This is a genomic window from Hymenobacter coalescens (assembly GCF_054783195.1).
In genome coordinates this window covers 1-53,507 of record NZ_BAAGRA010000004.1, presented here as the reverse complement: position 1 = coordinate 53,507, position 53,507 = coordinate 1, and the positions used below count along the sequence as shown (strand labels likewise).

The window sequence follows — 53,507 nt, the reverse complement described above, 5'->3', positions numbered from 1 at the left end:
CAAACTCTCCCTCGCCCCGCATGTCGCCCGCTGATCCGCACTTTCAGGCCCCGGCTCCGGCCGCCGCGCACCTGCCCGCGGCGGTGCTCCGGCAATACGCCGCCGGCACGCTCCCGGCGGCCGAGCGGCGGCGGGTGGAGCGGCACACGCTCGACTGCGCCCTCTGCGCCGACGCCCTCGACGGCTACCTGGCCGAACCCGCCGCTACCAGCCCAGCCGCCCTGGCCGAGCTGCAGCAGCGCCTGCACGCGCGGGTAGCCACCGAGCCCGCCCGCGCGCTACGCCCGGCGCCGGCCTGGTGGCTGGCGGCCGCCGCGGCCGCGGTCCTGCTGCTGGTATTCGTAGGGCTGTGGCAGCAGCGGCCGGCGCGCGTCGCCGCCTCCCGCCAAACGGCCCGCACACCGGCTGCCCGTTCCCAGCCCGCCGCCCCGGTCTCGGCGGCTGACCAAGCCGTTTCGGCTGCCCCCGAGCCCGCAGCGCCCCTGGCCGAGGCGGCTCCTGCTGCCCCAGCGCCCGTAGCCGAGGCCGCCGTGCAGGACAAGGCCGTGGCGCCTCCCTCCTACGCGGTGGCCCGGCCGCCGCGCCGGCGTGCGCGCCCGGCACCTACCCGGCCGGCCCGGGTGAGCGAAGACGTAGCCCTGCAGAGCGAAATGGCCGCAGCCCCGGCCGGCAACGCGGCCCCGGTGAGTACTGCCACGGTGGCAGCTGTGGCCGATACGCCTGCGGCGGCCGTCGAAAGTCCGGTAGCCGGCACCGTGGCGGCGGCGGGGGCGCCGCCCGTGGCCGCTAAGGCCGGGGGCGGCGCGCCGGCCGCGGCCAACGCCAGTGCACCCGCCGAATCGGGGCCGGTGCGCGAGGAAGGCAGCGCCCGCAAATCGGCCCTGCCCCCGGCGCCGGCGCTGGCCCCCTTCCCCAACGGCGGCTACCCGGCCCTGCGCCAGTACCTGATCCGGGAGCAGCGGCGCCCGCCCGGCGCCCCGCTCACCGACGGCGTGGTGAAGCTGAAGTTTACCGTGGAAGCCGACGGCTCGGTGCAGAACATTCAGGTGGTGCGCGGCATGAGCCCGGAGCTCGACGAGGAGGCCATCCGCCTGATCTGCGACGGTCCGGCCTGGCGCCCCGGCATTGTGGGCGGCCGCCGCGCCAGCCAGACGGTGCTGCTCGACGTGCCTTTCCGCTAAGCCCGCCTTGAGCCTAAAAAACCGCCCGCCGGGGCCGCTCCAGGGTTGGAGCGGCCCCGGCGGGCGGTTTTGGGAAGCCGGTTGGCGCTAGCCGCTGTAGCCGCCGCCGCTTTCGGGGGCCGTGGCGCTACCGCCGGGCTCCACCGGCCGCGGCAGCTGGGGGGCCGCGTTCAGATCGACGCCGGAATAATCGGGTACGCCGCCGCCATCGACCTCTTCCGCGCTGGCGGTGGCATGACCGGGCTGCCAGCGGTGCATGACTTCGAACGTGATTTTGGCCGTGACGCGGTACTCCACAATCTTGTTGTCCTCCACCGCGCAGCTCTGCTCCTTCACATAAATGGATTTGATGCCCTTCAGGGTGGTGCTGGCTTCGGTGAGGGCCCGTTGCAGGGCGTCCTCAAAGCTCTTATCGGACGAGGCCAGCACTTCGATGACTTTCTTGATGGTGCTCATGAGTCAGGGAGTTGGAGGTAAAACAAACCCGGCGTGGGGCGGGGTAAGCCGGAAAGGGTATACGCGCCGCCGGCGGAAAAAGCCGGGTGCGGGAAAACGCGCTTAGGCCACAAGCCGGCTACCTTCAGCAGCCGGCTTGCGGCCTGGGTGCTCCCCAGGGCCGACGGTCACCAGTCTTCAATGGGTAGGGCCATGAATACGCCCGGTGCGCAGCTCCGACGATTACCACCACGCCTGGACCGCCGCTGGCCAGTCCACGGACTCTCATTACTGCCTGCTGAAAAATGAGTAGTTCTGCTTCTGGCGCTTGAAAGGCCGGGGGGAAGCGGCTGATTAGCTTATATATCAATCATTTATAATTAAGTAAATATGCTTACAAATAAGAAAATTTATGCCAATTGTCTTTATGTAAACAAGTTTACATTGTAGGAAATGTGCTGTTGAGCAGTTCCCGCTGTCGGCGCTTTTGTCACGTTAATCCACTTCCGCTTTAGCGCACCGTGCTACCTTTGCCCGCGCAATTCCCTTCGTTTCACCGAGTCTGCTGCAGCCGATGCAATTCCGCACTGAAAAAGACACCATGGGCACCGTACAGGTACCCGTCGACGCCTACTGGGGCGCCCAAACCCAACGCTCCATCGAGAACTTCCAGATTGCGCAGGACATCAACCGGATGCCCAAGGAAATCATCCGCGCTTTCGCCTACCTCAAGAAAGCGGCCGCGCTGACCAACCGCGACGCGGGCGTGCTGCCGGCCGAAAAAGCCGAGCTGATCGGGCGCGTAGCCGACGAAATTCTGGAAGGCAAGCTGGACGACCAGTTTCCGCTGGTGGTGTGGCAGACGGGCTCGGGCACGCAGTCGAACATGAACGTGAACGAGGTCATTGCTTACCGCGGCCACGTGCTGCAGGGCGGCAACCTGCTCGACGAGAAGAAGGCCCTGGCGCCGAACGACGACGTGAACAAGTCGCAGTCGTCGAACGACACCTTCCCGACGGCCATGCACATCGCGGCCTACAAGATTCTGGTGGAAGTGACCATTCCCGGCATCGAGAAGCTGCGCGACACCCTGGCTGCCAAGTCCCGGGAGTACATGCACATCGTCAAGATCGGGCGTACGCACCTGATGGACGCGACCCCCCTGACGGTAGGGCAGGAGTTCAGCGGCTACGCCTCGCAGCTCGACCACGGCCTGCGCGCCATCAAGAACACGCTGGCGCACCTCTCGGAGCTGGCCCTGGGCGGCACCGCCGTGGGCACCGGCATCAACACGCCTCCCGGCTACTCGGAAAACGTAGCCAAGCACATCGCCGACCTCACCGGCCTGCCCTTCGTCACGGCCGAAAACAAGTTTGAGGCCCTGGCCGCCCACGACGCCATCGTGGAAGCCCACGGCGCGCTCAAGACGGTGGCCGCTTCGCTGATGAAAATTGCCAACGACATCCGCCTGCTGGCCTCGGGCCCGCGCGCGGGCATCGGCGAGCTGTTCATCCCCGACAACGAGCCCGGCTCCTCCATCATGCCCGGCAAGGTGAACCCCACGCAGTCGGAAGCCATGACCATGGTGGCCGCGCAGGTGATGGGCAACGACGTAGCCATCAACATCGGCGGCATGAACGGGCACTTCGAGCTGAACGTGTTCAAGCCCGTCATGATCTACAACTTCCTGCACTCGGCCCGCCTCATCGGCGACGTGTGCGTGTCGTTCAACGACAAGTGTGCCGTGGGCATCCGCCCGCTCGAGGACAACATCCGCAAACACGTGGAGTCGTCTTTGATGCTGGTGACGGCCCTGAACCCGCACATCGGCTACTACAAGGCCGCCGAAATTGCGCAGACGGCCCACAAGAACGGCTCGACGCTGAAGGAAACTGCCCTGCAATTGGGCTACCTTACCGAGGAGCAGTTCAACGAGTGGCTCCGGCCCGAAGACATGGTAGGCGAGCTGCCCCGTTAAATAAAAAATTGCTGGTCGACGTTAAAACGCCGCAGCCCCAACGGGTTGCGGCGTTTCTATTGAAACGCGGTACGCCGAACAAATCACCGGTAGTTCCCGTTGTGGGAAAACTGTTATTACGATTGGTGTTGATACATGATTAAGCTGTACGAAACTCCCGCGCTCCTTATTCATTACGAGCCCCGGCTGCGGCTGCTGGAACTGCAGTGGCTCAGCCACGAGGTTTCGCCGGCCGATTTTCGGGAGGCCTACTGGCAGGCGCTGCTGCTGGCCGAGCGCTACCAAACCCGCTGCTGGCTGTCCGACTTCCGGGTGGTGCCCACGCCCCAGCCGGCCGAGGTGCAATGGCTGGCCAAGCATTGGTACCCGCGCTACGTGCAACTCAAGCTCGACAAAGTGGCCATCATCAATGCCCTGACCCCGGCGGGCCGGGAGGCCGTGGCCGAAGTGGTGCGCCAGGCCAACGCCGCGGGCCACACCAACCGCCCGGACGCGCGCTACTTCGACGACCCCGAGGCCGCCCGCGCCTGGATTCAGCAGCCGTTCACCACGGGCCTGCTGCCCTCGCTCGGCTGAAGCCCGCAGCTGCCGCCTGCGCCGCCGAATAGGGGAGAGGCGGGTATTTCCTAAATTGCCCGATGGTTGGGTGGCTGAGTGGCTGGTCGTTCCGTTGAATTGAGCTTGCCCCCGCTTCCCCGTTTAGCCGTTCCGCCTTTTTTAGCTCCGTGCGCTACCTTTTGCCCCTTCTGCTGCTGCTTTCCCTGCTGACCACCGTGGTTCTACCCGGCTGTGAGCCCAAGGAAGAACTCATCACCACCGACGGCATCGCCCAGCTGGAATTTGCCCAGGACACCGTCAAGTTCGACACCGTGTTCGTGCAGACGCGCACCGTGAGCAAGCGCCTGTGGGTGTACAACCGCAACAAGCGCGCCGTACAGGTGGCCGAAATCCGCCTGGCCGGGACCTACGGCCAGCCTTACAAACTCATCATCGACGGCGACTCGGGCGCCGTGCGCCGCGACGTGCTGATCCGGGGCGAGGACAGCCTGCTGGTGCTCATCAAAGCCACGCTCGGCCCGAACGCGCAGCCCGAGAACAAGCCCTTCCTGACCGAAGACCAGATCCTGTTCCGCACCAACGGCAATGAGCAGCATGTGCGCCTGCTGGCCTACGGCCAGAACGCCTATTTCCACATCGGGGAGCGGCTGGCCTGCAACACCGTCTGGCGCAACGACAAGCCCCACGTCATCTACGATGCGGCCGTGGTGCCGCCGGGCTGCACGCTCACCATCGAGGAGGGCACGCGCATTTATTGCCACGCCGGGGCGGTGCTGGCCGTGCAGGGGCGCCTGCTCATCAACCCCACGCTGCAGCCCGCCGACGAGGTGAAGCCCGACGACCGGCGCATCGTGCGTTTCCAGGGCGACCGGCTGGAGGCCTTCTACAGCGACATTCCGGGTCAGTGGGGTGGCATCCAGTTTCTGGCCGGCAGCAGCCGCGGCAGCGTGGTGCGCTTCTGCGACATCAAAAACGCTTCGTATGGCCTGCTGGTGTACAACATCGATGCCCAGCAGCCGTTTCCCAAGGTGACGGTGGACAACACCTCGTTCCGTAACATCTCGGGCTTCGGCCTCACCTTCGCCAGCGGCGGCAGCCGGTTTGCCGGGGGCGGCGTGCTGAGCTTCTCCGGCGACTTCGACCTGCGCAACTGCCTCTTTACCAACTGCGGAGAATACGCCGTGGCGGGTTTTCAGGGCGGCACCTACGCGCTGCAATACTGCACCGTGGCCAACTACACGCCGCAGTTTCAGCGCAAGACCGCGTCGCTCACCTTCTCCGACGTGCTGCCCGGCGACGCCCCGCCGCGTCAGGTGGCGCCCACGGTGACCATTGAGAACAGCATTGTGTGGGGTTCCACCGAGGACGAGTTGCTGTTCGACAACAGCGGCCGTTACCTTGGGCAGATTGCGGTGCGCAACAGCGTGCTGCGCACGAAGGAGTACGCCACCCCGGCCGACGCCGGCGGCAAGCCCGGCCTGGCCCGCGCCGGCAACCTACTGAACACGGACCCCAAGTTTCGCCGCACGCCCGACAACGCCGCCAACCGCTACGACTACCGCCTCGACACGCTCTCGCCGGCCAGCAACCGCGCCCTGCCTCTGCCCCAGCTCAGCCGCGACCTGCGCAACCTGCCACGCAGCGGCGCCACCCCCGACCCCGGCGCCTACGAGCGGGTAAACCCGTAAAAGGGAAATTGGTGGGGTGATGAATGGGGGCGTTCTGGTTGCGCAACCTGCGCGGCCCCGGCCTCCCTAGCGTCAAGCTCGCCAGTTCGCCTCCTCATTATTTCGCCGCATGATCTGCGTTCAGAAAAGACTGCGCCTACCGGCCGTGCGCCGGGGCTTCCACCTCATCACCGACCTCGTCACGGCTGAGCTGCCCGAGCTGGAGCAGGTGAAGGCGGGCACGCTGCACGTATTCATCCAGCACACCTCGGCCAGCCTCTGCCTCAACGAAAACGCCGACCCCACGGTACGTCACGACTTCGAGCAGTTCTTCAACCGCACGGCCCCCGAAAACGCCCCGTACTTCCGTCACACGCTGGAAGGCCCCGACGATATGCCCGCGCACCTGAAAGCGGCCATGCTCGGCAGTAGCGTTACCATTCCGGTGACCAACGGCGCGTTGGCGCTAGGCACCTGGCAGGGCGTTTACCTCGGAGAGCACCGCAACGACGGCGGCCGCCGCTGGATCGTGCTGACGCTGCTGGGGACGTAGCCTTGCTGTTCCGGCCGTTTTTGGAGGATATCACGTCTGCCTGCGCTACGAGGCTAGCCCTGAGCGCGGCGGAGCAAAAGGCCCGCAGCAGAAACGATCGAGGCGTAGCGTCGCGAGCAACGACTGCGCCCCGCCAACACGGGGCCTACCGCAGTACCTGCCCTTGCGCCCCGTAGCGCGTGGTGTCGAAGCCGATCAGCTTCTGCTGGCCGAGCACCTGGTAGCTGCTGAGCGCCCCATCGGGGCCGAAGCGGAGGCGCAGCTGCTTGCCCGAGAAGAACAGTGGGTTGTCCTGCTGCACCGTGGCCCGCAGCTCGCGCACCACCGAGCCGGCTTGCGTGACGCTCAGCTCCACCACGGAATGGTCCACGTCGGGGCGGCGGCGGAAGGTGCGCTGCGTCAGGCCGGCCGAGTCGGTGCTCACGACCTCATAGGCCCCGCGCAGGGCTGGTTTGTTGATGTCGGCCTGGTAAAACAGCTGCAGCTCGTCGGCCCAGTTGGGCTGGGTGAGTTGCGCGGTTTCGGTGGTGCCACCGCGCAGCGTCACGTGCTTCTGCAGGGCCGGGCGCCGCTGCTGCAGCTGGCTGATCTGCGCGTCGAGCAGGGCGGGCGTATCGAAGTAGCCGGCCGGACGACGGGCCGGCCGCTCCCCGGAGTCGCCCCCCGACGAGCAAGCGGCGCCAACCCCGCTTCCGAGAAGCAAGATCAGCGCCGCCTGGGCTGCCCGGTAGGGGCGGGGCTTACGCATTGCCGGGGCGCAGCAGCGATTCACCGGTCATGTCGGCGGGCTGCGGCAGGCCCATGAGTGCCAGCACGGTGGGGGCGATGTCGCCCAGCTTGCCGTCGGCCAGGGTGCCGCGGTAGTCGCTGTCGGCCAGAATGCACGGCACCAGGTTGGTGGTGTGCGCCGTGTTGGGCGAGCCGTCCTCGTTGATCATCATGTCGGCGTTGCCGTGGTCGGCGATGATGATGCTGGCGTAGCCGCTTTCAAGGGCTGCCGTTACCACGTCCTTGGCGCACTCATCCACGGCTTCCACGGCCTTCACGGCCGCCGCAAACACGCCGGTGTGGCCCACCATATCAGGGTTGGCGAAGTTCAGCACCACGAAGTCTGCGGTCCGCGCGCGCAGCTCGGGCACCAGCGCGTCGCGCAGCTCGTAGGCGCTCATTTCAGGCTGCAGGTCGTAGGTGGCTACCTTGGGCGAAGCACGCAGGATGCGCTGCTCGCCCTCGAACTCGGCCTCGCGGCCGCCCGAGAAGAAGAACGTCACGTGCGGGTACTTTTCCGTTTCCGCAATCCGGATCTGCTTTTTCCCATTTTCGGCCAGCACCTGCCCGAGCGTGTGCTCCAGGTTGTCCTTGTCGAAAATCGGCTGCACGCCCACGAACGTCGCGTCGTAGTTCGTCATCGTGAGGTAGTGCAGGTTCAGCCGGTGCATGTTGAAGGCGTGGAAATCCTGCTGGGTCAGCGCCTGCGTGATTTCGCGGCCGCGGTCGGTGCGGAAGTTGAAGCAGATGACCACGTCGCCGTCCTTGACGGTAGCCAGCGGCTGGTCGTCGGCGCCGGTTTTCACCAGCGGCTTCAGAAATTCATCGGTTACGCCGGCCTTGTAGGAGTCGAGCATGGCCCCAATCAGGTTGGTGCAGCGCTGACCTTTGCCGTTCACGAGCAGGTCGTAGGCGACTTGCACCCGCTCCCAACGGTTGTCGCGGTCCATGGCGTAGTAGCGCCCCACGATGGAGGCAATCTTGCCGCTGGCGCCGTGCTGCAGGTGCTGCTCCAGGTCGTTGACGTAGCGCACGCCGGCCTTGGGGTCGGTGTCGCGGCCATCGGTAAAAGCATGAATAAACACGCGGTGCACGTCCTCGTCGTGGGCCAGGGTGCAGAGGGCCTTCAGGTGGTCGATGTGCGAATGCACGCCGCCGTCCGAGAGCAGGCCCATCAGGTGCAGGTTTTTGTCCGGGTGCTGGCGCAAGTACTCAAATGCCTGCTTCAGCGCCGGCATAGCGGCCAGTTTCCGCTCGCGCACGGCCTTGTTGATGCGCACCAGATCTTGGTACACCACACGGCCCGCGCCCAGGTTCATGTGTCCGACTTCCGAGTTGCCCATCTGCCCGTCGGGCAGCCCGACGGCTTCGCCCGAGGCCTGCAAACGGCTGTGGGGAAAACGTTGGAAAAGCGAATCCACGAAAGGCGTCTTGGCGGCGGCAATAGCCGACACAGCCGGGTTGGTGCCCAAACCCCACCCATCAAGGATTACCAACAGTACCGGTTTATTCATGCCCGCAAAGATAAGAGGTGGGCGCTGCCAAGCGGCACCGATTCACTATTTTGCCCGCCGCCGCATCAATCCGCGCCGGGCGCTTTGCGTATCCGATTGGCACCATTTTGGCATACGCGCCGCAGCAATCCAGCTTACCCCATGAAACGATTATTCATCCGAGCCCTGACCGTGCTGTGCCTGGCCCTGCTGGCGCCCACGGTTCATGCCCAGAACGACACGTTCGGGGCGGTGCGCTCGGCCATTCAAAACGGCTCGTCGCGGGCTGTCTCCCAGTACTTTGGCGGTACGGTGGAGATTGGCTTCGACGGTGAGAAGCAGAGCTACAGCGCCACGCAGGCCGAGTTTGTGCTGAAGGATTTCTTCGCCAAGAACTCGCCCGCCACGTTCGAGCTGGTGCACCAGGGTTCCTCCAACGAGGGCATTCGGTACGCCATCGGCAAGTACGCCGGCAAAAGCGGCAGCTACCGCGTCTTCATCAAGATGAAGGGTGGGCAGGGCGCCACGCAGATCGACACCATTGATTTTACGCACGAGTAGATGGATTGAACGGCTACTTGCTTCATTGATTTCTTCTCCTTCCGCTGGGTCAGGTCCCGACTGTAAGTCGGGGCCTTTTCCTATTTTTGCACCCGTGCAAACCCCGCCCTACCTCACACCCGAAGCGCTTCGCGCCTTTATTCAATCGGCCCTCGCTGAAGATGTGGGCGACGGGGACCACTCCTCGCTGGCGGGCGTACCCGCCGATGCCCGCAAGCAAGCCCGCCTGCTGGTGAAGGACGAAGGGGTGCTGGCCGGCGTGGCCCTGGCCGAACGCATCTTCCACGAGGTGGACCCCGCGCTGACGGTAACCGTGCTGTTGCCCGACGGCACGCGCGTGAAGCACGGCGACGTAGCCCTGACGGTGGAAGGCCCGGCCCGCAGCATTCTGACGGCGGAGCGGCTGGTGCTCAACAGCATGCAGCGCATGAGCGGTATAGCCACCCACACGGCCTACCTGACCAGCCTGCTGGCCGGCACCAAGGCCCGGCTGCTCGACACGCGCAAAACCACGCCCAATTTCCGGCTTTGCGAGAAGTGGGCGGTGCTGATCGGCGGCGGCGTCAACCACCGCTTCGGGCTGTTCGACATGATCATGCTGAAGGACAACCACGTGGACTACGCCGGCGGCATTCGCCCCGCCATCGAGGCCACGCACGCGTACCTGCAGCGGCTGGGGCGCCCGCTCCCCATTGTGGTGGAGACGCGCACGCTCACCGAGGTGCAGCAGGTGCTTGAGGTAGGCGGCATCGACCGCATCATGCTCGACAACATGCCGCCCGACACGCTGCGCGAAGCGGTGGCACTGGTGGCCGGGCGCTTCCCCACGGAGGCCTCGGGCGGCATCACCGAGCACACCATCCGGGAAGTAGCCGCCACGGGTGTCGATTACATTTCGGTGGGCGCCCTCACGCATTCCGCCGACATCCTGGACCTGAGCCTTAAGGCTTTCTGAATTGTCAAATTGTTGAATGGCTAAATTGTTGTCGATGAACGATTAGCAATTTAACGATACGGCCATTTAACCATCAACAAGCAATATGCAACCACCCATTTCCCGCGGCGGCGGGGGCCGACAGTTTACCCAGCAGCCGCAGCCTTCGCCGCTGGCCATCCGCACCAAGAAGTACCAGCTCGACAAGGAGACGTATACCCGCATGGCCCTCACGCACGTGTGGAAAAAGGACTGGTGGCAGGCCGTAATTCCGCTGATCGTGCTGCTGCTGCCGGCGCTGGTCAGCTTCTCGTGGTGGTGGGTGGCCGCGGCCGTGGTGGTCACGGTGCTTTACGTGCTCCTGCGCTCGGCCCAAGTCACGGGCGTCACGCAGCTGGAGCAGGGCAAGGTGCTGTTTGAGCGCCTGAGCTACGAGTTTGATCCGCGCTACATTGCCTTCCGCGCCAACGAAAAGGATCAGCCGCGCGGCATGACCTGGGACATGATCGAGACGGTGAAGCGCAGCAAGGACGCGTACATTCTGTACCTGAAGCAGCCCGACGTGGCCGATCAGGTAGCGGGCTGGCGCGCGTGGCTGGCCAAGCTCATGTGGGTGCCCGTGTTCATTCACCTGCCGCTGCGCATCTTCAACGCGCCCAAAGACCTGACCATGTTCGAGAGCCTGCTGCGCCGCAAAAACCTGCTGCCGACCGATGCCGCTGGCAGCCCTGACGCGCCGAAAGCGGCCTAAACCGACGTTTTGTCCGTACTTCGCACTGAGAACTTCTTCCGCTTTTTGTATATGACTTCTAACAAACTCGTTTCGGGCCTGGCGGCCGTCGCTCTGCTGGCCCTCGCTTCGTGCAGCAGCGAACCGTCTGACTGGCGCCCCGGCCAGAAGGTGTCCGTCGACATGGTAGCTCCCGGCACCCGCAGCTCCGACAACTTCGACATGGCCACCGACGCACCCAGCCAGCACAAGGGCGGCGCCATCGAAAACCCGATCAGCGACAACGACCACAGCGTGCCCCAGACCCTGGACGCCGGTGCCGGCAAGCCCGACCGCATGACGGCGCAGGAAGGCCAGACGGCCGAAGCGCGGGAAGTGGAAGGCGGCGACAACGCCGCGGCCGCCAAGGCGCCGGTGGAAACCCAGCACGACCTGAACGATAAGGACGGCGAGCAAAAGCAGCGCTAACCGCCCGGCTGCGGCCGCCTACTCCTGCCCGAGCGCCCCGGCACAGGGCCGGCCCCCGTGGCCGGCGGCTGCGCCGGGGCGTCCGCGTCCTTTGGCCGCTGCGGGGCGCGCATTTCTGCTTACTTAGCCGTCCTGTTTCCTTTTCCTCTGCGCCATGCCGCACCACACCTATGCCCAGTCGGCGGAGTGGTTTAGTACGTGGTTTGATTCGCCGTACTACCATTTGCTGTACCACAACCGCGACCAGGACGAGGCCAACTACTTCCTCGACAACCTGCTGCGGCACCTGCACCCCAAGCCCCAGGAGCGGCTGCTGGACCTGGCCTGCGGCCGGGGCCGCCACGCCATTTACCTGAACCGGCAGGGCTTCGACGTGACCGGCATCGACCTCTCGCCCGAGAGCATCGACGCGGCCCGGGCCTACGAAAACGAGCGGCTGCATTTTCATGTGCACGACATGCGGGCGCCGCTGCCTTACGGGCCTTTCGACTTCGTGCTGAACCTGTTCACCTCTTTTGGGTACTTCGACGAAGAGGCCGAAAACGTGGTGGCCCTGCGCAACGCCACCGACGCGCTGCACTACGGTGGTAAACTGGTCATCGACTTCATGAACACCGAGCGCACCGTACGCGAGCTGGTGGCCCACGAAACCAAGCAAGTCGATGGCATCACCTTCGAGCTGCACCGCCACCTCGACCGCGACTTCGTGGTGAAGGACATCCGTTTTACGGACCGCGAAGGCCAGCCGCAGCATTTTCAGGAACGCGTGCGCGCTTTGAGCGTAGAACGGTTCCGCGAGTACTTTTACCTGGCCGGTCTGCGGCTGGGCGAGGTGCTGGGCGACTACAACCTGCGGCCCTACGTCGAGGAAGAAAGCCCGCGCATGATTTTTATTCTCAAGAAATAAGCCCGCCGCCGGCTTGCTTGCCGGGTCGGCTGGGCGGGGTCTTTCCATGCTCGTAGCCCTTTTGCTGCTGTTTGCGACGGTGCTCGGCGCCGGCTGGCTGACGCGCTTTGTTCCCACGGCTCATACCACTTGGCTGCGGCCGCTGCTGGCTTTCAGCGGGGCCTATTTGGTCACGCTAACGCTTACGCACCTGCTGCCCGAAGCGCTGGAGCTCGACACGTCGGCGCATCGCGTGGGCTACTTTGTGCTGGCCGGCTTTTTCGGGCAACTGGTGCTGGAGCTGTTCTCGCAGGGCGTGGAGCACGGCCACCAGCACGTGCACGCCGAGCACCCGCACGCGGGCGTGCCGTGGCTGCTGCTGGGGTCCCTCACGGTACACGCCTTCCTGGAAGGCAGCATCCTGGTGCAGAATCCCCACGGCGAGGTGCCCGGCGGGTTCTACGCGGTGCTCACCGGCGTGGCGCTGCACCACATTCCGGCCGCGTTTGCCCTCATGGCGGTGCTCGTCACGCGCCTGGGCGCCTTCCGCAAGGCGCTGCCCTGGCTGACGCTGTTTGCCGCCGCCGCGCCGCTGGGCGTGCTCGTCAGCCACTACGCGGGCATGAACCCGCTGGAGCGCGGCGGCTGGTACCCAGCGCTGCTGGGGCTGGTCAGCGGCAACTTCCTGCACGTGTCCACTACCATCCTCTTCGAGGTCAGCCCCGAGCACAAAATCAACGTGCGCAAGCTGCTGGCCACCCTGCTGGGCGCCGGGCTGGCCCTGCTCATCAATGGGCACTAGGGGATAAGGGTGTGAAGGTAAGAGGGTAGGATTTTGGGAGGGGCAGGGCTTTCACTCCATCCCGTTCCCGGGTCCAGAAAACCTGCCTTCAAACCGCCCTAACTCATACCCTCCTGCCTTCTTACCCTCATACCCTCACACCCTACTCCGCGTCGGTGGCGGGGTGGCGCCGGATCCAGGCTTCGAGCTGGGCGGCGCGGGCCGACTGGCGCGTCAGCTCGTACTGCAGCTGCAGCATGCGGTGGCGCATGTTCAGGATCAGGTCGATGCCTTCCGGAGCGAGGTGCAGTTCGTGGTGCAGGCGGGCGAGGCGGGCCAGGTGGTCGGCTTCGTCCTCGATGAGGGGCTCGGCGGGCGCTTCGGGCTGCGGCATCAGGCGGAGCCAGCCCAGTTCGGCCAACTCGTGCAGGGCGCTTTCGGAAAGGCCGTAGGTGGTGGCGCAGTCGCGGAAGGTGAGGGTGATAAACTGGGGCATGGCTGGAGCGCGGGGTGGTTAGGCGGACGGGGCAGGCACCGGTTCGCCGCGGAGCTGGGCCAACTGGCGCACAAGGTCTTTTTCCTTCTCGGATAGATGCTGGGGCAGTTCCACCTGCAGGCGCAGGTACAGGTCGCCGTGCTGGTCGGCGCGGCCGTACACCGGGAAGCCTTTGCCGCGCAGGCGCAGGCGGGTGTTGTTGGCGGTTTCGGGCTTGAGCTTGATTTTGACCGGCCCCCCGAGCGTGTCGACCACCTGCTCGCCGCCCAGCAGCGCCTTGAAGAGGCTCACGGGCACGTCCATGGTCAGGTCGTGACCGGTGCGCACGTAGCGCGCGTCGGGCCGAAGGCGGAAGGTGATGAGCAGGGAACCGTTGGGGCCGCCGTGGCGGCCGGGAGCACCCTGGTCACGTAGCCGGATGGTCTGCCCGTCTTCCACGCCGGGCTTGATGGTCAGGCGCAGGCTTTTGCCGTTCACGTTCACGGTGCGCGGGCCGCCGTGGTACGCCTCTTCCAGGGTCAGCTCCATGTCGGCCTGGTAGTCGTGGCCGGCGGCGGGGCGGGTGCCGCGGCCCCGGCCGCCGGCGCCGTGCATGTTGCCGAAGATCGAGCCAAAGAAGTCGGAGAAGTCACCCGCGTCGCCGAAGTCGGCGCCGCCATACCCTCCGCCGAAGCCACCCTGCCCGGCGTACTGCGACCAATCGAAGCCACCCGCGCCGCTGCGGCCGCCGGCCTGCTGATAGCGCTGCCAGTCGGCCCCGAGCTGGTCGTACTTCTGACGCTTCTCGTCGTCGGACAGTACTTCGTTGGCTTCGTTTACTTCCTTGAACTTGCGCTCCGCTTCCGCGTCGTTGGGATTCACGTCGGGGTGGTACTGGCGGGCCAGCTTGCGGTACGCTTTCTTGATCTGGTCTTTGGTGGCCGTTTTCTCCACCCCCAGAATCTTGTAGTAGTCTTTGTAGTCCATCGGATGACCTGTCAAAAGGCGGACCGGTTACGTGGCGGGCCGACCCACTCGTGCAAGTAATAACAAGTAGCCGTGTAACCGTCGTGCCGGGCAGGCAATCATTTTTTCAGCGGGTCGTGTCCCCAGTTCATGAGTGAATAGCGCCAGCGTGAGGTGGCTTCGTCCTGTTTATTGTGCGGGCCCTGCGCGGCATGCCGGCTCACGTAGCTGTGCACCTTGTGCATGTGCGTTTCGTCGTCGGCCGTGAGGTCGACCTTTTTCTTGCCCAGAATCTCGATGATGCGCCGGCCGGAATGGTGCCCGATGCTTTCCCCGTCGCCGCTGTCAAGCCCGACAGTTTTGGATTCTTCCGTTTCGAGCCACTTAGCCAATTCCGTCGCGCTCATGTTGACGTCGGCGTGAAATTGCTGGTAAATGTCACTTGGGGCTTTCGTAGTCATGATTTTGTGAATGGGGGATGAACGAAAACACAGGTTGGTCCGTTTGTTGCCAAAACGCACCAGCGGGCGAATGGGTTGTACTTGCCGAGTATGCCGCTTCGCCGTATCTTTCCTCTCTTACCCTTTTTTACTCCCATTCTCCCATGAAGTTTTTCTCCACTCTCCTGACCCTGGGCCTGCTCACGTTGGGCGTGGCAGCGCAAGCTCAGACGCGCCCGGCCCCGCGTAAAGCTGCTGTGCCGCAGCGTCCCGTCATGGGCACCGCCGGAGTGAAAGATGGTTTTGCCATGAAGGAAGGCAAAGTGATGCACACCCAGCACGGCCACACCATGCCCGTAACGGCGCTGACCGCGCTACCCAACGGCACCAAAGTGCAGCCCGACGGGGTGGTCATCCTGGCCGACGGCAGCACCGCCCAACTCCAGGAAGGCGACTACATGTCCTTGAGCGGCCGCCTGACGACGGTCCGTATGAAAGCCGAGCAGGACAGCCTGATGCGGGCGGCCAAGCTCGACCCGAAAGGCAAAAACAAGAAGCGCAACAAATAAGCGGAGGCCGCCTGCCAGCCACCGAAACACGCTAAAAAGCCCGCGGCACTGCGCCGCGGGCTTTTTTAGTGCTGATAAATAGCTGCGCGGGCTACCGAAACGTGTAGTCCAGCAAAATTTCGCGGGCTTCTTCGTCGCTGGTAGCTTCCACCACTTCGTCGATGACGAACTGCACTTCGGCCTCGGTCCAGGTCTGTTGCTCGGCGGCTTTCACGAACTGGCCCAGGGTTTCGAACCGGCTGGTGGTGGCCGGGGGCAATGTCCATTTTACTTTTTTGCGGATGCGCATAGCAGGCTAGGAGTGAGGTGAAATCAGCGGCTGGTAGCGCGGCGCACGACCTGCACCTTCACGGGCGCCACGCCGGCCTTGTCCACGCCAATCTTGCGGGCGGCCTTCTTCGAGAGGTCGATGATGCGGCCTTTCACGTGCGGCCCCCGGTCGTTGACGGTGACTTTGACGGAGCGGCCGTTGGCGGGGTTGGTCACGCGCACCACCGTGCCGAAGGGCAGCGTGTTGTGCGCCGCCGTACGCTTGCCGGGGCGGTAAGGCACGCCGCTGGCCGTTTTGCGGCCGTTAAACTTGTCGGCGTAGTACGAGGCCTTGCCGGTTTCGGTGTACGCCCCGCCGGCGCAGGCGCCGAGCAGCGCGGCGGTGAGGCTGGCGAGCAGCAGGCTGAAAAGACGGCCGAAAAGGTGGGGCATGAGTCGGAGAAACGAGGTGGAAGCGGGCTAACGGCGAGCTGGGCTGGCGGTGGTACGCTTGGGCGGCACCCGCAGCGCCAGCAGGTTGGCGTAGCTGCCTTGGTATACGTTGAAGTCTACCGTGCCGCGGATGCCGGGTACGTATGCCTCGTCCGAATGCTGCCAGATGATCCACTTGTCGCGGGCCAGGGCCGGGCGTTCTACTTCGTAGTGGGCCAGCCAGAGCGGGTAGTTGTCGAAGTGCCCGGCCAGGTAGCGGCGGTAGAAGCTATAGTTGGAGTACACGATGGGGCGCACACCATAATGCCGCTCCACCAGCCGCAGCCAGGTGGCAATGCCCCGGCGCATCACGGCCACGTCGTGAAACTCGGGGGCTTCCACGTCGAGCACCGGCGGCAGGTCGCCGGGGCCGATGTCGGCCGTGCGCACGAACAGATCGGCTTGCGCGGCCCCGTCGTAGTTGGGCTGAAAGAAGTGGTAGGCCCCGCGGCAGATGCCCGCTTTTTTGGCTTCGCGCCAATTGCGCGCAAAGCGCCGGTCGCGCAGCGTCACGCCCTCGGTGGCCTTAATGAAAGCGAAGCGCACCCGGTGCTGGGCCACCTCTGGCCAGTCGATGGTGCCCTGGTACGACGACACGTCGATGCCGTGCACGGAATAGCCGGCAAGCAGCGGCGTTTTTTCGCGGCCCGTCAGGCGCTCGGCTACCAGCGTGGCCCAGGCCCGGCGGGCGTAGCGGTTGAGCTGCCGGCGGTAGTAGCCGTAGAACAGCGCTGTGCCCAGCAGCAGGAGCACCAGCAGGGCCAGCAGCCACCGGCGGCCGTGCCCGGGCTGCCGCGTGGCGCGGCGCGGAGCCGGCCGGCGGGCGGCAGAAGCGGGGTAACGGCGGGTGCGGGGCATAGGCGACAGGGTGGTCGGAGAGCGAAGATAACGCCAACTGGAGCCTTACTCGTGCCCGGGTGCGGGGCGCGTTGTCGCCAAACCGGTATTTTGGCGCCTCCAACTGCTCTCCACTATGGCTGCCGACGTCCGCAACGAAGCTTCCGGCCCCCGGGTCTTTCTGATTGGTCTGGCCGGCTTCGTGGCCTTCGAAACCGTGGCCTACTACCTGCTGCGCTGGCTGACCTCGGGTCTGGGCGAAAGCAACCAGTTTCAGCCCGAAAACACCATCGTCAGCAACTGGGTGAAGACCACCGCCTTTCTGCTGGGGCACCTCACGCTGGTGGTCATTGCCCTGCTGCTGCTCAGCAACCTGCTGCCGCGCCACTTCCGCGGCCAGATTATGCGCTGGTTTCTGCTGTCGTTGGTGGTCATGTTTCTGCTGCTCTGGCCGCTGTTCGACTAAACGCCGCACGCCCGACCGAAGCATTGGCCGCGTGCGCCAGAATGCAGCACGGCGGGCACAAAAAAGCCACTGCGGCAAGGCAGTGGCGGTGAAACCATCGGTGTCCGGTCGGTCCCGGCGTTATGTATAGCGAGTGGGCCGCGGCCCGGAAAGCTTACTGGTAGCGGATGTCGATTTCGCGCTGGCTGTTGCCTGGGTCCTGGTACGGGATGCGCACGCGCAATTCCCCTTGCCGGTGCACCGCGTCGATGCGGGTCAGGTCCAAGCCGTTGGGCAGTTGGAAGTTGTGCACGAACAGCGGCGCAACCAGTTCGTCGTCGGGCGCATGGCGGTACTCGGCAAAAACGTCCAGCCGGTTGTTGTTCAGCACGACGTGGAACGTCTCGGGCCGCACGCTCGGGGCCGACACTCGGATGACCACGTCCTGCTCGCGCTTCTGCACGCGCACCAACGGCTGCGCCACCCCACCGCCCAGGGTGTTGAGCAGGTTGAGCTGGGGAGCAATGTTGTGCAGAAATTCCTGGCTTATGAGTTTCATGGGGTTGTTCCTCTTTCTGGTTTTCAGAGGGTTGGATGCAAACCATGTACCAACCCGGATACTAGGCGGATCAATGGGTTTTGTTGCCATAATGGCTGTAACCGGCGCTAAAAGGGCCTAATGCCCGTGCCAGCCTGGCAGCTCTAGGTTACAGTGCTGGTGAGTTGTGCGGCCTTGGTGAGGACCAATCAAACCACAAAAAAGCCCTTCTGCCAACGCAGAAGGGCTGAATGCAAACGGCGAGCCGGGCGTCAACGCTGTAGCTGTACCCGATGCACTTCCGTCAGCTCACCCAGTGTAAGACGGATGAGGTAAGTACCCGCCGCCAAGTCCTGCAGGTCGATGTAGCCGGTCGCGCTGAGCGGGCGCTGGCCCAGTACGCGGCCCGTCGCGTCGAGCACGGTGACCTGGGTTTTCCGGCCCCGGAAAGCCGAGTTCAGTTGCAGGCGCACCGGGCCCGCCGTGGGGTTGGGGTAGGCGCCACCCGATAGCAAGACGCGGGTTTTGGCGCCGGTAACGCGCGTGTAGGTGAAGGTAGTTTTGGGGCGCCGGTCGTCCACGGAGCTGGGGCCGTTGCTGGTGGGTGACAGAGCGGTGGTAAACGGCGCGGCCGCAGCAAAGCCTAGGATCCGGTCGGGCACGGTGTACTGCGCCCACAGGAACGAGCCGGTCGAGGGGTTGCCGGTGCCGGTGCTGCTCAGCAGCCAGTCGGTAAAGACTTCCAACGAACGGCCGGTGTAGGTAAACGGCGTCGAGAAGGGAAACGACACGTTACCGACGGTGGCGGGGACCAGATACACCGCGTCGGCGAAGACCTGGGTGGCGCCCGTGGTCAGGTCTGCGAAGCCGGCGGGGGCCGTGTACGTGGTCTGGGTGGAGTTCTTCAGCAGAATGCGAAAGGTGGCGGGGCGGTTGCTGGCGCCGTTGCTGGTCTTTTCCCAGGCAATGGCGGTAATCCGGTCGCCGGGCAGCAGGCCAGCCGCCGCCAGCTCCGCGTTGTCGAACACGTACGCGTATTGGCTTGCCAGAAAGGAGCTGGCCGCCGTGGAGCGGTAGATGGGGCCAGGGTTGGTGCTGGCCAGCGACGAAAATCCGGTGGTGACGGTGGCCGTCGGTTGGGCCTGCGCGGTGAGGGCCGCCGCAGCCGCGAGCCATACCAAGCCGGAGCGCTTCAGCAGGAAAGAGAAAGAGGCGCAGAGCTGCGTCATAACAAGACGTAAGGCAAAGAAGACAACCCAAAAAAAGCCCCGGAGCAGCGACAGCGCCCCGGGGCGGGTACAAATATCGGCAAGGCCAGCCTTAGCGGCGCGCACCCGAGCCGGCGCCGTCGTCGGGGTGGCCGTCGCCGTAGCTGTCAGCCGCCGCGGTGGGGCTGCTCCACGACGGGGCGTTGCTGCCGGCCGCGCCGCCGGCGTTGGCCATGGTGGCGTTGCTGTACGCGGGTTCGCGCGGCTGGCTTACACCCGCCGGGCGCGGCTCGCCGCTTTCCACGGGCACATCGGTGGCCTGCTGGCCCACGCGCTCCGACATCTGCCCGCCGGCCGCGCCTTGGCCGGCCTGGCCGGCGCGTACCTGGATCTGGTGGCGCATGGTTTTCTGCTGGTCCTTGGGCACCGAAATGCGCAGCACTCCATCCTCGAACTGCGCCTCAATGCCTTGGGCGTTGGCTACCTCGGGCAGCTGGAAGGAACGGTGAAACGAGCCGTACTGGCTTTCCAGCACATGGTAGCGCCGGTCGTTGCGTTCCTGCTGCATCCGTCGCTCGCCCGAAATACTCAGCCGCCCCTGTTGAAATTCCACCTTGATGTCGTCGCGCTTCATGCCCGGCAGCGAGGCCTCTATTTCGTAGCTTTTCTCCGTTTCGTAGGCGTCTACGTGTGGCGTGAAGGCGTTGAGTTGCCCGCGCGCGTTCATCGAGTCGTTGAAAAAACGGTCCATCATTGCCGAAAAGCTTTGCGGCATCAGGTCTCCGAACGAATCGGAATAACGTTGAATGGCCATGGCGTTTACTGGTTGAGGGTTGGGAAATGAGAATCAGGGTCGCCTAGCTTTTTTTACTACAGCGAGCAACGTTAGGTTGCAATTGAAATTAGCTGTAACTATCTATTGATCAAATGATAATAGTCATAAAAAAAGCGGCCTGCGCCGGTCCCGGGCAGGACTGGCGCAGGCCGCATCGGGCCGCTTAAGAGCTAAGCAGGCAGTTGGAAGTGGGGATTCTGAATGATGCCGAACGCGTTGCCGAACGGGTCGAGCACCGAGCCGACCAAGATGCCGCCGCCCACCTCGTACACCGCCTCGTGCGGCTGGGCGCCAAGCTCCAGCAGGCGCTGGTAGGCCCCGGCGGCGTCGGGCACGCCCCAGTAAGTGACAGGGCCACCGCCCTGCGCGGCCGTGCCGTTCGGGTCGAGCCCCAACTCGTAACCGCCCACGTTGAATCCCACGTAGAAAGGCTCGTCGAAATAAGGCGCCTGCTCCAGCACCTGGGTGTACCAGTGCCGGGCCCGGGCCAAATCGCCGACGGGGTACACGATGGTGCGTAAACCTTGCATCATAAAAAAGAGGAATGTCGATGAGTTGGCAAGTACCGGCTCCGGCCCGTCAAAATCAAGGCCCGCGTCAACCCCATGGCGCACCAGCCCGGCCGCGCAAGCGCCGTGCAGCCCGTACCTTCGCCGAAGTGTCCTCTAGCCCCTATGTCCCACCACGCTTTCCTGCAGATTGACTACCGGCCCGACCTCGACATGCTGGTCGGGCGCTGGCTGCGTGCGGTAAGCGAGGGAGAACTGTACGCCAGCTACCCCGCCCTGCTCGAAACCGCCCGACACTACGGCTGCCGCTACTGGCTCCTCGACGCGCGCCGCCGCCTCAACGTCGAAGTGGCCATCACGCCTTGGCTGCTCAACGACTTTGTGCCACGGCTGGGCCAGCACCTGAACGGGCGCACCTACCTGGCGTACTTGGTGGCCCCCCTGCAGCTGACCAGGGCGGTTCCGGCCGCGCAAATCATTCCGCCGCAGGTATACTTTGAAGGTAAGGCGGCCCTCATGCAGCGCTTCACCGAGGAAGCAGCGGCCCTGGCGTGGCTGCGACAGCAGCGTGTTGAGAATTAGCAATTTCGGCTAAATATATTGGCATTTTGTTGTTGATATAGTTGGCAATCTGTTACTTGAGGCTTTGTTTTACGTGACCCCGCATCATGGCCGTTGAACCCCGCCGAGCCGCCCTGGGCTTCATTTTCGTTACGCTGCTCGTCGACGTCATCGGGTTCGGCATCATCATCCCGGTGGTGCCTTCGCTGATCCGGCAGCTCACCGGCGGGACCATCAGCGACGCGGCCCGCTACGGCGGCTGGCTGGTGTTTGCCTTTGCCGTGATGCAGTTTCTGTTTTCGCCGGTGCTCGGCAACCTCAGCGACCGGTACGGGCGCCGGCCGGTGTTGCTTTTTTCGCTGTTCGGCTTCGGGCTCGACTACCTGCTGCTGGTATTTGCGCCCACCATTTCCTGGCTATTCGTGGGCCGGCTGCTGGCGGGCATCACCGGAGCCAGCATGACCACTGCCACCGCCTACATTGCCGACGTGAGCCCGCCCGAAAAGCGGGCCCAGAACTTCGGGATGGTTGGGGCCGCTTTCGGCCTGGGCTTCATCATCGGCCCGGCCATTGGCGGGCTGCTGAGCCGCTGGGCCCCGCAGATCCTGACCCAGCTCAGCGTCTTTGCGGCCGCGCCGCTGGACGTGGCGCAGTGGGGGCCGCGGGTGCCGTTTATGGTGGCCGCCGCGCTGACGTTTCTGAACTGGCTGTACGGCTACTTCGTGCTGCCCGAGTCGCTGGACGCGGCGCACCGCCGGCCCTTTGAGCTGGGACGGGCCAACCCCGTCGGCTCGCTGCGGCAGCTGCAGCGCTACCCGGTGATTTTTGGGCTGGTGGGCTCTCTGATCTTCATCTACGTCGCAGCCCACGCCACCCAAAGCACGTGGTCGTACTTCACCATGGAGAAGTTTCACTGGAACGAAGCCTGGGTCGGCGGTTCACTGGCCGTTATCGGTGCCCTGGTAGCCATTGTGCAAGGCGGGCTGATCCGCTTCATCAACCCGCGCCTGGGGTCGGAGCGTTCGGTGTACCTGGGCATGGCCCTGTACGCGGTGGGCTTTCTGCTGTTTGCCTTTGCCTCGCGGGGGTGGATGATGTTCCTGTTTTCGGTGCCGTACTGCCTCGGCGGCATTGCCGGCCCGGCCATTCAGGGACTGATTTCGGCCCAGGTGCCGCCCAACGAGCAGGGCGAGCTGCAGGGCGGGCTCACCAGCCTGGTCAGCGCCACCTCTATCGTTGGGCCGCCGCTGATGACTGGGCTGTTTGCTTACTTCACCGGCCCCAAAGCCCCACTGTACTTTCCCGGCGCGCCTTTTCTCTTGGCCGCCGTGCTTACGGTCATCAGCGCGCTGCTGGCGGCCCGCTCATTGCGCGGCACCGCTCACCTGCGTCAGCCCGCCACCGCACCTGCCGAAGCCTTGGTGGACTAGCAGCACCGGTCCATTGGCCCAGAGCGGCGCGTAGCGGAATTTCGCGACGCTGTTTTTGCTCGGCCACCTCCGCTACCCCAAGTAGCCCAGGGCTATTTTTGCGCCTCAGTCCTTCTGCTCATGCCCATCACTCGCCTTGCTACCGCCGCCGACCTGCCCGCCATTCTCGCCATTGTGCGCCGGGTGGTGCCGCTGATGCAGGCCGCCGGCAACTTTCAGTGGGAAGCAACTTACCCCAACGAGCAGGTATTCCGGCAGGACCTCGAGCGGGCGCAGCTCTGGGTAGCCGAGGCCGAGGGCGCCGTGGTCGGCGTAGCGGCCCTCACTACCGACCAGGACCCCGAGTACGCCCAGGCGGATTGGGACCCCGCGGAAACGGCCATCGTGACCCACCGCCTCGCCGTGGACCCGGCGGCGCAGGGCCGTGGGGTGGCGGCCGCGCTGCTGGCGCAGGCCGAGCAGCTGGCCCTGCAGCGTGGGTTCGCGTCGTTGCGCGTGGATACCAACTCGGAGAACCAGGCCACGCAACGTCTGTTTCCGAAGCTCGGTTACCGCTTCGCGGGCGAAATCACCTTAGCCTTTCGGCCCGGTCTGCGCTTTTTCTGCTACGAGAAACGGCTGGACAACCGCTAGCAGTGTCCGTACGCCCTGGCGGCCAGCGCTACAGGTGCTCGAAGGGCAGGTCCAGGCACACGGCCGTAATGGCGGCCGGGCCATCGGAGCCCACCAGGTAGAGGCATTCGTCGCAGCCGCCGCCGTACACGCGCCCGCGTCCGTCCATCAGCAACACCAGGTCTTCGTCGTACGCCAGTCCGATCACGGTGAGGGAGGGCAGCGCCAAGCGGGTGGCAAACTCCTGCTGCGCGTTGGACGTCTGGCGGTGCGCTACGGCCGGAGCTACCTGAAACTGCAGGTTGCTGATGCTGCCATCGTGCCGAAAAAAGCGCAGCTGCAGACCGCCGAATTCACGCAGAAAAGCATCCGCTGCTCCCGACCAAGGGTAGCCCGCGGACGCGTTGGCCAGCGCGTACGGGCTGGTGTTGACGCTCCGCCCTTCCTGCCAGCCCGCCTCCCGCAGGATGTGCCACACTTCGTCCGAAAACCTGCTCATTATCTGGATAGCGTCACGAAGTACAAATCTATCCGGAAATAACAAGGGAGCCACACAAGTCGCTCATAATCTGCCAGGAATGTGTGGCCCTTATTTTAGTAGGTCGCGGCCAGCGGCTAGCAGGCGCGACCAGTAGGAGGGAGCAGGCGAGGCCGCAGGCTTAGCGCTGGCGGCCGGAGTCGCCGCGGCCGGCGCGGGGCGAGCCGTTGTAACGGCGGTTCGGCTGGTAGGCTTAGCGGCGCGTTTGCGGCGGGTAGCGGCGGTGGTGCGGTTCGCCTTGCCGCGGCGTGCCACCACCGGCGGCAAGGCCGGCGTGCGGAACGTCACCACGGGGTTGCCGTCGAGGGCGTACACGGGGTGCTGGCCGGTAGCCGCGCTCTGGCGGTACTCCACCAGGCGGGCGTAGTAGATCTGGCCGGGCTGCAAGTCGCGCACGGTGATGGCGCTGTCGGGGCCGGCGGCCACCACGGTGCCTGTGCCCAAGGTGGCGCCGCGGCCGAAGCTGGCGTCGGCCACGTAGTTGGTGCCGTCGTGGGGCAACGCGGCCACGGGGTTCTTTTCCTGAAGCACCAGCAGGCGGTCGGTGCCGTTGCCGTTGCGCCAGGTGAAGCGCACCGTCGTCGGATTCAGGGCTTTGGCCTGCAGCTGGACCGCGTTCTGCTCGGGCGCAAACAAGTCGTAGGCGGGCCACTGGCCATCGGCGGCGCGCAGGCAGTCCCAGCCCACTTCTTCCAGGTCGTGCCAGAAACGGTTGGGCACGGCGCGGCTGTTGAGCAGGATGGCCCAGGTGTAGCCCGAGGCCGTGCGCACCACGCAGCTGGCGGTGCCGTCGAGGGAGCCGGTGTGCCACCACGTCGTACGGTCCTTGTTCACCAGCCAGCCCTTGGCGTAGCGGCGGTTGGGCTCGTCGGAAGTCGTCATCGTGTCGATGGTGGAGGCTTGCAGCAGCGCCGGGCGGGCGCCTTTGCCCTCCACGGCCAAGGTGAGGCGCACCAGGTCGCGGGCCGAAAACAGCCAGCCGCCGTGGGCGCCCATGGCTTCCAGGTTCCAGCCGCCGTAGGGCATGGGCACGCGCTTGCCGTTGCCGTAGCACGACTCGCGGCTGCCCTTGCTGAAGTATTCGGCTTCGCGTTCGTGCTTGTCGGCCAGCAGGTTGCGCCCCAGGTGGGCTTCGCGCACCCCGGCCGGGGCCAGGATGTGCTGCTGCACCCAGGCCGCGTAGGGTTGGCCGGTAAGCTGTTCGATGACCTTCCCCAGGATCAGGTAGCCCATGTTGGAGTAGGCGAAGCGGCTGCCGGGCGCGAAATTCAGCCCGCGGCTGAGCACGAAGCGCACCAGGGCCGAATCGGCCACGGGGTTACTGACCTGCATGGCCTGGGCCACGTGCAGCGGGAAGTCAATGGGGTCGGAGCTGGGCTGGTCGTCCACGCTCACGTTGCGGTTCCAGCCGCCGGTGTGCTCCAGCAGTTGCCGCACGGTGATGTCGTAGATGCGGCGGTCCTGGATAACCTCGTTGTAGTAGGAGCCCTGCAGGTAGCCCTCGGGGCCGAATACGCGGTGGTTCAGCGTGAGGCGCCCTTCTTCGAGCAGCTTCATGATGGCAAGGGCCGTTACCGGTTTCGACACGCTGGCTACCCGCAGCAGGTGCGCGGGCTGCATGGGCTCGGTGCGGGCCAGATCGGCGTGGCCAAAGCCGCGCTCATACACCAGGCGGCCGTCCTTGCTGATGGCCACCGAAGCGCCGGGGATGTCCCAGCGGTCCAGAAAGGCCTGCACCACCGCGTCGCAGGGCGCCAGCTGCGGCTCGGCAATGCCCGTTTGAGCCGCCGCCCGCAGCGCTGTCATTATTACTAGTCCCCACAGGGTAAACCACTTCCTCACGCCCCGACTTGTTGGTAATGTTCTAAACCAGCTCGTTGCATCGCCAGCAGTAGGCTGGACGATTCTACAAGTTTATCGGATTGTTATAAGAAAATGGTAATATTAAAAGGCAAATTATTTGTTATTTTTTTAGTTTGAATAAGTAATGCGCGCTATATGGTTCAGCAGACGCGTTGTTAACCTAGGTGAGCTTAAAGATTCGGAGTGAACCGGTTTGCAAGAAATTGTGTTTTTTGGCGAGGCATAACGGCGCAAGTGCTCTGGGCGAAGCCGCAATTGGTCGGTGGCAGCCCGCGGTTGGCCCTTATCCGTTACCCCGCAAGATGGAGCAGTATTCCCCTTTTTTTGAAAACAGCGCCGGGCGGCTCGTCGACGACCCCCGGGGGTTCCTGCGCATTGTGTGGCACCCCAGCGTGACGGACGTGGCCACGCGCCGCGAGCTGATGGACCAGGTGCTGGCCTGGCTGGTGCGGTATCAGAAGGGCAAGGTGTACGCCGACCAGCGCTTCATGGCGCCCTTTTCCATCGCCGAGCAGCGGTGGATTCAGGAACAGTGGACGCCGCGCGCCGTGCGCGAGGGCAACTACCGCTGCCGCGCCATCCTCGGCGCCCGTGATGCCAAAGCCCGCCTTTCCTCGGCGGCCGTAACCACGCCGGCGCGCGAACAGATCAGCTATTGTTACTTCGATAATGAACCTGAAGCCGTGGCCTGGCTGCTGGCGCAGTAAGTCCAAATGCTTTTAGGGGTAAATAAAAACGTCCCGCTGGGCTCAGGCCCAGCGGGACGTTTTTGATAAGAGTAACTACGCCTATCCCCGCCACTGCCCGAACTTGCCGGCCTGGTAGTCACGGTAAGCCTGCTGAATTTCCTCAGCGGTGTTCATCACGAAGGGGCCGTAGGCCACGATGGGCTCGTTGAAGGGCCGGGCGTGGCCCAGCAGCAGCACCGCGTCGCTCAGCGCTTCGATCTGCAGCTCGTCGCCGTCGTGGTTAAATTCCACGAGGCGGAGCGCCTCGGTGTCCTGCCCGTTCACGCGCAGCTGCCCGCGCACGGTGTAGAAAAAGATGGTGTGCGCGGCCGGAATCGGCAGCGTGAGCCGGCCGCCCGGCCGGAAGTTGATGGTGGCCAGCTGAATGTCGGCCAGGGGCTGCACCGCGCCGCGGGTGCCCGCCCACTCGCCCGATACGGCGTGCACCGTCACGCGGCCTTCGTCGAGGGTGGCGGCGGGAATCTCGGGGGCCTGCAGGCCGATGTAGCGCGGCTCGGTCAGCTTGTCCTTGGCGGGCAGGTTTACCCACAGCTGCAGAATTTCGAGCGGGCCGCCGGTCCGCTTAAACTCCGGCGACGACACCTCGGCGTGGATCAGCCCGCGGCCGGCCGTCATCCACTGGATGCCGCCCGCATTGATGACGCTTTGGTGGCCGCCGGTGTCCTCGTGCATGATGTCGCCTTCGAGGATAAACGTCACCGTCTCGAAGCCGCGGTGCGGGTGCGGGCCGAAGGGCAGGCCGCGGTTGTGGGGCTTGTAGGTCTGCGGGCCATGGTGGTTCAGAAACAGGAAGGGGTCGAGGTGCTCGACGGCGGGCGTGGGCAGGGCCCGGTACGTAACCAGGTCGTCGATGGGGGCGCTGACGGCGCGGTGCTGCTGCTTAATGGTGCGCATGGCAAAAGGCGGTTCCGCGGTGAATGGCGCGGCATCCTAGTACCCACGGGGCGCCCAATAGGTTTGCCGCTCGGCGCAGACTTCCGGGTAACCGCCCGGTCCGCCCAATGCCAGGACGTGCCCGCTTTACCAAACCCGCGGCAGGGTTGCCTGTTGTGAGGGCTGACGCGCCGGGGCGACGTTTCAGCCGTGAACCACAGCCGCCGGCCCCGGCCGCGTCGTTTTTCCGCAAGCTTCCTCTTTCTATGGCTCATCTGTTCACGCCGCTGACCCTGCGCGGCGTCACGCTCAAAAACCGCATTGCCGTTTCGCCGATGTGCATGTACTCGGCCGAAGATGGCTTCGCCAACGACTGGCACCTGGTGCACCTGGGCAGCCGCGCCGTGGGCGGGGCCGCCCTGGTTATTCAGGAGGCTACGGCCGTAGCCCCCGAAGGCCGCATCACCCCCGACGACCTGGGCATCTGGAAAGACGAGCACCTGCCCTTCCTGCGGCGCATCACGGCGTTTATCGAGGCGCAGGGGGCGGTGCCGGGCATTCAGCTGGCCCACGCCGGCCGCAAAGCCAGCCACGCCAGCCCCTGGAAAGGCGGCGCCGAAGTCGGCCCCGAAGCCGGCGGCTGGCCCACCGTGGCCCCGAGCGCCCTGCCGTTCGGGCCCGCCGAAACCGCCCCGCAAGCGCTGGATCAGGCCGGCATCGATAAGGTTATTGTCGACTTTCGGGCGGCTACGCTTCGCGCGCTGGCGGCCGGCTACCGCGTCATCGAGGTGCACGCGGCGCACGGCTACCTGCTGCACGAGTTCCTCTCGCCGCTGAGCAACCAGCGCACCGATGCCTACGGCGGCTCCTTCGAAAACCGCTGCCGCCTGCTGGTGCAGGTAACCGAGGCCGTGCGTGCCGCGCTGCCCGCCGACCTGCCCCTGCTGGTGCGCATCTCGGCTACCGACTGGACCGAGGGCGGCTGGTCGGCCGACGATTCGGTGCAGCTGGCCCGCGTGCTGCAGGGCCTGGGTGTGGACCTGCTCGACTGCTCCACCGGCGGCAACGTCCCGCGCGCCCCGATTCCCGTCGGGCCCGGCTACCAAGTGGAGTTTGCGGCCCGCGTGCGGCGGAAAACGGGCCTGGCCACCGGCGCCGTGGGGCTCATCACCGACGCCGGGCAGGCCGAGCAGATCGTGGCGTCGGGCCAGGCCGATGTGGTGCTGCTGGCGCGCGAACTGCTGCGCGACCCGTACTTCCCGCTGCACGCCGCCCGCGAGCTGGGCGCCGACGTGCCGTGGCCAAACCAGTACGAGCGGGCCAAGCCGCGCTAGCCGCCGCAGGCTCCTGCGCCAAAGCGGAATCGGCAGTACCACTCCGGCCTGCGCCGGTTCGCCCCGGACAGAATGTTCTTCGGGAGTCGGCCGCCCGGCGATGGTCCGGCAGCTTACTGCCGCTCGAAGTCCAGGGCGTTGAGCAGGGCCAGCATCATATCGGCGGCGGCGGGGCTGGTCTTGTAGCGGGCCTCGAACTTCGGGTCGTATTGCAGCGGCCCGAAGTACTGCACGAAGGCGCTGGCTTTCAGGTGCTGCACAGCCGTGCGCAGCTCGTCTTTGGAGAGGCCGCGCAGCCACTGCCCGTAGGCAGGCGTGACCTGGCGGCCGCGCTGGCAAATGGCGGCGCACTCGCGCAGCAGCGGCGCCTCGGCCTTGGCGGTGGCGGGCTGGGCCATCAGGCGCTTCATCAGGGCCGCGGCGGCGTTGGCCACGCTCAGGAAGTCTTCCTCCACGCTGCCGGCGGAGGCGGTGGCCGCGGCGGGGGGCGGCGCCTGAGCCGTGGCCGCCCCGGCGCTGAGCAGCGCGGTCGATAGCAGAAGTAAAAAGCGTTTCATGTGAGCGGCGGCAGGAGGGCAGAGTTCGGCAGGCAAGATACGCAGCTTGGCGGGCTAAACACGGTGCCGGCCTCGCCCTGTGCGCCGGAAACCGTATGTTCGAGAAAAGGGCCCGCTACGCTGGGCCGCGGCCGCCAATGCAGCCCCGGCAGCGCGGCGCGGTCTTTTGCCTCCTCACCTAAGCTGCCCCTTAACCAAGCTTGTCCCACCGTATGAAACACAACGCCGTTCTGCCCCGGCTGGCCGCCGCGGCCGGCCTGCTGGCCCTGGCGGGCTGCGCATCCACCGCGCCCACTACCGCCCCGGCCAGTGCCGCCGCCCCCAACGCCCAGCCCGCCGCCGAGCCGGTGGTGCGCGGCCTCAGCATCGACGTGGCCGACATCGACCGCGCCGTGGAGCCCTGCGAAGACTTCTACCGCTTTTCGGGCGGCAACTGGCTGAAGGCGAACCCCATTCCGGGGTACGCCTCGCGCTGGGGCCCGCGCAACCTGCTGCAGGACCGTAACCAGGCGCTGATGCGCCGCATTCTGGAGGAAGCGGCCGCCAACACCACGGCCGCCAAGGGCTCGAACACCCAGAAAGTGGGCGACTTCTATGCCTCCGCCATGGACACAGTGGCCATCGAAAAGGCCGGGCTGGCCCCGCTGAAGCCCGAGCTTGACCGAATTGCCGCCGTGAAGGACCGACGCGGGCTGCTCAGCGCCCTGGCCCGGCAGAAGGCGCTGCAGACCGGCGCCTACTTCCGCGGCGGCGTCGACATCGACGACAAGCAGAGCACGCAGTACATCGTGAGCCTCTACCAGGGCGGCCTGACGCTGCCCGACCGCGACTACTACCTGAAAGACGACGCGCGCTCCAAGAACATCCGCGAGGCGTACCGCACTTACCTGCGCAACACCTTTAAGCTGCTCGGCGACAACGAGACTACCGCAGCCAAAAACGCTGCCGCCGTGGAGCGCCTGGAAACGCGCCTGGCCAAAGCCTCGCGCAGCCGCGTGGAGCTGCGCGACCCGCAGGCCAACTACAACAAGATGACGGTGGCCGCGGCCGCCAAGCGCTACCCTAATCTGGAGCTGCCGCGCCTGCTCGGCGAACTGCAGTTGGGCGCGGCCCAGGAGCTGATTGTGGGCCAGCCGGCGTTCTTCGACGAGCTGAACAAGGTGATGCAGGCCGAGCCGGTGGCCGACCAGAAAACCTACCTGCGCTGGCACCTGGTGCGCTCCGTGTCGGGCGCGCTGCCCGCCGCGTACGTGGATGAGGCGTTCCGCTTCCAGCAGGTGCTGGCCGGCACCAAGCAGCAGACCGTGCGCTGGAAGCGCATGCTGGCCGCTACCGATGCTACCCTGGGCGAAGCCTTCGGCCAACTGTACGTCGATAAAGCCTTCTCGCCCCGGGCCAAGGCCAAAGCTCTGGAAATGGTGGCCAACGTGAAGGAATCGATGGCTGAGCATATCCAGACCAACACCTGGATGAGCCCGGCCACCAAGCAGGAAGCCCTGAAAAAGCTCAACGCGCTGCGCGTCAAAATCGGCTACCCGGACGTGTGGAAGGACTACTCGGGCCTGAGCATCTCGCGCGACTCGTACCTGCAGAACGTGCTGGCCGCCCGGCAGTGGGACTACCGGGACAACGTGAAGAAGCTCGGGCAGCCCATCGACCGCAACGAGTGGGGCATGACGCCGCCCACGGTGAATGCCTACTACAACCCGCCGATGAACGAAATCGTGTTTCCGGCCGGGTACCTGCAGCCGCCCTTCTTCAACCCCGAAGCCGATGACGCGGTCAACTACGGCGCCATCGGCGGGGTGATTGGCCACGAAATGACCCACGGCTTCGACGACCAGGGCCGCCAGTACGACTCGGAGGGCAACCTGCGCGACTGGTGGACCAAGGAAGACGGGGAGGAGTTCATGCGCCGCGCCGCCGTGGTGGGCACCCAGTACTCGGCCTTCCAGCCCCTGGACTCGGTGTACGTGAACGGCAAGCTGACCATGGGCGAAAACCTGGCCGACTTCGCCGGGCTGACCATCGTGTACGGCGCCCTGCAAAAGCAGCTGCAGAAGCAGTACGGCAACGGCCCGCGCCCCAAAATCGACGGTTTCACGCCCGAGCAGCGCTTTTTCCTCTCCTGGGCCCAGCTGCGGCGCTCCAACATTCGCCCCGAGGCCCTGCGCCAGCAGATCCAAACGGATCCGCACTCCCCCGACCAGTACCGCACCATCGGGCCGCTGATGAACATGCCCGAGTTTTACCAGGCCTTCGGTTGCCAGCCCGGCCAGAAAATGGTGCGCGCCGAGGGCGAGCGGGCCAAAATCTGGTAGTCGCCCCGTCGCCTGATTTTCACGCGCGTCCTGCTGAGCCCGGCTCGGCAGGACGCGCTGTTTAGGCCGGGGTGCGCCGGCCGGGCTGGCCGTTACGGCCGTAGTTGGCTAACTTCAGAGCACCGTTCCTTATTTCCCACCGTTTCGTTTACCGTTTCCGATGACGAACCCCAACAAGTACCTGCTGCTCGCTGCCGGCGCGCTGGCCGGCTTTCTGAGCAGCTGCGCCTCCAGCAGCTCCACGCCCGCGAGTGGCACCGCCGCCACCGCGCCCACAGCCGCCACGGCCACCAATACGCAGGCCGAGCAGCCCAGCCAGCCGGGCGTGGGCCTCGACGTGTCGACCATCGATAAGTCGGTGGCGCCCTGCGACAACTTCTTCCAGTACGCCGCCGGCACCTGGCTCAAGAACACCCCGGTGCCCGCCACGGAGTCGTCGTGGGGCTCCTGGAACACGCTCATCGACCAGAACAACGCCGTGCTGCGCCAGATTCTGACCGAAGCGGCCGCCAACACCACGGCCGCTAAAGGATCGAATGCGCAGAAAGTGGGTGATTTCTACGCCTCGGCCATGGACACCGTGGCCATTGAAAAGGCCGGGCTGAAGTACCTGCAGCCCGAGCTGGCGCGCATCACGGCCATCAAGGACCTGAAGGGCCTGCAAACGGTGCTGGCCCGCCAGCAGATGCTGCAGACCCGCTCGGTGCTGGGCGTGGGCGTCAACCAGGACCGCAAAATCAGCACGCAGTACGCCGTGTACCTCTCGCAGGGCGGCCTGACGCTGCCCGACCGCGACTACTACCTGAAGGACGACGCGCGCTCCAAAACCATCCGCACGGCCTACACCACTTACTTGGTAAACACCTTCCGCATGCTCGGCGACAGCGAAGCCGCAGCCCGGAAGAACGCCGAAACGGTGCTGCGCCTCGAAACGCGCTTTGCCAAGGCCGCCAAAGACCGCGTGGCCCTGCGCGACCCGTACGCGAACTACAACAAGATGACGGTGGCCGAAGCGGGCCAGCAGTTTCCCAACCTGGGCGTGCCGACCATGCTGCAGCAGCTGGGCCTGGGCGCCGCCAAGGAGGTCATTGTAGGCCAGCCCGACTTCCTGAAGGAAGCCAGCGCCGCCCTGAAGGCCGAGCCGCTGAATGACTGGAAAACCTACCTGCGCTGGCACATGGTGTCGTCGTACGCGGCGGCCCTGCCCAAGGCGTACGTGGACGAGGCCTTCCGCTTCAACCAGGTGCTGAGCGGCGCCAAGCAGCAGCAGCCCCGCTGGAAGCGCATGCTCCGCTCCACCGACGCAGCACTGGGCGAGGCGTTCGGCCAGCTGTACGTGGATAAGGCCTTTACGCCCGCCACCAAGCAGAAGGCGCTGGAAATGGTGACCAACATCAAGGAAGCCATGGCCGAGCACATCCAGCAGCTGGACTGGATGAGCGCGGGCACCAAGCAGGAGGCGCTCAAGAAGCTGAACGCCTTCACGGTGAAAATCGGCTACCCGGATAAGTGGAAGGACTACTCGGCGCTGAGCATCTCGCGCGAGTCGTACTTGCAGAACCTGCTCAACGCCCGGCAGTGGGAGTACAAGGACAACGTGCAGCGCTACGGCAAACCGATTGACCGCTCGGTGTGGGGCATGACGCCGCCCACGGTGAATGCCTACTACAACTCCTCGCTCAACGAAATCGTGTTCCCGGCCGGCATCATGCAGCCCCCGTTCTTCGACCCCAAGGCCGATGACGCGGTCAACTACGGCGGCATGGGGGCCGTCATCGGCCACGAAATCACCCACGGCTTTGATGACCGCGGCCGGCAGTCGGACGCTGAGGGCAACCTGCGCGACTGGTGGACCAAGGAGGACGCAGCCGAATTTCAGAAACGCGCCGACCTGGTGGGTGCGCAGTACTCGGCCTTCCAGCCCCTGGATTCGGTGTTCGTGAACGGCAAGCTGACCATGGGCGAAAACCTGGCCGACTTCGGCGGCACGGCCCTGGCCTACTCGGCCCTGCAAAAGCAGCTGCAGAAGCAGTACGGCGCGGCCCCGCGGCCCAAGTACGACGGCTACACGCCCGAGCAGCGCTTCTTCCTGGCCTGGGCGCAGATCTGGCGCACCAACGCCCGCCCCGAGTACCTGCGCCAGCAGGTGCTCACGGACCCGCACTCCCCGGCCCAGTTCCGCGTGAACGGCCCCTTGATGAACATGCCGGAGTTCTACCAGGCCTTCGGCTGCAAGCCCGGCGACAAGATGGTGCGCAACGACCAGCAGCGCGCCAAAGTTTGGTAACCGGCTGGCCACGACGCAACACCAAAAACGACCTTCTGCACCGTGCAGAAGGTCGTTTTTTTATGGTAGCCAAGCGCAAGTCGGCTCCTGCACGGGCCGTACGGCTAGAACTCCAGCTGGGCCAGGGCGGCGCGCAGCTCCGTGGCCGATTGCAGGGGCCGGAAAACCAGGTTGCTCTCGGTTTTGGCGCCGAGCGTGACGGGCTGCGTGGCGAGGTAATACCGGCCGTTTTCGCGCTTCATGGCTACCAGAGTAGCCGGCTGCGCGTCAGGCACGCCGGGAAACAGGTGGCGGCCCTCGGTGCTGGGCAGGCTGCCGAGCACGGTGCGGGTGTTGCGCAGCACCACGTAGGCCCGCACGGCGGCGTCGCCGGCCAAGGCGGTGAAGAGCACGGCGGGCTGGGCGGCGGGCAGCGGACGGTCGAAGTTGAGCCAGCCCAGGTTCGGGGTAGCAAACAGGGTTCCGTCGAGCGAATCGGTGGAAACGGAGCGGTCCGGCACGCCGGCCAGCTGCCGCCAGCGGCGGCTGGTGCCAATGTTCAGCAGGCCGTTGCCGCTGCTGCTCCCCACGTAGCCCTGGTTGCTGCACTGGATGATTATGCGGCCGTTGCGCCTGACGCTGATCAGGGCTTCGGTGCTGCCCACTACCGGAAACCGGGGAATGGCCGGGCGCGGGCCGCGCTGCTTGCGCGGCACGGTGCTGAGCACCCGCGAGGAACTGGCCCCGACGAGGCGCCGCCGAATGGGGCCCTGCAGGTAAGCCGGCCGAAACCGGGGCAGCTGTTCGGCTGCCCGCTGGATGACCGGCGCCAGCACCTGGGCCGAGTCGCCGGTGAGGCTGACGCGTACGGCGCGCGTGGCGCCGGTAACATCAAAATCGATGAACACCAGGGCGTACGCCAGCAGCTGCGGCCGTAGCCAGCCGCCGCCCACGGTGCGCAGGTCCTGCCGCTGCCGGGCGCTCTGCGGAGCATGTTTGAGCTGCTGGTACATCTCCCAGGAATAGGGAATGGTGCGGCGCAGGTGCTGCCGAAACGCCCCCGCGCCGCCGGGAAACACCACGCCGCGGCCGTTGAACTCGTTGCGGCTCAGGGGCCGGCGGGGCCGCTGCCAGTTAAGGCGGCGATGCGGCGCGGCCGTGGTGCCGCTGTACAGCTGCATGCCGGGCTGCGGCGGCCGCTCCGATGGGGGCATCTGCACCAGCAGCTCGGCCTCGGGGCGCAGCGCGCAAGCCCGCCCGGCGGCGGTGCGAGCCTCTAGGTGCAGCATGCCGCCGGTTTCGAGCAGGGCGCCGTCGGCTGTGGTGGTCAGGTTCTGCAGCAGGATATCGGGCAGCTGGTAAAACTCCCGTACCCGCAGCTCCACCGGCTCGGCGAGGGTGGTATCAGGCGAGCCGGCCAGCTGAAAGGCATAGGCCGGTACGGCCAGCATGGTGCCCTGCGCGCCGTACAGCACCGTGTCGCGGTCGGGCCGCACCCAGAAGCTCTGCGTGGGCGTGTCCGCTTCCGGGGCCGGCGGGCGTGAGGTGGCCGGGCTCGGGATAGCAGCTTGTCGGACCACGAAGGAGGTGGCCGCGCGCCGGCCCGGGCGCCGCCGGCGGGGGAGTGGGGCCGCGGGCAAGGGGCGCGGCCGGACTTGCAGGGCGCGGGGCGGGGCATCGGGCGCGGCTGCGGGCAGGGTGGCGGTGCGTGGAGCCGGCACTTCCGGGCGCGCCGCACGCCGGGTGTCGCGGGTGCAGGCCAGCAGGCCGCTGCAACCGGTAAGGAGCAGGAAAGCGAATAGTCGTAGTGGCATAGGTACGGGTAACGTGGCGCAGGCCACTCCAAGTACGCGAAGTGCGCGCGGCCACCCAAGTCCGCAGAACCGTATTGCGCCGGAAAAACACTTCGGGGCCGGCATCCGTACCACTTCCCGTGCTTCCCCAACCAAGCCGCTGCTTTGCGTATGGTGCTACCCGTACCCGTGACTGACTACCTGCTTCTGCAACACCGACCCGACCTGGGACTGGTAACAGCCCGGTGGAGCCGGCCCGTGGGCTCTAACGAACTGCGCGCCGGCTACCAGGAGATGCTGCGCTATGCCACCGCCTGCGACACGTGCCGCCGCTGGCTGATCGACGCCCGCCGCCGGGTGGAGGTCGATGCCCGCGACGTACACTGGCTCACGGAGGTATTCTACCCCATGCTGCGCCAGCACCTGCACGGCCACGTGTACCTGGCGTTCCTCATCGGGCCGCACCAAATCGACCACGTGCAGGACGAAACGCTGCCCCCGCTGCCCCACACCCACGGCGACAACTGCTCCGTCAACCAGTTTACCGACGAGGGCGAGGCCGTGCGCTGGCTGGTGGCCCAGCGCTGAAGCAAGCTGCCTACTGGAGCCGGGCAGCCGGGTTGACATGCTTGGCTGGCGCGGCGCGGGCGCCCCTGGTGCGCCACCGGAGCCGGCGGTACCTTTGCGTGCCCCACCAGCCCCGCCCCCGCCATGAAACCACGCCGTCCAGTCGCACCTGCTGCGCGCAAGCCCCAGTCGTTCAGCCCCGCGCAGGTAGCCGAGCGGTGGGATCCGGCCCGGCTGGCCGGGCAGTTGGAATTTGAGCAGTACCACTTCGTGGATTGCGACTGGTCGGAGGCAGACCTGAGCCGGAAGCGCTTCATCGACTGCCGGTTTGAGCGCTGCAACCTCTCGCTGGTGGCGCTGAGCGGGACGGGCCTGCAAAACGTGACCTTCGTGAGCTGCAAGCTGGCCGGGGTGCCCTTCACCGCCTGCCGCGACCTGCTGCTGGAGGTACGCTTCGAACACTGCCACCTGCACTACGCCTCCTTCGTGGGTAAGAAGCTGCGCGGCACCCGGTTCGAGCACTGCTCCCTGCACGAGGCCGACTTCACCGGCGCCGACCTCACGGAAGCCGCGTTTGCCGACTGCGTGCTCACCCGCGCGATTTTCCAGCAAACCCAGCTCACTGGTGCCGATCTGACCACCGCGTCCGGCTTCAGCATCGACCCGGAGCAGAACCAGCTGAAAGGCGCCCGCGTGGCGCTCGACGGCTTGCCTGGGCTGCTGAGCCGGCACGGGCTGATCATCGAGTAAGCCCACGGGCGGCATCCGGCGCGGGCGTGGTGCGGGGCAGCCCACTTGAACTATCTATATTCAGGCCTCCCCAACCCTACTTTATCTTACGATGACCGATTTACTTCCTCGCGCCACGCGCAGCTTTCGGCTGCTCGTATTGCTACTCGCCCTGCTGAGCACGGGGCCGCTGCTGGCCCAGCGCCGCGCGGCCGCCCCCGCCAACGGCACGCCCACCATCACCACCACCGACGGCGTGAAGCTGTACGTGAAGCTGGCCGGGCAGGGGCTGCCCTGCGTGTTTGTGCACGGCGGCCCCGGCGCCGGCAGCCACAGCTTTGAGGCGCTGGGCGGCCGGGCATTGGAAAGCCAGTTGCAGATGATTTACCTGGACCAGCGCGGCAGCGGCCGCTCGCCCAGCGACCCGAACGGTAACTACAAGCTCGAGCGCCTCGTGCAGGACCTGGAAGAGCTGCGCCAGCAGCTCGGGCTGGAGCGCTGGGTCGTCATGGCGCATTCCTTCGGGGGCACCATCGCCACCCAATACGCAGCCAAGCACCCCGAGCGCGTGCAGGCGCTGATTCTGGTCAACAGCATTCTGAACCTGCCGGCCACCATGGAGGCCACCACCGCCTACGGGTACAACCTGTTGCCCGAAGCCGCCCGCCCGCCCCTCGATCCGACCGCGCCGCTGCCCCAGCGCTGGGGCATGGTGATGGGCACGCTGACCCAGCAGAAGCTCATGGGCCAGCTCATGTACGTGACCGATACGGCCGCCGTCCGGGCCCGTCGGGTGGTATTCAGCCAACCCCCGAACCGCGCTTTCGCCGCCGCCGTGTACCAGCTGCCCGAATATTTGCAGGACTTTACGCCTGCTTCGGCCGGGCTGCGCATGCCGGTGCTCGTGCTCAGCGGCAAGGACGACTACGTGACCGGCCCGGAGCACTACAAGTCCTTCCGCTTCCCTCAGCAACAAGTGGTGCAGCTGCCCGGCAAGCATTACCCCTTTCAGGAAAACCCCGCTGAGTTTCAGCAGGCCGTCACGGCCTTCGTGCGCAAGCTGCCGCGCAAGGGCTGAGGCCAGCCTTCAGCAGTTTAGTTGATTCAAGCAGCCTGCCCGCCGTGTCCCGGCGGGCAGGCTGCTTTGGGGACAATGGGTACGCCTGCCGCCGACCCCGCAGCCGCTGAATCCCGTACGAAGCCCAGGCTCCGCGCCGCCGCTGGCTGCGGGCATGGGCTTCGTGTTTGTTTTTTATGGCCATTTCTGCTCCTGCCGCGTCCGCTCCGTCCGCCCCCGCTACGCTGTGGACGCCCCTGACGTATGCTATGTTCCGCGCCATCTGGCTGGCCTCGGTCGTGTCGAACGTGGGCACGTGGATGCAGAACGTGGCGGGGGTGTGGCTCGTCACCACGCTCACCACTTCGGCCCTGCTGGTGGCCCTGATGCAGGCCGCCACCAGCCTGCCCGCCTTTCTGCTGAGCATGCCCGCCGGCGCCCTCGGCGACCTGGTGGACCGGCGTAAGATGCTGCTGGTCACCCAGAGCTTCATGGGCGTGGTGGCGTTTTTGCTCGGCGGCCTCACGCTGCTGGGCGAGGTATCGGCCCTGAGCGTGCTGGGCTTCACCTTTCTGTTGGGCATCGGCTCGGCCCTGAACGCGCCCGTGTGGCAAACCATGCCCGCCGAGCTGGTGCCGCGGCCGGTGCTGCCCTTCGCCATTACGCTGAACGGGGTCAGCAACAACATCGCGCGGGCCATCGGGCCGGCGCTGGGCGGGGTTATCATCGCGTACTACTCGCCGGGCTACGTGTTTCTGCTCAATGGCGTCTCGTTCGTGGGCACTTGGCTGGTCGTGTACCGCTGGCAGCGCACCCCGTCGGCCAGCAGCGGCCCGGCCGAAAATTTCACCGGGGCCCTGCGCGCGGGCCTGCGCTACGTGCAGTATTCCCCCGCCATCTACGCCGTGCTGGTGCGGGCCTTTGCCTTCTCGTTCGGGGCCAGCGCCATGTGGGCGCTGCTGTCGGTGGTCACGGCGCGGCGGCTGCTGCTCAGCTCCGGCTCCTACGGCGTGCTGCTGTCCTGGCTGGGGGCGGGCGCCATCACCGGGGCCTTTCTGATGGGGCGCGTCGGCGGCCGGCTGTCGTTCAATGTGCGGGTGCTGCTGGGCACGCTGGCCTTCGTGGGTACCAACGTGAGCCTGGCCCTGATGCCCACCGAGTACGGGCTGTTTCCGGTGATGTTCCTCTCCGGCGTGGCCTGGCTGATGGTCATGACGAGCCTCAGCACCACCGTGCAGCTGCACGTGCCCAAGTGGGTGCAGGCGCGGGTGGTAAGCATGTACATGCTCGTGTTCCAGGCCGGCCTCTCCCTGGGCAGCATCGCGTGGGGCGGGCTGGCCGACCGGGTGGGGCTGGTGCCGGCCCTGCTGGGGGCCGCCGGCTGGATGCTGCTGAGCGTTGGGCTGGCCATGCCCTTTCCCCTGCGCCCGGCCGACAACCTGGACCTGGCCCCGGCCGAGCACTGGCCCGAGCCGGAGGTGCACGCCGCCGTCGACCCCGACGACGGCCCCGTGGTCGTAATGATCGAGTACGAAGTGCCGGCCGCCGAACAGCCGGCTTTCCGCGAGGCGGTGGCCCCGCTCACCCGCCTGCGCCTGCGCGACGGCGCCCTGCGGGCCGGCGTATTCACCGATCTGGCCCGGCCCGAGTGCATCACGGAGTTTTTTTACGTGGCCACCTGGGGCGAACATCAGCGCCAGCACCACCGCTTCACCCGCGAAGACGTGACCGTGGAAGCCCAGGTGCGGCAGTTTCACCGCGGCAGCGCCCCGCCGCGCGTCACGCACTTTCTGGCCTTCCCGCAGACCCCGAACGTGGAAGTGCCTACTCCGCCCGAAAACCTGCACGGCCAGCAGTAGCGGCCGCCTTCTTGTTGGCTCGCTGCCGCCCGGCGAGGCCGGTTGGGGCGGTCCTCCGTTCACTTCCGTGGAAGCGGAGCGGGCGGTTTGCGCTTTACCTTTGCACCCGATGCCACTCGATTCCGCTCCCATTGTGTACTTCGAAAATATGGCCGGGCGCCTGTTGGAGGACCCTGCTGGGTTCTTGCGCGTGGAGTGGCGCAGCGAACCGCGGCCGCCGGGTGCGGCCCGGGAGCTGTTTGATCAGATGGGGCTGGCCCTGCGGCAGCACGGCTGGAGCCGGATTCTGATCAACCAAGGGCAGATGCAGCCCTTCAGCCGCGAGGAGCAGCAGTGGGTGACGGAGCACTGGTTGCCGAACACCGTACGCGAGGCCGGTTACCGGTTTGGGGCCGTAGTCGTGTCTTCGTCGGTGCTCACGCGCCTAGCCACCGCCTACATCACCACGCACGTGCAGGGCCTGCCGCTGACCTACCGCTCCTTCGACTCCGACGCGGCGGCCGCGGCTTGGCTGGAGCAGCAGCCCGGGTAGCCTTGGGCCGGCGCGACCGGGGCGTGAAAAACAAGCCGCGCCGCGGCTGGAGCGGGCTGCCGGGTGCCGGTTTGGGGCACGGCGCCCGGCTGCGGGCCGAGCCCGAAGCGCAAGTGTGCTGATTCGCCAAACAGAACGCGTAACTTGCTGCCGCAAAGCCGTTGGTATAGGATAATTCCAGTTGACGGTTGCTGTGACGTGGTGTTCACGTGGTTTTGCTTTCACCTTTTTTATGTACAAACTTCTCCTCCTGTTGCTCTGCATCTGCATGTCAGTGCTCGATGCAGATGCTGTTCCGGCTGAGCTGGAAACCGGCGCGGCTGCGCCCGTCGAGGCTGCCACGGTCAGCCAAAAAGTACCCCGCCCGCGCTACAAGCGCTACGCCCGCCGCCGGCGCAACCGCAAGGCGCGCCGCAAGGCCCGCCGGGAGCGGAGAGGCAAAGCGCCGGTGCGCAAAGGCGTCATCACCGTTGATCCGCCCATCCGCAACAACAAGTAGCCTCGGCTGCTGCCGGTCCGTCGCCGGGGTTTGGAGCCGCTCGGCTGCCAGACCCCGGCGACAGTTGCTTTCGGCCCGTTACAACGGCCCCGCCGCCTGGGGCCGGGCCACTACTCAACCGTTCCCGTACACCATTCCTGGTATTCTCCCCTCATCCCAACCGCTTGCCATGAACGCATCCCGGATTGAACACGACTTCCTGGGCGAACGAGCCATTCCGGCCGACGCCTACTACGGTATCCAGACTCTGCGGGCTCTCGAAAATTTTCACATCACCGGCATTCCGCTGCGCGCCGAGCCGCTGTTCGTGCAGGCCTTGGCCTACGTGAAGAAAGGCGCCGCGCTGGCCAACCGCGACCTGGGCGTGCTCGATGCCAAGCTGACCGATTACATCGCCCAGGCCTGCGACCGGGTGGCCACCGGGGCGCTGGACAACCAGTTTCTGACCGACATGATTCAGGGTGGGGCCGGCACTTCCGTCAACATGAACGCCAACGAGGTCATTGCCAACGTGGCGCTGGAGCTGATGGGCAAGCAGCGGGGCGAGTACGAGTTCTGCCACCCCAACAACCACGTCAACTGCTCGCAGTCGACCAACGACGCTTATCCCACGGCTTTTCGCATCGCGCTGAACAACAAGCTGGTGGGCTACCGCGACGCCCTGGCGCAGCTGGCCGACGCCTTCGCCGCCAAGGGCGAAGAGTTTCGCAACGTGCTCAAGATGGGCCGCACCCAGCTGCAGGACGCGGTGCCCATGAGCATGGGCGACGAGTTCAAGGCCTTTGCCACCAACCTGCGCGAGGAGCTGCTGCGCATCGAGGACTCGCGCCGTCTCATCTGCGAAATCAACATGGGCGCTACCGCCATCGGCACGCGGGTGAATGCGCCGGAGGGCTACGCCGAGTTGGTGACCCAGCACCTGCGCACCATCACCGGGCTGGAGCTGGTGCTGGCCGGCGACCTGATCGAGGCCACCTACGATACCGGGGCCTACGTGCAGCTGTCGGGCGTGCTGAAGCGCACGGCCGTGAAGCTCTCCAAGATCTGCAACGACCTGCGCCTGCTCTCCTCGGGCCCGCGCGCCGGCCTGAATGAAATCAACCTGCCGCCCCTGCAGCCGGGCTCCAGCATCATGCCCGGCAAGGTGAACCCCGTGGTGCCGGAAGTGGTCAACCAGACGGCCTTCTATGTCATCGGCGCCGACCTCACCGTGACCATGGCCGCCGAGGCCGGACAGCTGCAGCTCAACGTGATGGAGCCCGTTATCAGCTTCGCCCTGTTTACCTCCATTTCCTACATGACCAACGCCTGCCACACCCTGCGCGAAAAGTGCGTGGTGGGCATCACCGCCAACGCCAAGCACGCCGAGGAGCTGGTGCGCAACAGCGTGGGCATCGTCACGCAGCTGAACCCGGTGCTGGGCTACGAAACCGCCGCCGAAATTGCGAAGGAAGCGCTGCGCACCGGCAAGTCGGTGTACCAGATTTCCGTGGTGGAGCGGCAGCTGCTGAGCCAGGCTAAGTGGGATGAAATCTTCACCTTCGAAAACCTGATCCGCCCGCACTTCATTCAGTAAAGCCCGGGCCGAAAATGCCAACGCCCCGCCGCGCCAGTCAGGCGCAGCGGGGCGTTTTGGTTAAGTGGTGGGCGGGCCGGGCTATTCCACCAGCGTGGGGTCCCAGCCGTGCATGGCCGCCGCCGGCGTGTACAGGGCCGCCTGCTGCGGGTTGAGCTGCTTCGACCAGAGGGCGCGCTGCTTGGGGGCCGCCCCGGGGCCTTTGGATTTGAACTCGGCGAAAAACGCGTCCTGCTTGTTTTCTTCCTTGCCCCAATGGTCCCAGCCTTTGGCCTTGATGACGGCGCTCATCTCGCAGTTCAGGAACACGGCCTTGCCAAAGGGCTTCCAGGGCCGGGCCAGAAAGTAGGAAGCCTCTGGCGCGTCGCCCACGATTTTGCAGCGCTGAAAAACGTAGCCGAACGTGACCGTATCGGGCGTGGACGGGGCCATGATGCAGGTGCCCTTGGGCTTGCAGAACAGGGTGCAGTCCTCAAACCACGCCGTGCCGGCCCCCAGGATGTAGTCGGTCGTGCCTTCGATGTAGCAGTTCTTGTAGTACTGCCGGCTGCCGTAGCCATATACGTAGAGCGTGTCGCGGTAGCCCAGGAAGCGGCAGTTGCGGAACTGCGCCTTGTCGCCGTAGACCCACATGGCCGGGGCTTGCCCGGCCAGGCCGGCCGTGTTTTGAAACGTCAGGTTCTCAGCCGAAAAATCGTCGGCAAACACCCGGAACGAGGAGGCCTCGGAGGTGCCCAGCGGTTCGGTAGCGCCTTCTACCACCCGGCCGTTGTAGTCGTCGTACTGCAGGATGGTTTCCTCCAGCGACTCGCCCACCAGCTTCACAAAGTTTTGCTTTTTGCCGAGGTTAAGCTTCTCCTTGTAGGTGCCCTTTTTGATGAAGATGGTGATGGGCGACGTATTGCCTTTGGGTACGGCATCGAGGGCAGACTGCACGGTTAGGTGGGTGCCACTGCCGTCGGCGGCTACGGTCAACTGCTGTGCCTGCAGCAAGCCCGCCACGAAGCACAATAAGAAAGTTAGGAGTAGAACTTTTTTCATATTTAGCAGGATGGGTGGAATGACGGTGCAGTGGTATTTTATAAGATTAGTTCGCTGAGGTGCGGTCGGTTTCAATAAGTCAATAAACCGCACAAGAAAATTGATAAAGCTTCAATTGAAATAAATGGCGCAACTATTAGGGGTGTATGTTTCTTTGGCGGTGTTGAGTGGCTAAAGGCCTTGCCGTAGAATCCGAGCGGTTTCAATTGAGTTAAAATAAGTCGGGCCAATATAGAGGAATTTGGACAAAATACAGCGAGTTGCCTTTTGGGTATAGTCTTTTCTCTTCAGGAATGAACCCGCCAGCGAAAGCCCGCACCGAGCAGAAACCAGGCTTCTGGTAACAACAGTAGCGACTTGGCCCCGGCGCTTTCATGAGCGCACGTCGGGCATCGTTAGGCATGGGCTGCGGCGTGCGCCGCCGTGGTGGCGCACGCGGACATGCGGCGCAACGGGCCTGCCCGCTCGCGGCCCGGCTTGACGGTGGCTGCTGAGGGGCGGCCGTAGCAGCGCCGCGGTGGGCGGGGCTGGGTAGGGCCGGGTGCCGCCTTCGCGAGGTGGAACCGGGGGCTCAGGCTACCGAACGCTCATCTGACGCTTGGAAAAATGCCGCCGAGAGCGAACAGCCCCGGCCCGGCTGCCAGATGGCAGCCGGGCCGGGGCTGTTCGCTCTCGGCGGCGCATGCTCTGCGCGTGGGGTTATTGGGGTTGCGGAACCTCGTTCAGGGAGGTGGTGCGCTGCATCGTCGTTTGCAGGTTCAGGGTGTAGCGGTGCGTGGTGCTGCCGGTCGTCACAACGATGGCGTACTGACCATCTTCCAGGTTCTTGATGTTGAACTTGCGCCCAAACGAAGCGGCCGAGCTGTTGCCTTGGTAGAGCACCCCACCGTTGTCTAGGCGCAGCAGCTGCAGTTGGGTGGGCTTTTGCGAGGGGTTGCTCACGCGCACCACATACGTGAAATCGGAGACTTGCTCGACGCACACGGGCTGACCGTCGCCGGTAGCGGCATGGGCGGGGTTGCTGAAGCCGAGACCAGCGCAAGCGGCCAGCAGCAGGAGGCGGGGGATGAAGGAGGTTTTCATAGGTAGGGTAGGGAAGGGTGAGAAAGGCAGGTGCGGCAGTTGCCGGGCTTGGCCGGCTGGGTTGATCAACCGCTCGATCAGTAGGTGCAAAGTTAGGCCGAACCGTTGCCTGGTGTTCTCACATAATCGTGTGAAGCAGCTGATAACAAGCACCAAAGAATTTTGACCACCGCTCCGGCATGGGCAAGGCGGCGCCAAAGGCCGCCCGTCAGCAGACAAGTGTTCCGTAGCGGACAAGGCGTCCAATTCCGGACGCATTCGCGCCGTGGACATACCAATGGGATTGAGTGTATACATATGATAATCAACTGTTTGCGCTTATGGCATGGGCTTTGGCTACATAGTGGGGCAGCCAGTTAGCAATTGCCCGGAAGCGTACACTGCTCCGCGCTAGGGCTGCTTCACCCGATTTTCTTCCAACCCTTTTCTGCCTACTGCTATGAAACATTCTGTGTCCCTCCGCTTCCGTCAGGCTGCCCACCAATACCGCTCGGTGGTGCAAGTCAGCTGCGTCGCCCTGCTGACCTTGGGCGTGCACGCAGCTGCTTCGGCTGCACCCGGAGTACCCGCACCGCAGCCGCCCGTGTCGGTGCAGGCCATTGACCACGAAAGCGTGCGCGTGCGCATCGCCAATCCGGCGCAACAGACCAGCCGGGTACAGGTGGTGCGGCTCAGCAGCGGGCAGGTCCTGTTCGACGAAGCACACGCGGATGTGGCCTACGGCCACCGCTTCAACTTCCGCCACCTGCCCGCGGGCCGTTACTCCCTGCTCATGACGGTGGGCCCGCAGCAGTACCGCTACACCATGGAAGTGCAGAGCGGCGGCAGCACCCCGGCCGTGGCTATCCGCAGCATAAAAGTGCGGCTGCCCAAAGCCACGGCGGCCACGGCGGCGCTGTAGCTGCTGCCTCTACGGCAAAGCCCCGGCCGGCGCAACACGTGTTGCGCCGGCCGGGGCTTTGCTATTCCGGCGTCGGCCGGCCCGCACTGCAGGGAGCGGCCCCTAGGGCAGAGGCATGTGCTCGAACTGGCCTTCCAGCCGAATTTGCCGGTCGGCAGGGCCGGGAAAGGCGGCGCTTCTGGGGTTCGGAACGAAGGAGTACGACACGTAGTAGCTGCCGCTGAGCAGGCGCTTGCGGGCGTCGTACTTGGTTATAGTCACCGCGCCGCTCGTGGGAAAGGCGGCGCCCGGCTGGTTGCTAAACACCCGCGACTCCACGGAGGCGCCCGTGTTGAACAGGTAAGTGTACGTGGCGGCAGCGCCGGCCGTCGCAAACTGCGGCTCGGCCAACGCGTACTGCCCGACGAAGTCGCCCGCCAGGTGCTCCCGGGCGATGCTAAACCGGATGTTTTCCTCCTGCGACGCGCTCAGCGTCAGCTCCAGCGCCGCTGCTGAAAGCTGCGCGCCGCCGCTGAGCCGGCTGGCGGGCTGCTGCTGGCGTACCCGCTCGGCAGGCGTCACGCCCAGGAGCGTCTCAAAGGTGTACGTGTGGGCATAGCGGGGCGTCGGGGCCGGGTCGTTTTGCTGACAGGCGCTAAAGAGCAGGGCTACGGCGGCGGAAAGGGGCCGTGTACGCAGGGAAAGTGGCATACGGTCAAGCATGAGTAAGGAGTTGTTTGTCCTTAGGGGCGTGCTGGTGACCATGCGGTTGTATCGCCGCCGCTCACATGATCATGTGAGCAGTGGCCAAGGACGGGGTAAGCGTCAGTAAATCAAGTGGTCATTTCGCGGGCCTCGGAGGCTGGGGCGCCGCGTTGGCTTGCGGGCTTCGCACGGTTCGCCTGGTAGCGGCCGCGGGGGCAAGCGGCAAATATGTTGCAGCTGCCACCACCTGAAATTCGGGGTCGGTGGCGAAGATGCTCTGCAGAGAGGTGGTATGCCGGGCGCCAAAAATGGCGAGGACGCGGGTGTTGCGGGTGGCTAGCTGCGTGGTGACGACGTTGGAGTAGATCTTCAGGTCGCGGTTGTAGAGGACGGAGATAAACTCCGCGCCGACGTGCTGCTGGCTGACAAAGGCCGCGTCTACCATGGGGTCGGGCTTAAGCGTGCCCTGCGTGACGCGCGCTGGCGTTCGATACACCAGCGTATGCAGCTGGCGCTGCAGCGCAGGGCTGTTGAGGAACGTCACGTACTGGGCCAGCGTCATGGCGCCACTGCGGAACTGCTCCCCAATGGCTGCGCTGGCCGCCCGCAGCCGGGCTGTGGCCTGCTGGTAAAGCTCAATATTCTTGCCCTCGTGCAGAATGCTTTGCGAAGTGCCGCCCGGCGCGTTGACGCAGTAAATGCGACTCAACCCCAACCGCTTGCCCAGCACAAACCCCAGTTGGAACACTTCGGAGCGGCCGTCGGGCAGGCTGGCCAGGCTGAGCCGGTCTTGCCGGTAAAGCGCGTAGAGGCTGTCGATGCGCCCTTGCTGGTCGGGCAGCTCCTCTACCATGATGGCATCGGGCCGAAACCGCAGCAGTTGCTCGTGCAGAGCCGCCAGCTCGGTTTGTCGGCGGGGGGTAAGGACGTCGGTCAGCGGGTTGTCTTTCCGGTAAAGCTGCGCGAAATGGTCACAGCCCAGCACCCAGATCAAGGCCGGGGCCGACGCGGCGGGCGGGGCACTGGCAGCGGGCTGCGTGGCGGAGCAGCCGCACAGGCCTGCCAGGGACAGCAGGCCGAAAATTAACAAACGAGTCATAGCGCAACGAAAAACAAACAGCGCGGTGAATGTACGCGCTGTTTGTTTTCCGCCGGGCCGGCACCCGGGTGCCGGCCCGGTGCCCGGGTCACGGCGTGGTCATGGCGGTCAGCCCCACGGTGCCCACCCGGGCGGAGCGCTTCATCACCGTGTTCAGGTCGAGGGCATACCGCCGCACGTCGCTGCCGATCTTGACCACAAAGGTGTATTGTCCGTCGGGCAGGTTGGCCACGTTGAATTTCTGCCCGAATGACGCGTTGCGGGTAATGGAGCCCCAGTACATGATGGCCCCGTCGTTGGCGCGCACTATGCGCAGCTGCCCGGGCAGCTGCTTGGGGTTGCTCACGCGTATCAGATACACGAAGTCGTCCATCTGATCAATGCAAATGGGTTGCGGCTTGTGGGCCGACTGCGCTTGCGCGGTTGAGGCAAGGCCAGCGCCGACGCAGGCGACCAGCAGTAGGGAGCGGGAGGCAGTGGATAGCAGGTGTGTTTTCATGGCGGTAAGCAGAAGCGGGTTAGGGTGAAAAAAGCTGCCCTTCGGAAGTCGGGTAGCATTTGCTGTTGCCCTAAAGGCGTGACTTTCAGGGCGGCGCTGCCTGCCGCACGTTGCATCTTTGGAAGAAGGTGGTGTTCTGCAAAAATTGCTGCCGCACCGCTCCCGTCAGCCGCCGCGTGCGGGGTGGGAGCCCAGTGGGCCGCCTGCGGAAAAAGCCAGTAACGCCCCACGTGCGCCAACCGGAGCACTGTCCGGTGGCTTAGGGTTCAGCGGGGCGTACCCCGCCGACGCGGCTACCCGCTCAGGGCCAACGCGACGGGTCGCGGCAGGCCAGCAAAGCCCACGTTGGCATGCCGGCTCCGCCCGCGCGGCCCCGGCGCGGCTATTCGTCCGCCAGCGGTAAGCCCGCCAGGTAGGCGCGCAACTCGGTGTGCGGGCGGCCTTCCAGGGTGAGCAGTGCCGCGTACGGGTCGTCGCCGGGCAGGCGCAGGAGCCGGGCGAAGGCTGGCTCGGTCTTCAGGCCCTGCTGCCGCAGGCGCAGCACCGCCCGGTGCCACCGCTCGCCCCCGGCCTGCAGCACCGCGTGCTCGATGCGCAAATGGCGCACGGCCTGCTGCTCCTGTGCCGGGCAAGGCTGGCCGAATACTTCCCACGCGAAGCCCTCGGCGCGAAAACCGCTCACTACCGTGGGCCGGTTCTGCCAGCAGGTTTCGCGGAGGGAAAAATCCGGAAAGTGGCCATACCGGCGGCGCAGCAGCTGCCCAAAGGCCGGCAATGCGGTCTGCGGCACTTCGCAGATCAGGTCCAGGTCGCTGTCGGGCAGGTCCAGGGCCAGCGGAATGGTGCCCGCCAGCACCGGCCCGTAGGCGCGCAGCGTCGTCAGAATGCCCAGGCGCGTGATGGCCGCATGGGCCTCGCGCTGCCGAATCGTGCCGGTTTGCAGGTAGCTCAGGTCGTTCCAGTCACGCATGAGACCATGATATGCCGCGCCCAGGCTCCGCCCGCCGCGCGGCCGCTTATACCAGCGGCTTGCGCTGGTGCAGAAACCGCTGCTTCAGCCACAAAAATGGCGCGCCGAGCGCCAAGATAAAGCCCCAGTCGGCCCCGAAGCGCTGCAGGCCCTCCAGCGCCAGATCGGGACGGCCGACCACCAGGCCCGCCCCGATAAGGGCCGCGGCCGGAATAAACGCCATGGCGATAAGCGGGCCGGCCTGAAAGCTGCGCCGGAAGGCCGCCAGCATCACCACGCCGCCCAGCGCGCCGGCCGCCGCCACGATCAGCTCCATCAGCTTGGGGTGGGCCAGGTGCTGCACTTCCTTGTTGCCGGCCAGCAGCAGGGCATCGGCCTCGCCGGCGGCGACAAGGGCCCCCATCGTGGCCGCCGCGGCGATGACGAGGGCGGCGTAACCGGCCAGGGCGGAATTCAGGCCGCGGCCCACCAGCGGCCAGCGGCGCAGCACCAGGCCCAGCGCCACGGTGGTCATGGGGTCGAAGCCCGGCGCGATGATGGCCGACGCGACGAAGGCCACCGCCTGCGGCACCGGCTCCGACACCAGCCCCACGGCGGCAATCACGCCGCCCAGCGCCATCAGCAGCAGGTAATTGACGGTGATGCGGCCCTGGTGACGCAGCCCGCTTTCCATTTCCTCCCAAATAGCCTCGTCCCGGTCGCCGCGGATGATGTGGTGGTCCGCGGGCGAAATAAAGCTGGTGGCTTCGCTGGTCACCACGCTCAGCGCCTGCTGGTCCGGCACGGCGGCCCGCACGCGGCGCAGCACCTCGTCGGCGCCGCGGTTGAGCACGTGCACGATGAGCACGTCGCCGCGGGGCTTGAGCGAGGCCCCGCGCTGCAGGGTGAGGCCGATAACTTCGTCCAGGGCCGTCAGCTCGGTGTGGAGGGCATCGGTAACAGCGGGCGGAACGGTGATTTCCAGGGTACGGTGCATAGGGCGGCTAGTAGAAGCGTGCCGCCGGCGTAGGCTTGGCCGGCGGCACACACGTACGACACGCCTACGTAGCGCTTGCCCGTGGGAGTTGCGCGGGCAACTGCTTACGGCAGGCCTTGGTTGGAGCGGAGCCGGTTGAACTTCAGGTACCCGTAGCGGCCGTCCACGTAGACGAAGTAGTAAGAGTGGTCTTCGTCCAGCAGCTTGCTGATGACTTGTACCGGTGCGCCTTCCGCCACCTGCTGCAGGTGACGCGCGGAATTCCAAGGCCGGGCATAGAGCACGCACGGCTGCGCCACCTGATCTTCCAAGACCACGTCCTGCGTACGTGGGGCGTAGCTTTCCTCGTTGTCAGCCATAGTACTGAACAGCGCGTTCGTCACCACAGCCTGCTCGGTGTACGTGGGCGCGTCGTCGCCCAGGGCCGTGTTTTCCTCCGCAGGCTCGGTCGCCGTGTCATCCCCGGCGGTGTCGCTTTCCTCCGCCGCGCCGGCCGCCGACGGGGGAACATAGCTGCTTTTGCGGCCGAGCATGAACGTGTAGACCGGGGCGTGCGTCAGGTCATCGGTGCCGATGCTCACGGTCACATAGTAGTGGGTGCCCATGTACGTGGTGATGATGTAGCCGCTGTGCGCCTCCGAGGCCACTTTGGCCATTTGGTTGGCTACGATGCGGGCTTTGAGCAGCGCGTAGTGCTCCTTGCTGCTGGTCTGGTACGCTATTTTGTTGGCATAGCCGTCGGCGGTCATCAGGCGAAAAAACGCCCGGGCCCGCTCACTGTACGCCCCTTGCCCGTAGCTCCAAATAGCCGTGCTGTAATGACCTTCGGTTTCCGGCTCGGCGTCGTTGAAGCGCCACCCCTTGGCTGTAAGGGTGCTGTTCGCGGTTTCGATATCCTGGCCGCGCAGGTGTATCAAGGATTCCAGGCTTAGGTACTGGGCTTGGGCTTCCAGCGAAAACGCCAGCAACAAACCCGTTAATAGAAGCAGTAACCGCATCGGATAGAAAGGCATGATGAATGAAAGCGGCAAAATTAGCCGCCTGCCCGGCCCTTCCAAGCAATTCGCGCCGCTGCCAGCCCTGCCCGCCGGCTGGATATAAGCCCCTGCCACAGCCGGCTCCGGCCGTTGGCTTAATCTTTGTCCTGGGCTGGCCTCACCGTTTTTTGTTTGCTTCTTACCTCCACCGGTATGCGTCCATCTTTTCTCCTGACTGCCCTGCTGCTCGGGGCTGCGCTGGCCTTTGGCGCCAGCCCCGCCCGTGCGCAGGTAACCATCAACATCGGCCGGCCGGCGCCCCCGCCGCAGGTAATCGTGGTGCGCGAGGCGCATCCGGCCAAGCACAAGCACAAGAAAAAGCACTACTACCGCCACCATTACCAGGCGCGGCCCGTGCTGCTGGTGCCGGCCCAGCCCGTGTACTACGCGCCCCACGGCAAGCACCACGGGCGCGGCCGGGGCCACGGCCGCCACTAAGCAGTGAGGCTCAGAACGGCCCGGCCGGCTTTTGCGCAGGGCAGAAGCCGGCCGGGCCGTTTGGGGGAAGGTGCAAGCAGAAGGTGCCGGCTGTGGCTGGTGACGCGGCACAGTTACCGGGGCGCCCCTGGCTAGCTGCTGAAGCCGTGCCGCGCCAGCCGGGCTAGTTGCTGCTGCTGCCCGTCAGGTTGGTCAGGCGGCCCAGGTCGTCGAAGGTGGCGGTGAGGCTCGCCGCGCCGGCGGTGGCCGTTACCGTGTCCGCGTTTTCCGTCACGGTGTAGCCTTTCAGCGTGGCGTAGCTGATAAACGCGGGCCGGTGGCGCAGCTCAAAAAACGATATGGCCTGCGGAAAGGCGTGCAGCAGGCGGGCCACGTCGTTTTTGCGGAGCCGGTCCACCTGCTCGCTCTGCACGGTGACGAGCATCACGCCCTGCCCGTAGTCGGCCAGGTAGTAGCCGCTGGCGTCGAACATGCCCGAGGCAATGGAGCCGATCAGGTGCAGGTCACCTTCCTCCGCGTCCACGGCGTCGTGCTTGAGCAGGTCGATTTCCTGCTGCTCCCCGTAGGCTTTGAGCTGCCGGGCCTGCGTCAGCAGCCGCTCCGGAATGCCCGATTGGGTATTGGCCCAGGCCCACAGCCAGCTCTCCGAGGCGTGCGAAAACGTGCCCAGAATCTGCACCGGAAACACCCGCTCCGGCCCGAACGAAATCGTGCCCGCGGCCATGTCGAAGCTCCAGTCGTGTTCCCCGATGACCTCGAACAGGTCGTTTTGCTTGTCGTAGGCAATGGCGCAGTAGCGCTCCAGGAGTTCGTGCACCGATTTGCACGGCGTGGCTTCGAGTTCGGCTGGGGTCATAGTAGAAGGAGGAAAAGGAGGCCCGGCGGCTTTGGCAGTGCTTACTACCGGGGGGCGGGCAAAGTTACTGGCGGCGCTGCAAGTGGCCGGCCGGAGGGCTGCAACCACACCGGCCCGGCCGCCGCTACGGGCAACCGGGCCGGGACTTCCTGGCTTACGGCTGCGCCGCTTACCCGCCAAACGTTTCCTTCTGAAACCCGAAGCCGCGCAGCTCGGCCTCGTAAGTGTCGGGGTAGTTGGCCTTGACGTGGTGGATGAGGGCCCGCAGGGCCTTGCGCACCTGCGCCTCGCTCTGGTCCTTCTGGCTCACCTTGCCGCTGCGCGCCCCGCTCACCTGCACCGCATCCTGCACCAGCGACTGGTACTCCTCCAGCAGGGGCTGCCAGTAGGCCGTGCCGTATTTCTTCAGGCCGAAGCCGTGCGCGGCCAGGGCGGTCAGCAGCTTGCCCACGGCCTGCACGCGCTCGGGGCGGGCGCGGGGCAGCTGGTAGGTTTTGCTGACGCGCTCGATGCCAAACTCGCCGTAGTAGGCCCGCGGCGCGTCATATTCTTCGGCCAGGTAGCCCTTCACGTAAGCCACGCCCTGGTCGAGCAGCTTGTCGAGGGCCTGCAGGCGGCGCACCTGCGGGGCGCGGGCGTCGCCGGCGGCATCGGCCGCGGCGTGGCCCCCGGCCAGGGCCGCCACCTGCGCGGCAAACTCGGCCTTGGTCAGCCAGAGCAGGTCGGGCAGGGCGTGGGCCGCCCACTGCCGGGCCACGGCGTCGGCCAGGGCCAGCAGCGCGACGGTGTTGGAGGGGAGCTGGGCGGCGCGGCGCACCACCTTGGCGGGAGCCGGGGCTGCAGCGCCCGAATCCGGAGTAAGTGAGGTAGACATGGATAAGAGAATGGGAATGGTACTACTGCTGGAATATAGCCCGTTACCCGCCGCGGCGCTGCGCCCCGGCGCAAAAAAACATTCGTCGCCGCCCGCCGGGGATTCCCCCGCCGCTTCCGCGCATCGTAGCCGCCCTCCGGGACTTCCCCGGGGGCCAAACCATTCGTAGGAATGCCCCGGGAATTCCCCAGCGCCCGAAAACAATCGTAGGAATGCGCCGGGGCTTCCCCAGGGCATTCCTACGATGGAAGGAAAGCTCCGGGGCGGCTCCGAGTGCGTGTAACGCGGCGCAACGCGGTAAGCAGTCAGGCTACGCTCTTCGTTGACTGGCGCGAGTTTAGCGCAGCGTAACTCGTGCCGGAACATGACGCGAGTTTCCAACTCGCCCGCCCGCCCGACGACGCCCGAACGGCGCGGCTCCGGCTTGCCGCTGGCGCGGCAGGGGAGGTACAACCTCCCCCGCATAGCTGGTTACGAGTTACGCTACGCTAAACTCGCGCCAGATGGGGGCCAGGCACAGACCGTCAAACAGGATCAGGAAGTTGATGAGTAGCCGGTAGAGGAATTTCTGCATAACGAGCGGAAAGATAGGAGGCCGCAGAAGCCAATCAATCACCCTGAACCCCGCCGCCCGGATAGCCAGTATCCGGGCGGCGGTAGTGTCTTGGAGCCTCTTGGGGGCGTTCAGCCCCTTTGTTGCAGTTTGTCAAAAACGGCATTGCTACAGCAGCATAGATAAGGTGCCGTTCTTCTTGGCGCGCAGCAGCAAGACGGCCT

Annotated in this window: 58 protein-coding genes (1 of these 58 running past the window's edge); 30 read left to right on the top strand and 28 right to left on the bottom strand. The window is 65.6% G+C overall.

The features are described 5' to 3' along the window. Positions 1-34, top strand: the final stretch of a protein-coding gene (locus ACYVKQ_RS03400; protein ID WP_460575625.1) for an RNA polymerase sigma factor. Its footprint begins 572 nt before the window's first position; the window shows 34 of its 606 coding nt (coding positions 573-606); its start codon lies off the left edge, out of view; its stop codon occupies positions 32-34. Then, positions 21-1,181 carry an energy transducer TonB gene (locus tag ACYVKQ_RS03395; RefSeq protein WP_460575623.1) on the top strand — a complete coding sequence of 387 codons (1,161 nt, stop codon included), beginning with the start codon at positions 21-23 and terminating at the stop codon, positions 1,179-1,181. Before ACYVKQ_RS03400 ends, ACYVKQ_RS03395 begins: the two co-directional genes overlap by 14 nt. Positions 1,182-1,268: 87 nt before the next feature. Here the strand turns inward: ACYVKQ_RS03395 and ACYVKQ_RS03390 are convergent, their stop codons facing one another. Next, on the bottom strand, positions 1,269-1,637 hold the full coding sequence (locus tag ACYVKQ_RS03390; RefSeq protein WP_460575621.1) for a dodecin family protein: 369 nt from the start codon (positions 1,635-1,637) through the stop codon (positions 1,269-1,271). Positions 1,638-2,190: 553 nt separating this feature from the next. On the opposite strand from ACYVKQ_RS03390, the gene fumC reads away from it, so the two are divergent. The 4 genes from fumC to ACYVKQ_RS03370 all read left to right on the top strand — a co-directional run bounded on the left by fumC (position 2,191) and on the right by ACYVKQ_RS03370 (position 6,372). After that, positions 2,191-3,594: a class II fumarate hydratase gene (gene fumC, locus ACYVKQ_RS03385; protein ID WP_460575619.1), complete on the top strand. Its 1,404-nt coding sequence runs from the start codon at positions 2,191-2,193 to the stop codon at positions 3,592-3,594. Between the two features lie 135 nt (positions 3,595-3,729). Then, complete coding sequence (locus tag ACYVKQ_RS03380) at positions 3,730-4,170, top strand: hypothetical protein (RefSeq protein ID WP_460575617.1); 441 nt, start codon at positions 3,730-3,732, stop codon at positions 4,168-4,170. 149 nt (positions 4,171-4,319) lie between these two features. Then, entirely contained in the window at positions 4,320-5,840 is a 1,521-nt protein-coding gene (locus ACYVKQ_RS03375; protein ID WP_460575615.1) for a right-handed parallel beta-helix repeat-containing protein, read from the top strand. Between the two features lie 109 nt (positions 5,841-5,949). Then, a complete protein-coding gene (locus tag ACYVKQ_RS03370) occupies positions 5,950-6,372 on the top strand; it encodes a YjbQ family protein (RefSeq protein WP_460575613.1) in 423 nt (140 codons plus the stop codon). 145 nt (positions 6,373-6,517) lie between these two features. Here ACYVKQ_RS03370 and ACYVKQ_RS03365 read toward each other — a convergent pair whose 3' ends face one another. Together ACYVKQ_RS03365 and gpmI are read right to left on the bottom strand one after the other, a co-directional pair. Continuing rightward, on the bottom strand, positions 6,518-7,120 hold the full coding sequence (locus ACYVKQ_RS03365; protein ID WP_460575611.1) for a hypothetical protein: 603 nt from the start codon (positions 7,118-7,120) through the stop codon (positions 6,518-6,520). Beyond that, complete coding sequence (gene gpmI, locus ACYVKQ_RS03360) at positions 7,113-8,654, bottom strand: 2,3-bisphosphoglycerate-independent phosphoglycerate mutase (RefSeq protein ID WP_460575610.1); 1,542 nt, start codon at positions 8,652-8,654, stop codon at positions 7,113-7,115. The genes ACYVKQ_RS03365 and gpmI overlap by 8 nt, the downstream gene beginning before the upstream one ends. A gap of 141 nt (positions 8,655-8,795) precedes the next feature. On the opposite strand from gpmI, the gene ACYVKQ_RS03355 reads away from it, so the two are divergent. From ACYVKQ_RS03355 to ACYVKQ_RS03330, 6 genes are all read left to right on the top strand, one after another. Then, positions 8,796-9,194 (top strand): DUF4783 domain-containing protein, encoded by a 399-nt coding sequence (locus ACYVKQ_RS03355; protein WP_460575608.1) that lies wholly within the window; start codon positions 8,796-8,798, stop codon positions 9,192-9,194. 94 nt (positions 9,195-9,288) lie between these two features. After that, positions 9,289-10,149 (top strand): nicotinate-nucleotide diphosphorylase, encoded by an 861-nt coding sequence (gene nadC, locus ACYVKQ_RS03350; protein ID WP_460575606.1) that lies wholly within the window; start codon positions 9,289-9,291, stop codon positions 10,147-10,149. Between the two features lie 85 nt (positions 10,150-10,234). Continuing rightward, the gene (locus tag ACYVKQ_RS03345) at positions 10,235-10,879 is read left to right on the top strand and encodes a hypothetical protein (protein WP_460575605.1); all 645 of its coding nucleotides are present in this window, start codon (positions 10,235-10,237) and stop codon (positions 10,877-10,879) included. A 51-nt stretch (positions 10,880-10,930) separates the two neighbouring features. After that, positions 10,931-11,326, top strand: coding sequence for a hypothetical protein (locus ACYVKQ_RS03340; RefSeq protein ID WP_460575603.1), 396 nt, complete (start codon positions 10,931-10,933; stop codon positions 11,324-11,326). 154 nt (positions 11,327-11,480) lie between these two features. Continuing rightward, entirely contained in the window at positions 11,481-12,233 is a 753-nt protein-coding gene (locus ACYVKQ_RS03335) for a class I SAM-dependent methyltransferase (RefSeq protein WP_460575601.1), read from the top strand. 46 nt (positions 12,234-12,279) lie between these two features. Then, the gene (locus ACYVKQ_RS03330) at positions 12,280-13,014 is read left to right on the top strand and encodes a ZIP family metal transporter (RefSeq protein WP_460575598.1); all 735 of its coding nucleotides are present in this window, start codon (positions 12,280-12,282) and stop codon (positions 13,012-13,014) included. A gap of 142 nt (positions 13,015-13,156) precedes the next feature. On the opposite strand, the gene ACYVKQ_RS03325 is transcribed toward ACYVKQ_RS03330, so the two are convergent. From ACYVKQ_RS03325 to ACYVKQ_RS03315, 3 genes are all read right to left on the bottom strand, one after another. Then, on the bottom strand, positions 13,157-13,489 hold the full coding sequence (locus ACYVKQ_RS03325) for a chaperone modulator CbpM (protein ID WP_460575596.1): 333 nt from the start codon (positions 13,487-13,489) through the stop codon (positions 13,157-13,159). Positions 13,490-13,507: 18 nt separating this feature from the next. Further along, on the bottom strand, positions 13,508-14,455 hold the full coding sequence (locus ACYVKQ_RS03320) for a molecular chaperone DnaJ (protein WP_460575594.1): 948 nt from the start codon (positions 14,453-14,455) through the stop codon (positions 13,508-13,510). Positions 14,456-14,553: 98 nt separating this feature from the next. After that, positions 14,554-14,895: a DUF3140 domain-containing protein gene (locus ACYVKQ_RS03315; protein WP_460575592.1), complete on the bottom strand. Its 342-nt coding sequence runs from the start codon at positions 14,893-14,895 to the stop codon at positions 14,554-14,556. Between the two features lie 143 nt (positions 14,896-15,038). On the opposite strand from ACYVKQ_RS03315, the gene ACYVKQ_RS03310 reads away from it, so the two are divergent. Further along, positions 15,039-15,443, top strand: a complete 405-nt coding sequence (locus ACYVKQ_RS03310; protein WP_460575590.1) for a DUF6799 domain-containing protein — start codon at positions 15,039-15,041, stop codon at positions 15,441-15,443. Positions 15,444-15,534: 91 nt separating this feature from the next. Here the strand turns inward: ACYVKQ_RS03310 and ACYVKQ_RS03305 are convergent, their stop codons facing one another. The 3 genes from ACYVKQ_RS03305 to ACYVKQ_RS03295 are packed head-to-tail and all read right to left on the bottom strand — an operon-like array spanning position 15,535 to position 17,042. Continuing rightward, the gene (locus tag ACYVKQ_RS03305; RefSeq protein ID WP_460575588.1) at positions 15,535-15,732 is read right to left on the bottom strand and encodes a hypothetical protein; all 198 of its coding nucleotides are present in this window, start codon (positions 15,730-15,732) and stop codon (positions 15,535-15,537) included. Between the two features lie 23 nt (positions 15,733-15,755). Next, complete coding sequence (locus ACYVKQ_RS03300; RefSeq protein ID WP_460575586.1) at positions 15,756-16,145, bottom strand: septal ring lytic transglycosylase RlpA family protein; 390 nt, start codon at positions 16,143-16,145, stop codon at positions 15,756-15,758. A 27-nt stretch (positions 16,146-16,172) separates the two neighbouring features. Next, the gene (locus ACYVKQ_RS03295) at positions 16,173-17,042 is read right to left on the bottom strand and encodes a glycoside hydrolase family 25 protein (RefSeq protein WP_460575584.1); all 870 of its coding nucleotides are present in this window, start codon (positions 17,040-17,042) and stop codon (positions 16,173-16,175) included. 115 nt (positions 17,043-17,157) lie between these two features. Between ACYVKQ_RS03295 and ACYVKQ_RS03290 the strand changes: the two genes are divergently transcribed. Next, positions 17,158-17,487 (top strand): hypothetical protein, encoded by a 330-nt coding sequence (locus ACYVKQ_RS03290; protein ID WP_460575582.1) that lies wholly within the window; start codon positions 17,158-17,160, stop codon positions 17,485-17,487. Between the two features lie 154 nt (positions 17,488-17,641). On the opposite strand, the gene ACYVKQ_RS03285 is transcribed toward ACYVKQ_RS03290, so the two are convergent. The 4 genes from ACYVKQ_RS03285 to ACYVKQ_RS03270 all read right to left on the bottom strand — a co-directional run bounded on the left by ACYVKQ_RS03285 (position 17,642) and on the right by ACYVKQ_RS03270 (position 20,580). Beyond that, positions 17,642-18,025, bottom strand: a complete 384-nt coding sequence (locus ACYVKQ_RS03285; RefSeq protein ID WP_460575580.1) for an Hsp20/alpha crystallin family protein — start codon at positions 18,023-18,025, stop codon at positions 17,642-17,644. Positions 18,026-18,276: 251 nt separating this feature from the next. Then, positions 18,277-19,233 carry a T9SS type A sorting domain-containing protein gene (locus ACYVKQ_RS03280; protein WP_460575578.1) on the bottom strand — a complete coding sequence of 319 codons (957 nt, stop codon included), beginning with the start codon at positions 19,231-19,233 and terminating at the stop codon, positions 18,277-18,279. Positions 19,234-19,324: 91 nt separating this feature from the next. Next, on the bottom strand, positions 19,325-20,026 hold the full coding sequence (locus ACYVKQ_RS03275; protein ID WP_460575576.1) for an Hsp20/alpha crystallin family protein: 702 nt from the start codon (positions 20,024-20,026) through the stop codon (positions 19,325-19,327). 191 nt (positions 20,027-20,217) lie between these two features. Next, positions 20,218-20,580, bottom strand: a complete 363-nt coding sequence (locus ACYVKQ_RS03270) for a VOC family protein (protein ID WP_460575574.1) — start codon at positions 20,578-20,580, stop codon at positions 20,218-20,220. 141 nt (positions 20,581-20,721) lie between these two features. Between ACYVKQ_RS03270 and ACYVKQ_RS03265 the strand changes: the two genes are divergently transcribed. From ACYVKQ_RS03265 to ACYVKQ_RS03255, 3 genes are all read left to right on the top strand, one after another. Next, positions 20,722-21,138: a hypothetical protein gene (locus ACYVKQ_RS03265; protein ID WP_460575572.1), complete on the top strand. Its 417-nt coding sequence runs from the start codon at positions 20,722-20,724 to the stop codon at positions 21,136-21,138. An 86-nt stretch (positions 21,139-21,224) separates the two neighbouring features. Beyond that, positions 21,225-22,547: a TCR/Tet family MFS transporter gene (locus ACYVKQ_RS03260; protein ID WP_460575571.1), complete on the top strand. Its 1,323-nt coding sequence runs from the start codon at positions 21,225-21,227 to the stop codon at positions 22,545-22,547. Positions 22,548-22,667: 120 nt separating this feature from the next. Then, positions 22,668-23,180, top strand: coding sequence for a GNAT family N-acetyltransferase (locus ACYVKQ_RS03255; protein WP_460575569.1), 513 nt, complete (start codon positions 22,668-22,670; stop codon positions 23,178-23,180). 28 nt (positions 23,181-23,208) lie between these two features. Here ACYVKQ_RS03255 and ACYVKQ_RS03250 read toward each other — a convergent pair whose 3' ends face one another. Both ACYVKQ_RS03250 and ACYVKQ_RS03245 read right to left on the bottom strand, forming a co-directional pair. Then, on the bottom strand, positions 23,209-23,658 hold the full coding sequence (locus tag ACYVKQ_RS03250) for an SUKH-3 domain-containing protein (RefSeq protein WP_460575568.1): 450 nt from the start codon (positions 23,656-23,658) through the stop codon (positions 23,209-23,211). Positions 23,659-23,748: 90 nt separating this feature from the next. Next, positions 23,749-25,503 carry a serine hydrolase domain-containing protein gene (locus tag ACYVKQ_RS03245; protein ID WP_460575566.1) on the bottom strand — a complete coding sequence of 585 codons (1,755 nt, stop codon included), beginning with the start codon at positions 25,501-25,503 and terminating at the stop codon, positions 23,749-23,751. A 359-nt stretch (positions 25,504-25,862) separates the two neighbouring features. Between ACYVKQ_RS03245 and ACYVKQ_RS03240 the strand changes: the two genes are divergently transcribed. Then, a complete protein-coding gene (locus ACYVKQ_RS03240; RefSeq protein ID WP_460575564.1) occupies positions 25,863-26,267 on the top strand; it encodes a hypothetical protein in 405 nt (134 codons plus the stop codon). Between the two features lie 81 nt (positions 26,268-26,348). Here the strand turns inward: ACYVKQ_RS03240 and ACYVKQ_RS03235 are convergent, their stop codons facing one another. Further along, positions 26,349-27,203 carry a pirin family protein gene (locus tag ACYVKQ_RS03235; RefSeq protein ID WP_460575562.1) on the bottom strand — a complete coding sequence of 285 codons (855 nt, stop codon included), beginning with the start codon at positions 27,201-27,203 and terminating at the stop codon, positions 26,349-26,351. Positions 27,204-27,448: 245 nt separating this feature from the next. Between ACYVKQ_RS03235 and ACYVKQ_RS03230 the strand changes: the two genes are divergently transcribed. Continuing rightward, complete coding sequence (locus tag ACYVKQ_RS03230; protein ID WP_460575560.1) at positions 27,449-28,516, top strand: NADH:flavin oxidoreductase/NADH oxidase; 1,068 nt, start codon at positions 27,449-27,451, stop codon at positions 28,514-28,516. Between the two features lie 113 nt (positions 28,517-28,629). Here ACYVKQ_RS03230 and ACYVKQ_RS03225 read toward each other — a convergent pair whose 3' ends face one another. After that, positions 28,630-29,073, bottom strand: coding sequence for a hypothetical protein (locus ACYVKQ_RS03225; protein WP_460575558.1), 444 nt, complete (start codon positions 29,071-29,073; stop codon positions 28,630-28,632). A gap of 212 nt (positions 29,074-29,285) precedes the next feature. Between ACYVKQ_RS03225 and ACYVKQ_RS03220 the strand changes: the two genes are divergently transcribed. Together ACYVKQ_RS03220 and ACYVKQ_RS03215 are read left to right on the top strand one after the other, a co-directional pair. Next, entirely contained in the window at positions 29,286-31,394 is a 2,109-nt protein-coding gene (locus tag ACYVKQ_RS03220; RefSeq protein WP_460575556.1) for a M13 family metallopeptidase, read from the top strand. 160 nt (positions 31,395-31,554) lie between these two features. After that, positions 31,555-33,681 (top strand): M13 family metallopeptidase, encoded by a 2,127-nt coding sequence (locus tag ACYVKQ_RS03215; RefSeq protein WP_460575554.1) that lies wholly within the window; start codon positions 31,555-31,557, stop codon positions 33,679-33,681. Positions 33,682-33,785: 104 nt separating this feature from the next. Here ACYVKQ_RS03215 and ACYVKQ_RS03210 read toward each other — a convergent pair whose 3' ends face one another. Then, the gene (locus ACYVKQ_RS03210; RefSeq protein WP_460575552.1) at positions 33,786-35,474 is read right to left on the bottom strand and encodes a hypothetical protein; all 1,689 of its coding nucleotides are present in this window, start codon (positions 35,472-35,474) and stop codon (positions 33,786-33,788) included. A 150-nt stretch (positions 35,475-35,624) separates the two neighbouring features. Between ACYVKQ_RS03210 and ACYVKQ_RS03205 the strand changes: the two genes are divergently transcribed. The 7 genes from ACYVKQ_RS03205 (at position 35,625) to aspA (ending at position 42,272) form a co-directional block, all read left to right on the top strand. Then, entirely contained in the window at positions 35,625-36,041 is a 417-nt protein-coding gene (locus ACYVKQ_RS03205) for a hypothetical protein (protein WP_460575550.1), read from the top strand. Positions 36,042-36,164: 123 nt separating this feature from the next. Then, entirely contained in the window at positions 36,165-36,770 is a 606-nt protein-coding gene (locus tag ACYVKQ_RS03200) for a pentapeptide repeat-containing protein (protein ID WP_460575548.1), read from the top strand. Positions 36,771-36,861: 91 nt separating this feature from the next. Then, positions 36,862-37,827, top strand: coding sequence for an alpha/beta fold hydrolase (locus ACYVKQ_RS03195; protein ID WP_460575546.1), 966 nt, complete (start codon positions 36,862-36,864; stop codon positions 37,825-37,827). A gap of 176 nt (positions 37,828-38,003) precedes the next feature. Then, positions 38,004-39,665, top strand: coding sequence for an MFS transporter (locus ACYVKQ_RS03190; RefSeq protein ID WP_460575544.1), 1,662 nt, complete (start codon positions 38,004-38,006; stop codon positions 39,663-39,665). 109 nt (positions 39,666-39,774) lie between these two features. Further along, positions 39,775-40,197 (top strand): hypothetical protein, encoded by a 423-nt coding sequence (locus ACYVKQ_RS03185; RefSeq protein WP_460575542.1) that lies wholly within the window; start codon positions 39,775-39,777, stop codon positions 40,195-40,197. Positions 40,198-40,429: 232 nt separating this feature from the next. Next, entirely contained in the window at positions 40,430-40,696 is a 267-nt protein-coding gene (locus ACYVKQ_RS03180; protein WP_460575540.1) for a hypothetical protein, read from the top strand. 169 nt (positions 40,697-40,865) lie between these two features. Then, on the top strand, positions 40,866-42,272 hold the full coding sequence (aspA, locus tag ACYVKQ_RS03175; protein WP_460575538.1) for an aspartate ammonia-lyase: 1,407 nt from the start codon (positions 40,866-40,868) through the stop codon (positions 42,270-42,272). A gap of 81 nt (positions 42,273-42,353) precedes the next feature. Here the strand turns inward: aspA and ACYVKQ_RS03170 are convergent, their stop codons facing one another. Together ACYVKQ_RS03170 and ACYVKQ_RS03165 are read right to left on the bottom strand one after the other, a co-directional pair. Continuing rightward, positions 42,354-43,313 carry a pectinesterase family protein gene (locus ACYVKQ_RS03170; RefSeq protein ID WP_460575536.1) on the bottom strand — a complete coding sequence of 320 codons (960 nt, stop codon included), beginning with the start codon at positions 43,311-43,313 and terminating at the stop codon, positions 42,354-42,356. Between the two features lie 699 nt (positions 43,314-44,012). After that, entirely contained in the window at positions 44,013-44,396 is a 384-nt protein-coding gene (locus ACYVKQ_RS03165; protein WP_460575534.1) for a hypothetical protein, read from the bottom strand. A gap of 439 nt (positions 44,397-44,835) precedes the next feature. Here ACYVKQ_RS03165 and ACYVKQ_RS03160 point away from each other — a divergent pair, with 439 nt between their 5' ends. Next, entirely contained in the window at positions 44,836-45,297 is a 462-nt protein-coding gene (locus ACYVKQ_RS03160; protein WP_460575532.1) for a hypothetical protein, read from the top strand. Between the two features lie 102 nt (positions 45,298-45,399). On the opposite strand, the gene ACYVKQ_RS03155 is transcribed toward ACYVKQ_RS03160, so the two are convergent. From ACYVKQ_RS03155 to ACYVKQ_RS03130, 6 genes are all read right to left on the bottom strand, one after another. Continuing rightward, positions 45,400-45,987, bottom strand: coding sequence for a hypothetical protein (locus ACYVKQ_RS03155; RefSeq protein ID WP_460575530.1), 588 nt, complete (start codon positions 45,985-45,987; stop codon positions 45,400-45,402). A gap of 130 nt (positions 45,988-46,117) precedes the next feature. Then, on the bottom strand, positions 46,118-47,080 hold the full coding sequence (locus tag ACYVKQ_RS03150; RefSeq protein WP_460575528.1) for a DUF5694 domain-containing protein: 963 nt from the start codon (positions 47,078-47,080) through the stop codon (positions 46,118-46,120). Positions 47,081-47,168: 88 nt separating this feature from the next. Beyond that, complete coding sequence (locus ACYVKQ_RS03145; RefSeq protein ID WP_460575526.1) at positions 47,169-47,579, bottom strand: hypothetical protein; 411 nt, start codon at positions 47,577-47,579, stop codon at positions 47,169-47,171. A 382-nt stretch (positions 47,580-47,961) separates the two neighbouring features. Continuing rightward, entirely contained in the window at positions 47,962-48,549 is a 588-nt protein-coding gene (locus ACYVKQ_RS03140; RefSeq protein WP_460575524.1) for a DUF4269 domain-containing protein, read from the bottom strand. A gap of 46 nt (positions 48,550-48,595) precedes the next feature. Then, positions 48,596-49,525, bottom strand: coding sequence for a DUF389 domain-containing protein (locus ACYVKQ_RS03135; RefSeq protein ID WP_460575523.1), 930 nt, complete (start codon positions 49,523-49,525; stop codon positions 48,596-48,598). 104 nt (positions 49,526-49,629) lie between these two features. Next, entirely contained in the window at positions 49,630-50,523 is an 894-nt protein-coding gene (locus ACYVKQ_RS03130; RefSeq protein ID WP_460575521.1) for a hypothetical protein, read from the bottom strand. A 192-nt stretch (positions 50,524-50,715) separates the two neighbouring features. Here ACYVKQ_RS03130 and ACYVKQ_RS03125 point away from each other — a divergent pair, with 192 nt between their 5' ends. Then, complete coding sequence (locus ACYVKQ_RS03125) at positions 50,716-51,000, top strand: hypothetical protein (RefSeq protein WP_460575519.1); 285 nt, start codon at positions 50,716-50,718, stop codon at positions 50,998-51,000. A 163-nt stretch (positions 51,001-51,163) separates the two neighbouring features. Here ACYVKQ_RS03125 and ACYVKQ_RS03120 read toward each other — a convergent pair whose 3' ends face one another. Together ACYVKQ_RS03120 and ACYVKQ_RS03115 are read right to left on the bottom strand one after the other, a co-directional pair. Beyond that, the gene (locus tag ACYVKQ_RS03120) at positions 51,164-51,856 is read right to left on the bottom strand and encodes a DUF6882 domain-containing protein (protein ID WP_460575518.1); all 693 of its coding nucleotides are present in this window, start codon (positions 51,854-51,856) and stop codon (positions 51,164-51,166) included. Positions 51,857-52,025: 169 nt separating this feature from the next. Next, positions 52,026-52,730, bottom strand: a complete 705-nt coding sequence (locus ACYVKQ_RS03115; RefSeq protein WP_460575517.1) for a hypothetical protein — start codon at positions 52,728-52,730, stop codon at positions 52,026-52,028. Positions 52,731-53,507 lie beyond the last annotated feature (777 nt).

Excerpts from the sequence above, each read along its gene's own strand:
- ACYVKQ_RS03265 (WP_460575572.1), top strand. The coding sequence starts at position 20,722 with ATGTCCCACCACGCTTTCCTGCAGATTGACTACCGGCCCGACCTCGAC.
- ACYVKQ_RS03235 (WP_460575562.1), bottom strand. The coding sequence starts at position 27,203 with ATGCGCACCATTAAGCAGCAGCACCGCGCCGTCAGCGCCCCCATCGAC.
- ACYVKQ_RS03255 (WP_460575569.1), top strand. The coding sequence starts at position 22,668 with ATGCCCATCACTCGCCTTGCTACCGCCGCCGACCTGCCCGCCATTCTC.
- aspA (WP_460575538.1), top strand. The coding sequence starts at position 40,866 with ATGAACGCATCCCGGATTGAACACGACTTCCTGGGCGAACGAGCCATT.
- ACYVKQ_RS03245 (WP_460575566.1), bottom strand. The coding sequence starts at position 25,503 with ATGACAGCGCTGCGGGCGGCGGCTCAAACGGGCATTGCCGAGCCGCAG.
- ACYVKQ_RS03340 (WP_460575603.1), top strand. The coding sequence starts at position 10,931 with ATGACTTCTAACAAACTCGTTTCGGGCCTGGCGGCCGTCGCTCTGCTG.
- ACYVKQ_RS03310 (WP_460575590.1), top strand. The coding sequence starts at position 15,039 with ATGAAGTTTTTCTCCACTCTCCTGACCCTGGGCCTGCTCACGTTGGGC.
- ACYVKQ_RS03300 (WP_460575586.1), bottom strand. The coding sequence starts at position 16,145 with ATGCCCCACCTTTTCGGCCGTCTTTTCAGCCTGCTGCTCGCCAGCCTC.
- ACYVKQ_RS03225 (WP_460575558.1), bottom strand. The coding sequence starts at position 29,073 with ATGAAACGCTTTTTACTTCTGCTATCGACCGCGCTGCTCAGCGCCGGG.
- ACYVKQ_RS03320 (WP_460575594.1), bottom strand. The coding sequence starts at position 14,455 with ATGGACTACAAAGACTACTACAAGATTCTGGGGGTGGAGAAAACGGCC.
- ACYVKQ_RS03395 (WP_460575623.1), top strand. The coding sequence starts at position 21 with ATGTCGCCCGCTGATCCGCACTTTCAGGCCCCGGCTCCGGCCGCCGCG.
- ACYVKQ_RS03275 (WP_460575576.1), bottom strand. The coding sequence starts at position 20,026 with ATGGCCATTCAACGTTATTCCGATTCGTTCGGAGACCTGATGCCGCAA.
- ACYVKQ_RS03115 (WP_460575517.1), bottom strand. The coding sequence starts at position 52,730 with ATGTCTACCTCACTTACTCCGGATTCGGGCGCTGCAGCCCCGGCTCCC.
- ACYVKQ_RS03240 (WP_460575564.1), top strand. The coding sequence starts at position 25,863 with ATGGAGCAGTATTCCCCTTTTTTTGAAAACAGCGCCGGGCGGCTCGTC.
- ACYVKQ_RS03380 (WP_460575617.1), top strand. The coding sequence starts at position 3,730 with ATGATTAAGCTGTACGAAACTCCCGCGCTCCTTATTCATTACGAGCCC.
- ACYVKQ_RS03280 (WP_460575578.1), bottom strand. The coding sequence starts at position 19,233 with ATGACGCAGCTCTGCGCCTCTTTCTCTTTCCTGCTGAAGCGCTCCGGC.
- ACYVKQ_RS03185 (WP_460575542.1), top strand. The coding sequence starts at position 39,775 with ATGCCACTCGATTCCGCTCCCATTGTGTACTTCGAAAATATGGCCGGG.
- ACYVKQ_RS03170 (WP_460575536.1), bottom strand. The coding sequence starts at position 43,313 with ATGAAAAAAGTTCTACTCCTAACTTTCTTATTGTGCTTCGTGGCGGGC.
- ACYVKQ_RS03160 (WP_460575532.1), top strand. The coding sequence starts at position 44,836 with ATGAAACATTCTGTGTCCCTCCGCTTCCGTCAGGCTGCCCACCAATAC.
- ACYVKQ_RS03230 (WP_460575560.1), top strand. The coding sequence starts at position 27,449 with ATGGCTCATCTGTTCACGCCGCTGACCCTGCGCGGCGTCACGCTCAAA.
- ACYVKQ_RS03370 (WP_460575613.1), top strand. The coding sequence starts at position 5,950 with ATGATCTGCGTTCAGAAAAGACTGCGCCTACCGGCCGTGCGCCGGGGC.
- ACYVKQ_RS03295 (WP_460575584.1), bottom strand. The coding sequence starts at position 17,042 with ATGCCCCGCACCCGCCGTTACCCCGCTTCTGCCGCCCGCCGGCCGGCT.
- ACYVKQ_RS03190 (WP_460575544.1), top strand. The coding sequence starts at position 38,004 with ATGGCCATTTCTGCTCCTGCCGCGTCCGCTCCGTCCGCCCCCGCTACG.
- ACYVKQ_RS03315 (WP_460575592.1), bottom strand. The coding sequence starts at position 14,895 with ATGACTACGAAAGCCCCAAGTGACATTTACCAGCAATTTCACGCCGAC.
- ACYVKQ_RS03290 (WP_460575582.1), top strand. The coding sequence starts at position 17,158 with ATGGCTGCCGACGTCCGCAACGAAGCTTCCGGCCCCCGGGTCTTTCTG.
- ACYVKQ_RS03365 (WP_460575611.1), bottom strand. The coding sequence starts at position 7,120 with ATGCGTAAGCCCCGCCCCTACCGGGCAGCCCAGGCGGCGCTGATCTTG.
- gpmI (WP_460575610.1), bottom strand. The coding sequence starts at position 8,654 with ATGAATAAACCGGTACTGTTGGTAATCCTTGATGGGTGGGGTTTGGGC.
- ACYVKQ_RS03220 (WP_460575556.1), top strand. The coding sequence starts at position 29,286 with ATGAAACACAACGCCGTTCTGCCCCGGCTGGCCGCCGCGGCCGGCCTG.
- ACYVKQ_RS03150 (WP_460575528.1), bottom strand. The coding sequence starts at position 47,080 with ATGACTCGTTTGTTAATTTTCGGCCTGCTGTCCCTGGCAGGCCTGTGC.
- ACYVKQ_RS03355 (WP_460575608.1), top strand. The coding sequence starts at position 8,796 with ATGAAACGATTATTCATCCGAGCCCTGACCGTGCTGTGCCTGGCCCTG.
- ACYVKQ_RS03180 (WP_460575540.1), top strand. The coding sequence starts at position 40,430 with ATGTACAAACTTCTCCTCCTGTTGCTCTGCATCTGCATGTCAGTGCTC.
- ACYVKQ_RS03215 (WP_460575554.1), top strand. The coding sequence starts at position 31,555 with ATGACGAACCCCAACAAGTACCTGCTGCTCGCTGCCGGCGCGCTGGCC.
- ACYVKQ_RS03205 (WP_460575550.1), top strand. The coding sequence starts at position 35,625 with ATGGTGCTACCCGTACCCGTGACTGACTACCTGCTTCTGCAACACCGA.
- ACYVKQ_RS03140 (WP_460575524.1), bottom strand. The coding sequence starts at position 48,549 with ATGCGTGACTGGAACGACCTGAGCTACCTGCAAACCGGCACGATTCGG.
- ACYVKQ_RS03120 (WP_460575518.1), bottom strand. The coding sequence starts at position 51,856 with ATGACCCCAGCCGAACTCGAAGCCACGCCGTGCAAATCGGTGCACGAA.
- ACYVKQ_RS03270 (WP_460575574.1), bottom strand. The coding sequence starts at position 20,580 with ATGATGCAAGGTTTACGCACCATCGTGTACCCCGTCGGCGATTTGGCC.
- ACYVKQ_RS03165 (WP_460575534.1), bottom strand. The coding sequence starts at position 44,396 with ATGAAAACCTCCTTCATCCCCCGCCTCCTGCTGCTGGCCGCTTGCGCT.
- ACYVKQ_RS03130 (WP_460575521.1), bottom strand. The coding sequence starts at position 50,523 with ATGCGGTTACTGCTTCTATTAACGGGTTTGTTGCTGGCGTTTTCGCTG.
- ACYVKQ_RS03135 (WP_460575523.1), bottom strand. The coding sequence starts at position 49,525 with ATGCACCGTACCCTGGAAATCACCGTTCCGCCCGCTGTTACCGATGCC.
- ACYVKQ_RS03250 (WP_460575568.1), bottom strand. The coding sequence starts at position 23,658 with ATGAGCAGGTTTTCGGACGAAGTGTGGCACATCCTGCGGGAGGCGGGC.
- ACYVKQ_RS03335 (WP_460575601.1), top strand. The coding sequence starts at position 11,481 with ATGCCGCACCACACCTATGCCCAGTCGGCGGAGTGGTTTAGTACGTGG.
- ACYVKQ_RS03325 (WP_460575596.1), bottom strand. The coding sequence starts at position 13,489 with ATGCCCCAGTTTATCACCCTCACCTTCCGCGACTGCGCCACCACCTAC.
- ACYVKQ_RS03285 (WP_460575580.1), bottom strand. The coding sequence starts at position 18,025 with ATGAAACTCATAAGCCAGGAATTTCTGCACAACATTGCTCCCCAGCTC.
- ACYVKQ_RS03210 (WP_460575552.1), bottom strand. The coding sequence starts at position 35,474 with ATGCCACTACGACTATTCGCTTTCCTGCTCCTTACCGGTTGCAGCGGC.
- fumC (WP_460575619.1), top strand. The coding sequence starts at position 2,191 with ATGCAATTCCGCACTGAAAAAGACACCATGGGCACCGTACAGGTACCC.
- ACYVKQ_RS03200 (WP_460575548.1), top strand. The coding sequence starts at position 36,165 with ATGAAACCACGCCGTCCAGTCGCACCTGCTGCGCGCAAGCCCCAGTCG.
- ACYVKQ_RS03195 (WP_460575546.1), top strand. The coding sequence starts at position 36,862 with ATGACCGATTTACTTCCTCGCGCCACGCGCAGCTTTCGGCTGCTCGTA.
- ACYVKQ_RS03260 (WP_460575571.1), top strand. The coding sequence starts at position 21,225 with ATGGCCGTTGAACCCCGCCGAGCCGCCCTGGGCTTCATTTTCGTTACG.
- ACYVKQ_RS03345 (WP_460575605.1), top strand. The coding sequence starts at position 10,235 with ATGCAACCACCCATTTCCCGCGGCGGCGGGGGCCGACAGTTTACCCAG.
- ACYVKQ_RS03125 (WP_460575519.1), top strand. The coding sequence starts at position 50,716 with ATGCGTCCATCTTTTCTCCTGACTGCCCTGCTGCTCGGGGCTGCGCTG.
- ACYVKQ_RS03145 (WP_460575526.1), bottom strand. The coding sequence starts at position 47,579 with ATGAAAACACACCTGCTATCCACTGCCTCCCGCTCCCTACTGCTGGTC.
- ACYVKQ_RS03155 (WP_460575530.1), bottom strand. The coding sequence starts at position 45,987 with ATGCCACTTTCCCTGCGTACACGGCCCCTTTCCGCCGCCGTAGCCCTG.
- ACYVKQ_RS03305 (WP_460575588.1), bottom strand. The coding sequence starts at position 15,732 with ATGCGCATCCGCAAAAAAGTAAAATGGACATTGCCCCCGGCCACCACC.
- ACYVKQ_RS03330 (WP_460575598.1), top strand. The coding sequence starts at position 12,280 with ATGCTCGTAGCCCTTTTGCTGCTGTTTGCGACGGTGCTCGGCGCCGGC.
- ACYVKQ_RS03390 (WP_460575621.1), bottom strand. The coding sequence starts at position 1,637 with ATGAGCACCATCAAGAAAGTCATCGAAGTGCTGGCCTCGTCCGATAAG.